General features: G+C 33.7%; 48 protein-coding genes and 4 pseudogenes (2 of these 52 running past the window's edge). 35 read left to right on the forward strand and 17 right to left on the reverse strand.

Translation table 11 applies throughout. The annotated features are described in order from the left end of the window. The 4 genes from HGO49_RS06250 to holA all read left to right on the forward strand — a co-directional run. Window positions 1-308: the 3' portion of an Mth938-like domain-containing protein gene (locus tag HGO49_RS06250; RefSeq protein ID WP_017532635.1), read on the forward strand. 40 nt of this gene lie to the left of the window's left edge; 308 of the gene's 348 nt are visible here — the last part of the coding sequence; its start codon lies beyond the left edge, outside the window; it ends in the stop codon at window positions 306-308. After that, on the forward strand, window positions 302-1,111 hold the full coding sequence (locus tag HGO49_RS06255) for a metal ABC transporter permease (RefSeq protein ID WP_017532634.1): 810 nt from the start codon (window positions 302-304) through the stop codon (window positions 1,109-1,111). The genes HGO49_RS06250 and HGO49_RS06255 overlap by 7 nt, the downstream gene beginning before the upstream one ends. 114 nt (window positions 1,112-1,225) lie before the next feature. Beyond that, a complete protein-coding gene (locus HGO49_RS06260; RefSeq protein WP_015588477.1) occupies window positions 1,226-1,408 on the forward strand; it encodes a hypothetical protein in 183 nt (60 codons plus the stop codon). 5 nt (window positions 1,409-1,413) lie between these two features. Beyond that, the gene (gene holA, locus HGO49_RS06265) at window positions 1,414-2,433 is read left to right on the forward strand and encodes a DNA polymerase III subunit delta (protein ID WP_017532633.1); all 1,020 of its coding nucleotides are present in this window, start codon (window positions 1,414-1,416) and stop codon (window positions 2,431-2,433) included. 207 nt (window positions 2,434-2,640) lie between these two features. Here holA and gltX read toward each other — a convergent pair whose 3' ends face one another. Further along, window positions 2,641-3,990, reverse strand: coding sequence for a glutamate--tRNA ligase (gltX, locus tag HGO49_RS06270; protein WP_017532632.1), 1,350 nt, complete (start codon window positions 3,988-3,990; stop codon window positions 2,641-2,643). Window positions 3,991-4,212: 222 nt separating this feature from the next. On the opposite strand from gltX, the gene typA reads away from it, so the two are divergent. From typA to HGO49_RS06285, 3 genes and pseudogenes are all read left to right on the forward strand, one after another. After that, window positions 4,213-6,042, forward strand: coding sequence for a translational GTPase TypA (typA, locus tag HGO49_RS06275; RefSeq protein WP_007302691.1), 1,830 nt, complete (start codon window positions 4,213-4,215; stop codon window positions 6,040-6,042). A gap of 335 nt (window positions 6,043-6,377) precedes the next feature. Beyond that, window positions 6,378-7,604: a CCA tRNA nucleotidyltransferase gene (locus HGO49_RS06280; protein WP_017532631.1), complete on the forward strand. Its 1,227-nt coding sequence runs from the start codon at window positions 6,378-6,380 to the stop codon at window positions 7,602-7,604. A 33-nt stretch (window positions 7,605-7,637) separates the two neighbouring features. After that, window positions 7,638-8,237: pseudogene (locus HGO49_RS06285) on the forward strand (IS256 family transposase); the annotation flags it as partial. On the opposite strand, the gene HGO49_RS06290 reads toward HGO49_RS06285, so the two are convergent. From HGO49_RS06290 to HGO49_RS06310, 5 genes are all read right to left on the reverse strand, one after another. Continuing rightward, window positions 8,209-10,329: a coiled-coil domain-containing protein gene (locus HGO49_RS06290; protein ID WP_017532629.1), complete on the reverse strand. Its 2,121-nt coding sequence runs from the start codon at window positions 10,327-10,329 to the stop codon at window positions 8,209-8,211. The pseudogene HGO49_RS06285 and the gene HGO49_RS06290 sit on opposite strands and share 29 nt — an antisense overlap. Window positions 10,330-10,430: 101 nt before the next feature. Then, complete coding sequence (locus tag HGO49_RS06295; RefSeq protein ID WP_017532628.1) at window positions 10,431-10,964, reverse strand: HK97 family phage prohead protease; 534 nt, start codon at window positions 10,962-10,964, stop codon at window positions 10,431-10,433. Window positions 10,965-11,162: 198 nt separating this feature from the next. After that, on the reverse strand, window positions 11,163-11,417 hold the full coding sequence (locus HGO49_RS06300; RefSeq protein WP_017532627.1) for a hypothetical protein: 255 nt from the start codon (window positions 11,415-11,417) through the stop codon (window positions 11,163-11,165). Between the two features lie 214 nt (window positions 11,418-11,631). Beyond that, window positions 11,632-12,486 carry a hypothetical protein gene (locus HGO49_RS06305; RefSeq protein WP_017532626.1) on the reverse strand — a complete coding sequence of 285 codons (855 nt, stop codon included), beginning with the start codon at window positions 12,484-12,486 and terminating at the stop codon, window positions 11,632-11,634. A 251-nt stretch (window positions 12,487-12,737) separates the two neighbouring features. Next, the gene (locus HGO49_RS06310; protein ID WP_017532625.1) at window positions 12,738-13,097 is read right to left on the reverse strand and encodes a hypothetical protein; all 360 of its coding nucleotides are present in this window, start codon (window positions 13,095-13,097) and stop codon (window positions 12,738-12,740) included. A gap of 151 nt (window positions 13,098-13,248) precedes the next feature. On the opposite strand from HGO49_RS06310, the gene gap reads away from it, so the two are divergent. The 9 genes and pseudogenes from gap to HGO49_RS06350 all read left to right on the forward strand — a co-directional run bounded on the left by gap (window position 13,249) and on the right by HGO49_RS06350 (window position 21,813). Next, complete coding sequence (gene gap, locus HGO49_RS06315; RefSeq protein WP_017532624.1) at window positions 13,249-14,220, forward strand: type I glyceraldehyde-3-phosphate dehydrogenase; 972 nt, start codon at window positions 13,249-13,251, stop codon at window positions 14,218-14,220. Between the two features lie 3 nt (window positions 14,221-14,223). Continuing rightward, window positions 14,224-14,982 (forward strand): twin-arginine translocase subunit TatC, encoded by a 759-nt coding sequence (tatC, locus tag HGO49_RS06320; protein ID WP_017532623.1) that lies wholly within the window; start codon window positions 14,224-14,226, stop codon window positions 14,980-14,982. Window positions 14,983-15,129: 147 nt separating this feature from the next. Then, the gene (locus tag HGO49_RS06325) at window positions 15,130-16,401 is read left to right on the forward strand and encodes a magnesium transporter (RefSeq protein WP_172758360.1); all 1,272 of its coding nucleotides are present in this window, start codon (window positions 15,130-15,132) and stop codon (window positions 16,399-16,401) included. A 189-nt stretch (window positions 16,402-16,590) separates the two neighbouring features. Beyond that, window positions 16,591-16,743, forward strand: a pseudogene (locus HGO49_RS07555) (IS630-like element ISWpi11 family transposase); the annotation flags it as partial. 80 nt (window positions 16,744-16,823) lie between these two features. Further along, a complete protein-coding gene (locus tag HGO49_RS06330) occupies window positions 16,824-16,970 on the forward strand; it encodes a hypothetical protein (protein ID WP_017532620.1) in 147 nt (48 codons plus the stop codon). Between the two features lie 193 nt (window positions 16,971-17,163). After that, window positions 17,164-18,348 carry a hypothetical protein gene (locus HGO49_RS06335; protein ID WP_017532619.1) on the forward strand — a complete coding sequence of 395 codons (1,185 nt, stop codon included), beginning with the start codon at window positions 17,164-17,166 and terminating at the stop codon, window positions 18,346-18,348. 157 nt (window positions 18,349-18,505) lie between these two features. Next, window positions 18,506-19,105, forward strand: a complete 600-nt coding sequence (locus HGO49_RS06340) for a peroxiredoxin (RefSeq protein ID WP_017532618.1) — start codon at window positions 18,506-18,508, stop codon at window positions 19,103-19,105. After that, on the forward strand, window positions 19,092-20,039 hold the full coding sequence (gene trxB, locus HGO49_RS06345) for a thioredoxin-disulfide reductase (protein ID WP_017532617.1): 948 nt from the start codon (window positions 19,092-19,094) through the stop codon (window positions 20,037-20,039). Before HGO49_RS06340 ends, trxB begins: the two co-directional genes overlap by 14 nt. Window positions 20,040-20,130: 91 nt before the next feature. Then, window positions 20,131-21,813, forward strand: coding sequence for an ankyrin repeat domain-containing protein (locus HGO49_RS06350; protein ID WP_017532616.1), 1,683 nt, complete (start codon window positions 20,131-20,133; stop codon window positions 21,811-21,813). Between the two features lie 143 nt (window positions 21,814-21,956). On the opposite strand, the gene ubiB is transcribed toward HGO49_RS06350, so the two are convergent. Next, on the reverse strand, window positions 21,957-23,378 hold the full coding sequence (gene ubiB / locus HGO49_RS06355; RefSeq protein ID WP_012481747.1) for a 2-polyprenylphenol 6-hydroxylase: 1,422 nt from the start codon (window positions 23,376-23,378) through the stop codon (window positions 21,957-21,959). Beyond that, window positions 23,375-24,106 (reverse strand): metal ABC transporter ATP-binding protein, encoded by a 732-nt coding sequence (locus tag HGO49_RS06360; protein WP_017532615.1) that lies wholly within the window; start codon window positions 24,104-24,106, stop codon window positions 23,375-23,377. The genes ubiB and HGO49_RS06360 overlap by 4 nt, the downstream gene beginning before the upstream one ends. Here HGO49_RS06360 and HGO49_RS06365 point away from each other — a divergent pair. Further along, window positions 24,098-24,973, forward strand: coding sequence for a zinc ABC transporter substrate-binding protein (locus HGO49_RS06365; protein ID WP_007302707.1), 876 nt, complete (start codon window positions 24,098-24,100; stop codon window positions 24,971-24,973). The genes HGO49_RS06360 and HGO49_RS06365 overlap by 9 nt on opposite strands. Window positions 24,974-25,419: 446 nt before the next feature. Here the strand turns inward: HGO49_RS06365 and rpmG are convergent, their stop codons facing one another. Continuing rightward, entirely contained in the window at window positions 25,420-25,620 is a 201-nt protein-coding gene (rpmG, locus tag HGO49_RS06370; protein ID WP_017532614.1) for a 50S ribosomal protein L33, read from the reverse strand. Between the two features lie 149 nt (window positions 25,621-25,769). Here rpmG and HGO49_RS06375 point away from each other — a divergent pair, with 149 nt between their 5' ends. The 10 genes from HGO49_RS06375 (at window position 25,770) to HGO49_RS07560 (ending at window position 36,976) form a co-directional block, all read left to right on the forward strand. Beyond that, window positions 25,770-27,518 (forward strand): Rne/Rng family ribonuclease, encoded by a 1,749-nt coding sequence (locus HGO49_RS06375; RefSeq protein ID WP_017532613.1) that lies wholly within the window; start codon window positions 25,770-25,772, stop codon window positions 27,516-27,518. 73 nt (window positions 27,519-27,591) lie between these two features. Then, entirely contained in the window at window positions 27,592-29,505 is a 1,914-nt protein-coding gene (gene dnaK, locus HGO49_RS06380; protein WP_017532612.1) for a molecular chaperone DnaK, read from the forward strand. Window positions 29,506-29,575: 70 nt separating this feature from the next. Beyond that, window positions 29,576-29,860, forward strand: coding sequence for a BolA family protein (locus HGO49_RS06385; RefSeq protein ID WP_012481743.1), 285 nt, complete (start codon window positions 29,576-29,578; stop codon window positions 29,858-29,860). A gap of 7 nt (window positions 29,861-29,867) precedes the next feature. Further along, window positions 29,868-31,100 carry a cystathionine beta-lyase gene (gene metC / locus HGO49_RS06390; protein WP_017532611.1) on the forward strand — a complete coding sequence of 411 codons (1,233 nt, stop codon included), beginning with the start codon at window positions 29,868-29,870 and terminating at the stop codon, window positions 31,098-31,100. Beyond that, window positions 31,069-32,631, forward strand: a complete 1,563-nt coding sequence (locus tag HGO49_RS06395) for a Mur ligase family protein (protein ID WP_017532610.1) — start codon at window positions 31,069-31,071, stop codon at window positions 32,629-32,631. The genes metC and HGO49_RS06395 overlap by 32 nt, the downstream gene beginning before the upstream one ends. Before the next feature lie 263 nt (window positions 32,632-32,894). After that, window positions 32,895-33,983: an IS481 family transposase gene (locus HGO49_RS06400; RefSeq protein ID WP_096616077.1), complete on the forward strand. Its 1,089-nt coding sequence runs from the start codon at window positions 32,895-32,897 to the stop codon at window positions 33,981-33,983. 20 nt (window positions 33,984-34,003) lie between these two features. After that, the gene (locus tag HGO49_RS06405; RefSeq protein ID WP_017531817.1) at window positions 34,004-34,288 is read left to right on the forward strand and encodes a hypothetical protein; all 285 of its coding nucleotides are present in this window, start codon (window positions 34,004-34,006) and stop codon (window positions 34,286-34,288) included. A 112-nt stretch (window positions 34,289-34,400) separates the two neighbouring features. Beyond that, window positions 34,401-35,627, forward strand: coding sequence for a tRNA (N(6)-L-threonylcarbamoyladenosine(37)-C(2))-methylthiotransferase MtaB (gene mtaB, locus HGO49_RS06410; RefSeq protein WP_017531818.1), 1,227 nt, complete (start codon window positions 34,401-34,403; stop codon window positions 35,625-35,627). Between the two features lie 59 nt (window positions 35,628-35,686). Next, entirely contained in the window at window positions 35,687-36,622 is a 936-nt protein-coding gene (locus HGO49_RS06415) for a P44/Msp2 family outer membrane protein (protein ID WP_017531819.1), read from the forward strand. A 267-nt stretch (window positions 36,623-36,889) separates the two neighbouring features. Beyond that, window positions 36,890-36,976 carry a transposase family protein gene (locus HGO49_RS07560; RefSeq protein ID WP_409350577.1) on the forward strand — a complete coding sequence of 29 codons (87 nt, stop codon included), beginning with the start codon at window positions 36,890-36,892 and terminating at the stop codon, window positions 36,974-36,976. Window positions 36,977-37,143: 167 nt separating this feature from the next. On the opposite strand, the pseudogene HGO49_RS07405 reads toward HGO49_RS07560, so the two are convergent. From HGO49_RS07405 to secA, 4 genes and pseudogenes are all read right to left on the reverse strand, one after another. Further along, a pseudogene (locus tag HGO49_RS07405) lies at window positions 37,144-37,361 on the reverse strand (IS630-like element ISWpi11 family transposase); the annotation flags it as partial. 35 nt (window positions 37,362-37,396) lie between these two features. Then, window positions 37,397-38,485 carry an IS481 family transposase gene (locus HGO49_RS06425; RefSeq protein WP_096616077.1) on the reverse strand — a complete coding sequence of 363 codons (1,089 nt, stop codon included), beginning with the start codon at window positions 38,483-38,485 and terminating at the stop codon, window positions 37,397-37,399. A 73-nt stretch (window positions 38,486-38,558) separates the two neighbouring features. Continuing rightward, a pseudogene (locus tag HGO49_RS06430) lies at window positions 38,559-39,025 on the reverse strand (helix-turn-helix domain-containing protein); the annotation flags it as partial. A 375-nt stretch (window positions 39,026-39,400) separates the two neighbouring features. Further along, window positions 39,401-42,052, reverse strand: a complete 2,652-nt coding sequence (gene secA / locus HGO49_RS06435) for a preprotein translocase subunit SecA (protein WP_026092630.1) — start codon at window positions 42,050-42,052, stop codon at window positions 39,401-39,403. 526 nt (window positions 42,053-42,578) lie between these two features. Between secA and HGO49_RS06440 the strand changes: the two genes are divergently transcribed. The 4 genes from HGO49_RS06440 (at window position 42,579) to HGO49_RS06455 (ending at window position 46,612) form a co-directional block, all read left to right on the forward strand. Further along, window positions 42,579-42,734 carry a hypothetical protein gene (locus HGO49_RS06440; RefSeq protein ID WP_160142697.1) on the forward strand — a complete coding sequence of 52 codons (156 nt, stop codon included), beginning with the start codon at window positions 42,579-42,581 and terminating at the stop codon, window positions 42,732-42,734. 183 nt (window positions 42,735-42,917) lie between these two features. Next, window positions 42,918-43,721, forward strand: a complete 804-nt coding sequence (locus HGO49_RS06445; protein WP_017532037.1) for a hypothetical protein — start codon at window positions 42,918-42,920, stop codon at window positions 43,719-43,721. A gap of 100 nt (window positions 43,722-43,821) precedes the next feature. After that, the gene (locus HGO49_RS06450; protein ID WP_017532038.1) at window positions 43,822-44,982 is read left to right on the forward strand and encodes a porin; all 1,161 of its coding nucleotides are present in this window, start codon (window positions 43,822-43,824) and stop codon (window positions 44,980-44,982) included. 271 nt (window positions 44,983-45,253) lie between these two features. Further along, entirely contained in the window at window positions 45,254-46,612 is a 1,359-nt protein-coding gene (locus HGO49_RS06455; protein ID WP_017532039.1) for a DNA recombination protein RmuC, read from the forward strand. Between the two features lie 32 nt (window positions 46,613-46,644). On the opposite strand, the gene HGO49_RS06460 is transcribed toward HGO49_RS06455, so the two are convergent. Both HGO49_RS06460 and HGO49_RS06465 read right to left on the reverse strand, forming a co-directional pair. Next, window positions 46,645-47,751 (reverse strand): D-alanyl-D-alanine carboxypeptidase family protein, encoded by a 1,107-nt coding sequence (locus HGO49_RS06460; protein WP_017532040.1) that lies wholly within the window; start codon window positions 47,749-47,751, stop codon window positions 46,645-46,647. A 121-nt stretch (window positions 47,752-47,872) separates the two neighbouring features. Further along, window positions 47,873-49,339: an IS4 family transposase gene (locus HGO49_RS06465; protein ID WP_172758531.1), complete on the reverse strand. Its 1,467-nt coding sequence runs from the start codon at window positions 49,337-49,339 to the stop codon at window positions 47,873-47,875. Window positions 49,340-50,019: 680 nt separating this feature from the next. Here HGO49_RS06465 and HGO49_RS06470 point away from each other — a divergent pair. The 3 genes from HGO49_RS06470 to HGO49_RS06480 are packed head-to-tail and all read left to right on the forward strand — an operon-like array spanning window position 50,020 to window position 52,281. After that, window positions 50,020-50,598 carry a JAB domain-containing protein gene (locus HGO49_RS06470; RefSeq protein WP_237398550.1) on the forward strand — a complete coding sequence of 193 codons (579 nt, stop codon included), beginning with the start codon at window positions 50,020-50,022 and terminating at the stop codon, window positions 50,596-50,598. An 11-nt stretch (window positions 50,599-50,609) separates the two neighbouring features. After that, window positions 50,610-52,076 carry an IS4 family transposase gene (locus HGO49_RS06475; RefSeq protein WP_172758531.1) on the forward strand — a complete coding sequence of 489 codons (1,467 nt, stop codon included), beginning with the start codon at window positions 50,610-50,612 and terminating at the stop codon, window positions 52,074-52,076. Further along, a complete protein-coding gene (locus HGO49_RS06480) occupies window positions 52,054-52,281 on the forward strand; it encodes a JAB domain-containing protein (protein WP_017531732.1) in 228 nt (75 codons plus the stop codon). Before HGO49_RS06475 ends, HGO49_RS06480 begins: the two co-directional genes overlap by 23 nt. A gap of 218 nt (window positions 52,282-52,499) precedes the next feature. On the opposite strand, the gene HGO49_RS06485 is transcribed toward HGO49_RS06480, so the two are convergent. Continuing rightward, a complete protein-coding gene (locus HGO49_RS06485) occupies window positions 52,500-53,732 on the reverse strand; it encodes a hypothetical protein (RefSeq protein ID WP_017531731.1) in 1,233 nt (410 codons plus the stop codon). Between the two features lie 161 nt (window positions 53,733-53,893). Here HGO49_RS06485 and HGO49_RS06490 point away from each other — a divergent pair, with 161 nt between their 5' ends. Continuing rightward, window positions 53,894-55,984, forward strand: a complete 2,091-nt coding sequence (locus HGO49_RS06490) for a heme lyase CcmF/NrfE family subunit (RefSeq protein ID WP_026092591.1) — start codon at window positions 53,894-53,896, stop codon at window positions 55,982-55,984. Between the two features lie 34 nt (window positions 55,985-56,018). Here HGO49_RS06490 and HGO49_RS06495 read toward each other — a convergent pair whose 3' ends face one another. Continuing rightward, window positions 56,019-57,671: the 3' portion of an ankyrin repeat domain-containing protein gene (locus HGO49_RS06495; RefSeq protein ID WP_017531729.1), read on the reverse strand. 888 nt of this gene lie beyond the right edge of the window; the window shows 1,653 of its 2,541 coding nt (coding positions 889-2,541); the start codon falls outside the window, past its right edge; its stop codon occupies window positions 56,019-56,021.

The following is a 57,671-nucleotide window of genomic DNA, read 5'->3' on the forward strand; positions in this document are numbered from 1 at the left end:
ACAGGGAAGAAAGATTTTGGGTAAATAATCAAGAATATCATGGCTCAATTATAATTTTTCCTGAAAAGGTGATTAAATTGAAAGAAAGTGATATAAATAACAAGGAGTATTTTAAATCTTTTTTAACAGAGGAAATAGAGATTTTGATAATAGGTACTGGTAAGATACGCGATTGTTCAATGAAATCTTATCTTATGGAGCAAAAGAATTTAAATTTTGAATTTATGACGACGGGTTCTGCATGCAGAACCCATAACGTTTTAATATCTGAAGATAGGTTTGTTGTCAGTTATCTGATAGCATGTTAGAGATATTTACACAGAGTTTTTTTATAAACAGTCTAATTGCGGTAATTATGATTAGCCTAGTAACAGGAGCTCTGGGGTCATTTATGATATGGCAAAGGTTATCGTATTTGGGTGATAGTTTGTCCCATTCTTCATTGCTTGGTATTGCACTTGCTTTAATCTTTAATATCAGCCCATCGGTAAGTATAATGCTCATTGCAATTATGTTTGCTATACTACTTTCTCTTAATTTTAACAAATTATATTCTGCTGATACGATATTGAATATAGTTACCAATGTAGTTTTATCATCGAGTTTAATACTTATGTCTTTTCTTCCATCAGGTAATAATAGTATTATTAGCTCATTGTTTGGCGATATATTAATGATCGACCGAAGTGATATAATATCAATTTTTCTAACCTCCGTAATAGTTACTTTGATATTAATATTTAGATGGCGCTATTGGCTGATGATTTCGATTAATCAAGATTTGGCAACAGTTGAGAAAGTAAATGTTAATTTTGTTAGGCTAGAATTTTTGATTATACTCGCTATCTTTATTGCAATTTCTGCTCAATTAATAGGAATATTACTCATTGCTGCATTTTTGTTAATACCTGCTGCATCAGCAAGACTCATTTCAAAAACTCCAATGCAAATGATTATTGTTGCAACAGTTTTTTCTGTGATTTCTGGAGTATCAGGTTTGATATTATCTGCAAGTTTTGACTTATTAACTGGACCTGCAATTATACTTATCGCAGCTGTGTATTTAATCATTGCTTATTTTATAAGATTGGTGTTAAGTAGATCGACTTAATTTTGGTCTTGGAAGTTCATAATTCATTAACAAATGAGTGTAACTATCTGAGCATAATGTAGTTTTTGCTACGTTGTTTTTATGTGCTAATTGTTAATTTGTGGAGTGAAAGATATGGCCGAAGGATTTTTTTCTAGATATATAGGACAGCCTATAAAAAATTTTTATAATTATGTTACGGGAAAGAAAGAAGTCTCTGATGATATGCAGAATACAGCAAATCAAGAAAGCTCAGAATTGTTGGAAACTGATGTGCAATCAAATGATGTACCACCAAGTAGTGATAATATAATATAGATGGCATGAGAATCACGCCATCTAAAGTTAAAAAATTCCTTGAGAAACCCGATACTTTAAGTGGTGTATTAATTCATGGAAGTGACAATAGTAAGGTCGATATTTTTGTACAGGAAATAATTGCCAACTTGAATGAGTATTCAGTTCAGGTGATGGATTTTGCAATAGTGAATAAATCGCCTGGCTTGTTATTTTCCGAGTTGGCAAACATTTCGATGTTTACTAAGAAAAGGTTAGTTAAGCTGATAAATGTCAGTGGAAGTATATCTAAAGAGTTAAGAAACATATTGGATCATAATATAGGTGATCATTATATAGTAATGATAGCAAATGATCTTCCATATAGTTCTACAACTAAAAGTTATATGGAAAGCTCAAAAATTTTCGGTGTCATTACCTGCTATAAGGACAGCGGTAGTAATCTTTGTGATATTATATCAAGTTACTTGAAACAAAATGATATAGAGTGCACAAGTGAGATAATCTACCACTTGCAGTCTTATTTTAATCATAGCAAACTGCCTATATATTCAGAGCTTGAAAAATTAGTTTTATATCTAGGAAAAAGAAAAGATCTTAAACTTGCTGATATAGATCTATGCTTTTCAACCTCCGGCAATGATTATGTTACACTTGATAATCTGTGCTCTGCAATAGTGAGTAAAGACATGGGACAATTCATCAAAATTTCCGATGTATTGATATTACAAGAGAATTTTTCACCGATAGCATTAATCCGTATTATATCAAATTATTTTCTACGGCTAGAAAGCGTTTTGCTGTTAATACAAAATGGAATGAATGAACAAGCTGCAATTGACCAGCTGAGTCCTCCATTGTTCTTCAAACAATTGCAGAGTTTTAAATCTCATTTGAAAAGTTTGCAACTTTCAGAACTTAAGAAGATCTTAGAAAATTTGATGAGCTTGGAAGTGACTTGTAAAAGAACTGACTTGGACCATAAAATGATCTTTCAGCATGAGATTAACTATTGGTGTTATTCGTTCAGCAGAGTAGTAAAATAAGGTAGACGAGAAAAAACAACTAAATGTTGTCATGAAAGTAGCTGACACTGGGATCCAGAAATATGGGATATGTGTAGAAGTTATTTTAAAATACAACGTTTTGGCAAGATTATGGATTCCAGTGTCAAGCACTGGAATGACAGGAGCAGAAACTGGAATGACAAGAAATCTAATATTTTCACATTTCCTGAACAATTCTTATTGGTGTCATTCAAATACATTCGGTACATTTAAACCTTTTGTATGATTTTCTTCTAACCTTGCAACAATGCTCTCTCTACCGATAAAAATTAATAATTTAGCGAGTTCTGGACCTGTTTCTGTTCCTGTTAAAGCGAGGCGCAACTGCATAAATAGATCTTTTGCCTTTATATCAATTGTCTGTCGAATATTTTTAACCCACTCTGATAATGTGTTTTCATTACAATCACCTTGAGGTAATGTGCTTAGCGCTATTTTTATAAACTCTTTATTAAGAACCACAGGTTCTATACCAAATTTGCATATTTTCCACCATTTGGCCACCTCAGAAAACTTTTCTATATTACTCCTTATAAAATACCAAAACTCTGAGCCAATTTGACTTAAACGATCTTGCACCATTTCAAATGGCATTTGTTGCAGCACTTTGCTATTTAGCTTATACATTTCACTCAAGCTGAATTGTGCAGATGCTGAGCTAAATTTTTTAATATCAAATGAGTTAATTAAAGACTGCATATCAACATGAGCTTCTATCGGATCAGATGTGCCAAGTTTTGCTAAATAGCTAGTTAGCGCCATTGGCTCAATCTCATCTTCTCTTATGGACTTAATATCCAACCCACCTTTCCGTTTCGATATCTTGCTATCATCAAAATGTAGTAGGGGAAGGTGAGCAAATATAGGAATTTTCGCTTTTAATGCTTTAATAATTTGGATCTGAACTGCGGTATTAGTTACATGATCTTCCCCGCGTACAACATGGGTTACATTAAAGTCAACATCATCAACAACAGAAGGTAACATGTATGTATAAATTCCATCTTCTCTTTTTACCACAGGATCGCTAATGTGAATTGTTGCAATATTTATTTCACCTTTAACTTCATCATTCCATTTTACAATTTCGTTTCTATTCAATTTAAATCTGAAATGTGGTTTTCGTCCTTCTTGCTCATAACGAATTTTCTCTTGCTCAGTTAGAAGCAACGCACCTCTATCGTAAACAGGGGGAAGACCTTGTTTTAATTGCAATTTTCGTTTAGTGTCTAATTCTTCTCTTGTTTCATAACATGCATAAATATGACCTTCTTTCATTAACTGTAAGAACACCTCGTTATAGCTCTCAAAACGCTCTGATTGCTTAAAACTTGAATTCCAATTTATGCCAATCCATTTTAGGTCTTCTATGATATTATCTACATATTTGATATCTGAACGCTCAAGATCAGTATCATCAAAACGTAGTAAAAATTTTCCGTTTTGATTACGTGTGTACATCCAACAAATGAGTGCAGTGCGTATGTTTCCTACATGTAGGTAGCCAGTTGGGCTTGGAGCGAATCTTGTTAGCATTTAAATGATTACTTTAGTTTATTTTAATTTTATATAAATGTACTGCTAAAGCAAGATTCTTCTTTGTCTTGGTGTTAGTTGCTACAAAGTACAGCGAACATGAAACCTTTTTGTTAGAGTTCCATGATCTGCCTAAAATACTCTGAAAGCACGGCTTTAGTTATTTACTCTAAATATATTATACGTATACTTGTTATTAAATTAAATTTGAAATGATAAGAAATGAGTGAATTTAAATCAATCCGCAATATTGCAATAATTGCACACGTTGACCACGGAAAAACTACTTTACTTGATAACATGTTAAAACAAAGTGGCACGTTTCGTGAGAATCAAGAAGTTCAAGAACGAGTGATGGATAGTGGTGATCAAGAACGTGAACGTGGGATTACAATACTTGCAAAATGTACGTCAATAATGTGGGGTGATGAGAAAATCAATATCATTGATACACCAGGACATGCGGATTTTGGTGGAGAAGTGGAAAGGGTGCTCTGCATGGCAGATGGTGTATTACTACTGGTTGATGCTGCAGAAGGTCCAATGCCACAAACAAAATTTGTGCTCTCAAAAGCACTAAAGGCAAATTTAAAACCGATTGTGATAATCAATAAGGTTGATCGACCAGACAGCAGAATTGATGAAGTACTAAATGAAATATATGAGTTATTTTTTAACCTTGATGCAACCAACGAGCAACTAGATTTTCCAGTACTCTATGCTTCAGGTAGAAATGGTTGGTGTGCTAAGGAGCTATCTGATGAGAGAAAAGATTTAAGCCCATTATTTTCAACGGTGATAGATTACATAAAACCTTCCGTTTATGATCAAAATGCACCTTTTGCTATGCTAGTTACTTTACTTGAATCTGATAAATTTCTTGGCAGAATATTGACAGGAAAGATTTACCAAGGAATCGCGCAAGTTAACTCAGATCTTAAGGTAATTGATCTTGATGGTCAAGTGGTTGAGCGAGGGAGATTAACTAAGTTACTCTCATTTTCTGGCTTAAAACGCGTTCCAGTAGAGCAAGCTGTAGCTGGTGATATCATTGCCATTGCAGGACTTGAGAAAGCTTCAGTTTCAGACACTATAGCAGCACCAGAAGTTACAACTGCGATCAGCTCAACTCCAGTTGACCCGCCAACAATGGCGATTACTATAAGCGTTAATGACTCACCTTTTGCTGGGCAAGAGGGAACAAAACTTACCTCAACTGTTATAAAAGATCGTTTATATGCAGAAGCAGAAACAAACGTTGCAATTACTGTAACTTTGGCTCCAAGTGGTGAAGCATTTGAAGTAGGTGGACGTGGTGAGTTGCAGCTTGGGGTACTGATTGAAAATATGAGAAGGGAAGGTTTTGAACTTTCAGTTTCACGGCCTCGAGTGCTGTTTAAAGAAGAAGATGGCAAAAAACTTGAACCTATAGAGGAAGTAGTAATTGATGTAGATGATGAGTATAGTGGAATCATCATGGAAAAACTTAGCTTTCGAAAAGGTGAAGTAACTGATATGAGACCTTCTGGTAGTGGCAGAACTAGGTTGACATTTTTAGTGCCATCAAGGGGATTAATTGGCTATCAAGGAGAATTTTTAACTGATTCTCGCGGCACTGGTATAATCAACCGTTTATTTCACAGTTATGCTCCACATAAAGGTTCAATTTCCGGAAGGCGTAATGGGGTTTTAATTTCAACAGACAAAGGCGAAGCAGTAGCGTATGCAATTTTCAATCTGCAAGATAGGGGAATTATGTTTGTTAAGCCACAAGATAAGGTATATTGTGGTATGATTGTCGGTCAGCATAGTCGTGACAATGATTTAGAAATAAATGTACTTAAAGGTAAGCAATTAACAAACGTAAGAGCTTCAGGTAGCGATGAAGCTATAAAGCTTACTCCACCAAAAATAATGACACTGGAGGATATGATAGCATATATAGACGATGATGAATTAGTAGAAGTAACTCCAAAATCTATACGTTTGCGTAAGAAGTTTCTCGATCCAAATGAACGTAAACGTGCAGGAAGGGCGAAGAATAAAGAGTAATCAACGTTCCTGATAAAAAGCTGGATGAGCTACTCGGATAACACCATCATAAAGGGAACTAGTGTCAGTTACTTGAGCAGGTACTGGGATGACAAGAGAAGGCTATTGTCTGTAGAAAGATGTCATTCCAGCGCGTGACGCTGGAATCTAGCTTTTTATAAGAAACGTTGTATTACTTTTATACTTATAAGTTTCTAGGCACTGGATTTGTTGTAGACTTACTCTATCACTTTACCCTCTTATTTTACCACTCTCCTGCCTATATATTTTTATATGAGGATTTTTGCAAAAGTTTCGCATTTTTTGTAACATGATTTTCAGTATGTGTAACCTAAATGCAAATTGATCACGAAACTAGTGTAATTATTGAGGCTATAGAGAAATTTGGTGGTGAGGCAAGGCTTGTTGGTGGATGTGTTAGAGATTCAATTTTACAGCGTGACATTCACGACATCGATCTTGCTACTAATCTGCTGCCTAATCAAGCAGTTAAAGCGTTAAAACTCCGTAATATAAAAACTATTCCAACTGGCTTAAAACATGGAACTATTACTGCGATTTTAAATAAAAGATCCTTTGAGATTACAACGCTAAGGCATGATGTAAAGTGTGACGGTAGACATGCGAAGGTAGAGTTTACTAATGATTGGCAAGCTGATGCTTCAAGGCGCGACTTTACGTTTAATGCTCTTTATGCAGACAAGCATGGCCATATATACGACTACTTTGGTGGCATTCAGGACTTAAAAACACGAAAGTTAAACTTTATAGGTAACGCTGAAGATAGGATTAAGGAAGACTATCTACGTATTTTAAGAGCGTTTCGTTTTCACGCTAAAATATGCATAGGAGATTTAAGTGATGAAATATTGGATGTGTGCAAAAAGCATTCACACATGATTCAAAACCTCTCTGGAGAGAGAATAAGAGAAGAAATATTTAAACTCTTGGAATGCAATGATCCTGCTCCAACACTTAAGAGCATGCAAAAATCTGATGTTTTACAAAAAATTATTCCAAAAGAAGTAAAATGCGAAATTTTATCTTCACCACTTCTTATCAACACTAAACCTCCTACAAAACCCTCAGCGTATGACCATACTCCTTTCCTAGATCCCACAATCGATGCACTAACAAAATTAGCTTTGCTTCTTAGAACTGCTGAAGATAGAGCGAGTCTTGGGGAAGAAGTGAGCAAGTTTTTACGTCTTTCAAATAAGCAAAAGAAAAAAATATTATTTTTATTATCAAACAATATCAAAACAGAGCTTTCAGAAAAAGAGCAAAAGAAATACATATCTTTATTTGGTAAGGAATTATATTGTGACTTAATGAAGATTTGTGGTATTGAGTCTGGAACAAATGTTGATGAGTATATTTCATTTGCTAAGATGTTTAACATTCCAAAATTTCCTTTATCTGGGAATGATTTAATAACTATAGGTCATCAACCAGGAAAAAATTTAGGTAGAAACTTGGAATTGCTACGACAACACTGGGAAGACAGCTCCTACACTTTAACAAAGGAGGAGCTAATACTTTATGCTAAGAGCCTACTCTAGTTATCTAGCTAATCCCTGAATGTTTGATGAAGTAGTGTGGGAGCTAGCTTCTGGTTAGGCGTATTAAATGACTTGAAAGAGAGAGGAATAGAAGACATTTTGATAGCTTGTGTCGATGGCCTAAAAAGCTTTCCTGCAGCTATAAATAGCGTATTTCCTAATGTGGAAGTACAGCTATGTGTAGTGCATCAAATACGGAACTCTCTGAAATACGTATCAAGCAAAGATGTAAAAGTTTTCATGAATGATTTAAAAAAAATATACCGCGCTACAAGTAAAGAAATTGCAGAAAATTATTTGCTTGAGCTGGAGGAAAAATGGGGCGAAAAGTATCCATTAGTTGTAAAATCTTGGCAGAACAATTGGGAAAGTTTATCTGGTTACTTCAAGTATTCAGGTCCTGTTAGAAGGCTAATTTATACCACTAATCTCATCGAGGGGCTACACAGGCAAATTAGGAAATTTACCAAGACCAAAGGCGCATTCACCAGCATAAATGCCTTGTACAAGCTGGTATATTGTGCTATAAGAAAGGTGGAAGAGAAATGGACGATGCCTGTACATGATTGGGCATTATCTATATCTCAACTCGATATTTTTTTCCCTAGTAGATTAAAGATTGAGTTGAATTAAAAATTCGGTTTGACACACTTTTTTGAACATCCTCAGTAGTGTAACTTATGGAAGAATTAGGTGTTAATTCGTATTCTTTTTTAGCTTTATCTGTTAATTGATACTCATTTACTCTTCCTTGAGTCTTATTACACATTCTCTGATCTGGGGATAAAAATTTATCTCTTATACTTGATGCTAGTTGTAACAACTCGATATTACTTGAAAAAAATTCCATTCTACCTTTTATTAACTCCTCCGAAACAATTTCTTGGAGATTGCTATTATCTTTGCTATGAAAGTTGTTCAAGACAGAATCTGTAATTGCATTAGCAGCTTCCTCATCCCAACTTAAATTTTTCATGCATTTTTTAATAGAAAGTAACAGCTTGTCTTTTAACACACCATCACGTAACTCCTTATCTATATTTCCAATATTACAATATTTTTTGACAACTCCTTTAACTTCAGCTTCTATGATCTCACTTGCTAATTTTTTCAAATTATTTTTTAATAATTCAAGTAACTTATTGCTTTCAAATTTACCATCACTTTGATTTGATAGAGATTTTATAGTTTCACCAAGCACGTTATGGCAAAAGTGTTTTCCTTCAAGTTCAGGAAAACCTTTTTTCAACTCTCTATTCTTATGAGATAAAAATTCCTTGAGCTTCTTATTATTGAAAAGATCATAAGAACCATTTGAAAAGCTTGACTTCATAGAATGAAAAAGTGTTTTTTTTGTAGTAGATGCTATACTAATTGCATCTACCTCTTTAGTTTTTTTATCCATATCTTCTAACTTTGTATCAACATTTCTCTTCTCTTTTTTCAATTCCAGTAACTCTTGATTATTTAACTTTAGTTGTTTCTGTAACTGTTCTTGCGCAACTGACAAATTTTCCTTTAAGCTATCTATTTTAACTAACAGACCTCTTTTTTCTTCCTGTAGTTTTGTAATATCAGCTTTCGCTTGATATTCTGCTTGCTTACGTTCCTCTTGTAACTGCTCAATCTGCTTCTCTTTCTTTGCAGAAGTTTGCTTTAAGCTATCATCTATTCCAGCTGATTCCCACTCTTTACCTTTTTCTAATGTCTGTACTTGTTCTTGTAACTTTTTATTCTCTTCTTGTGAAGATTTTAATTTTCCCTCCAAATCGGCCTTTTGTTTTTCTATTTCAGCACTATTTTTTTCTAATATCTGTAATTTTTCTTTCAATTCTTTAACTTCACCTTCTAAGTCTTTTTTGTTTTTTTCAGCAGTATTTAGTTTGCTAATTGAATCTTTTAATTCATCTTTTTCTTTCTCTAATTGTTGTTTAAGATTCTCTACTTCAGCACCTTTTTCCTTAGCTTGTTCTTGTAACTTAGTAACTTCATTTTCTAATTCTTTTTTCTCTTTTTTAGCAGCGCTTAGTTTATTACTTGAATCACTTTTGTTTTGCTCTAATTGTTGTTTAAGATTTTCTACTTCAGTATTTTTTTTCTTAGCTTTTTCTTTCAATTCATTAATTTCACTTTCTAAATCTGTGTTTTGCGCTCTTAGGCTTTCATTATCTTCCTTCACAGTTTCATTTATGTCTTTATTTTTATCAGTAAGTGAAGTAATTAATGTGTCTTGTTCTTTTATTCTTTTATCTTGATTAGATATGGTTCGCTGTTGTGCGTTATTTTCATCGTCCATTTCCTTTTTCTCTTGTTCTAATACTTTATTTAATTCCGTTAAACTGCTTATTTTTCCTTCTTTTTCTTCTTCTAATAATTTTACTTGTTCTTTAAGTTCAGTAATTTCTTTCTCTTTTTTAGTTAATTCCTGATTTAAATTTGACTGATTTTCCTCCTTCTTACTACCTTCTTTCAACTTTTCTTCTAGTCTCTTAATTTCATCCTTCAATTCCTTTTCTCTGTCAGAATTTAAAAGATCATCAGTCTGAACCCCATTATCTGCAATATTGTAATGTAGGATATTCTCTGCCCATTTATTCCATCTCCTTGGCAATATTCGTCCGATTGTTTTTAGATATAGCCAAGCAAGCACAGTGGATAAGCTGTATTTTTTTTCCTTTTGTTTAATACTAGTTTCGTAATTAACCTTATTGTTAGCATTCAGCATAAAATTACCTAATTTTTAAAGTATTGAAGTTATATATATTAATATAATTATTAAATAAATAATAATATAAATGTTAAATTGTGTGAAAATTTTTATAGATTTTAAGTAGAAATACACATGTTCGTAAGCACAGAATTTGCTTTTTCTATTGCTCTTGCTAACATTTCTTGTTCATTGTGCTGATTTTTCACGTTGATTACCTGAGCTGCCAAATTTGCAGGGAAGGTGACCAAACTAACTTCCCATAGCTCCACTTGTTTTAACACTCGAGCTCCGCTTTCATGATCAACATCATACTCTATTGGTATATAGCCAATCGAAAGCCCGTTAATAGTTCCAGTTTTGAGCATTAAATATACTTCCTTTGCTTTTTGTATACCCAAGAGCAAATGTGCAGTTATATATAGGCCAACATCATTTTCGCAAATATCCGTAATATTACCTATAGGTTCACTCGGATTATGCTGCCAAAGAAGTTTTATCTGACTTTTATTTAAGTCGCTCTTAAATGCTCCGGGCAATATCAGATCATTTTGCTTATCAATTATGTTAAAAACGCTCGCATAGCCAGAAAATACTCCGTTTTCTTCTATGCTTTTTATTGACAATGGTGAATAGAGAAATTCCTTATTCATAAGTCCTCCTTGTAAATTATGGTATTGGGATTGCCAGCGCTCTGAGCCAGCTTAAAATGCTGTATAGATTATTTTCCTATATCTCAGGATGAGTATAAGGCATTGCAACATAATTCTATTATATGCAGTACTCTAAAAATGGGAAAGTACTTTTTGAGTTATAAAATTTGTCGTTTTATACACAGAAGGGTAGGGGAGCTACCTCCTTTGCTGCACGTTAGGTTGCTCAACAGCAGCGTTTTCTAGATTTGTAGAAACAGCTTCATTTGTAGGAGTAATTATTTTTCCTAGAAGGAAGCCAAATCCCAAAGAAACAGCGGCTATAAAGCCATTCATTAATGACTCTGTCCATGTTTCTCCCTCATATTCTTGATAGATTTTAGAATATATCATTGTGCCTAAGAATGCTCCAATCATTGATCCAACCAGTTTACTTGTTTCAGCTGCGTCCATCACTACCTCACTATTAAAGCTTAAGTACGAATGATACAGCACTATAATTGTTCAGTCAAGGTAAATACTAGTATATTAAGTAAATATTTAGTACATTAATATAACTACTTAAATTCACAACTAATTGTTTGGGTAAATAAAAAGATTGTGTTTTGTAGGTGATTTGCGTAGCGGGAGGTCAGTTTTACAACACCCGGGGTAACGATAAAGGTAGCTATATGCTCTGTTCTTGGATATTTGGTTGTTCAGTGGCAACACTTTCCAAATTTGTAGAGATGGGAGCAAACGCTCTTCTGATCAAAGCCGTTGACAATGCAGCACCAGCGCAAATTCCAATTGTAGTTGCAGTTTTAGTCATAAGACCAGATCTTAATGACTCTCCAAATTCCATATTTGTTCCAACTATGCTTCTAAATGCTGTTATACCTACGTTTAAAGCTGCAAATAATCCAAGGGCTGATGATGTATTTGCCGTGCTGCATTCTACTATACTTTGCATTATGTGTCTTGGCCTACACTCTGATACTGATTCAATTATTGGTGTCATTATCCCCATTGGTATAACCCACATTGGTACGGACAACAATCCTCCAAGTGTTGCCCTGAATATTGCTGCGCCAGTTTCACCTAAGGGAACTTGTCTATCTAATCTTATAGAATGAGTTATTGAGGTTCCCAGTATGAATGTTGCAAGTGCTGCGCAGTATTGCATAATTCTAAAATTTGCATTTATCCCTTGCTCTATAATCGCCAACATTGCTTCATGAGACGAATGTTGTATTACTTCCGAAGATGTCCCATCTACTTGCTCTAAGTTTTGTAAAGTTTGCCCTCCAATACTTTTGACGGCATCTTCTAAATCTAATAACGATCTGTTATTTAACCTTACGTTATCTTGACTATCACAAGAGATAATGCAGTCTAAAATTGTCATTCTACGATTACTTATTTCTATACAATCATTAATATGATCTTTTAATTCATCAATAATCTTTAATGCTCGATCTTTCATATCTTTTTCCTCTTCTGCACTAGCTGGTGCAAGTATGAGAAAAATTATTCCAAGCAACTCTAGTTGTAATTTTTTAATTGTTCTAAGTTCATAATAATTAACATTAATATATATAATTAAATAATATAGTAATATAATTACTTAATCAAGATGCATATTAATATATTAAGAAATAAGTACTAAAAAATAATATCCTTTCCTTAGTCGTAAAATACAAAAATAGCGGAGCACCCAGTGCCACAACACTGGGTAACGATAAAGAAGGAAGTAGAGAAAGTTATATGTAATAGCTTGAAACTATTACAAGTTTATATGCTCTGTCCTTGAATATTTGTTTGTTCAATAGTAGTACTTTCCAAATTTTGTAAAGATTCAAATTCTTCTTGCATATCTAGTATGTCTTCTATTACTTGCTGATCTTCATCTCTTTCTTCTAATTGAAATGCTGCTGCCTCTTGAGGTGCTTCTAGCAGTTTTTTTAATATTTCTGTGTGCAGTTTCTCTGTTATTGATTTCCACTGTAGCATTACTAGCATTTCATTGTGCAGCACTGACATTTTCTGTAGTGTTTTCACTTTTTCTGACAGTCCTTTATTTTCTTTTTGCAATGCTTCTATTTTTCTTTGCTGATACTGATTATCTGAATTTGTCATTGGTAATCCATGCATAACCTACTCCAAGTTAAAATTTAGATATTATTAATTAAGTGAGACAGTTTCTTTAGTCAATCAATATATTATAACATTAGAGTTAACAACTAAAAGAATAGAATGAAATATCAGGCAATATTTCCTATAATTAAACTTTTAAGATGGAAAAATGACAATTCGTGTAGGAATTAATGGTCTTGGTAGAATAGGCAGAAGTGTATTGCGTGCTATTTTTGAAGTAGAAAACTATAGCGAGCAAATAGAAGTTGTGGCGGTAAATGGGTCGCTCAGTGCTGAGCAGCATGCACATTTGATTAAATATGACTCTGTTCATGGTAAATTCAGTGGTGATATTGATTTTAATGAGTCTGAAAATTGGCTATCTATAAATGGCAAAAGGTTTTCTTTATATAGAGAACGTAGCCCTGAAAATATTCCTTGGAATGTTGATGTAGTACTTGAATGCACTGGTGCATTCAACAAGTGTGCGGAAGCAGCAAAGCATAATGCAGAGAGAGTAATTGTCTCTGCTCCAGTTTCAGATGCTGATGTAACTATAGTTTACGGCGTAAATAATGATATGCTCAAAAAGGAGCATAAAGTGATCTCAGCAGGTTCTTGTACTACAAACTGTCTGGCTCCGATTGTACACATTTTACACTCCAATTTAGGTATAAAAAGCGGTTTTATGACCACTATACATGCCTATACGAATGATCAAAATATTCTTGATGGCAACCATAGAGACTTACGCAGGGCAAGAGCTTGTGGCCTTTCTATGGTGCCAACTACAACCGGAGCGGCAAAAATAATTGGTTCTGTTATTCCTGAGTTAAAGGGTAAGCTAGATGGTACTGCTATTAGAGTTCCGGTTAGCAACGTTTCTATGGTTGATTTTAAATTTTTAGCTGATAAGAGAGCAACAACTAAGGAAATAAACGAAATATTTAAGAATTCAGCAAATCATGTGCTTTCCATATGTAACGAGCCTTTAGTTTCAATAGACTTTGTCCATAACCCTTATAGTGCAATTGTGGATTTAGCTGGTACATATGTCACAGGCGATATCTGTAGAGTTGCAGCGTGGTATGACAATGAATGGGCTTTTTCACTGAGAATGTTAGATATAGCGTTATTGTAAAGTATGAACGAAAACTCACAAAAATATGCTTCATTTTATGAGCACTTTGCGGAACTTAGAAAAAGGGTTATTTTTTGCTTTTTATTTTTTTGTGTTACCTTCGGGTTTTGTTACTACTTTAAAGAAAATATATACCGCTTTTTACTTGCACCTTTAATAGAAGTTACAAAAGATAGCAATGATTTTTCTCTAATCTATACAGACTTAACAGAAGCGTTTTTTGTATATCTCAGGGTTGCAATAATGAGTGCACTGTTGTTTTCTTTTCCTGTGTTTGCATGGCAATTCTACATATTTCTAGCACCTGGCTTATATAAAAGAGAAAGGGCAGTGTTATTGCCGTACTTAATTGCAACACCGGTTTTGTTTATAACAGGAGCTGCTGTAGTTTATTATTACATATTTCCCTTAGCTTGGAAATTTTTTATTGCTTTTGAACATAGCGGTAAATCTTTCGGTATACCAATAGAGTTTATGCCATCAGTCAGTGAATATTTGGACCTTGTTCTTCAATTCATGTTTGCGTTTGGTACTGCATTTCAAATTCCAGTCATACTAACCTTAATGGTGAGAGTAGGGCTAATCACTGCACAAAGCTTGTCAAATAAACGTAGAATTGCAATAGTGGTAATTTTCATTATTGCTGCAATCTTAACTCCACCTGATGTACTAAGCCAAGTAGGGCTTGCAATACCAATGCTGGTATTATATGAGCTGTCTATTCTGATATGTAGATATATTGAGAAGAAAGCAAAGTATTAGTTGTTGAAAAAAAAGATGAATACTCGAGCTTCTCTTCTTTCTTGTTTTAGTGTTTGTAATACTTAGGTATATTGTTAAATTCTTGACTTTATTATTTAAATATATAATAATTAAAGTATATTATGATTTTAAGTAGGAGAATTTTATATGCTAAAATATGAGGAGTTAAATGAAACACAACAAGGATTATATGATAAGTTAAGGGATGAAATAAAAAAAGGAAAAGATGGTAATATTACTCCTATTCTTGAAGAAATTAAAACAGAAGGGGTATTAAAAGAAGTTCTTACTACTGCGAATATAAAGATCGATCTTTCAAATGGTGAAAATCATACTCTAACACCTCTTGCCTATGCTATGGGTTTTAGTAACCAGAAAGTTATTAAAAATATTTTAGATGTAATTAAAGATAAAGCGATATTAGAAGCAGTACTTACTACTGCAAATATAAGTTTGAAGTTCAAAAACGGTGCGGAACATGATATAACACTGCTTGCCCATGCTACAATTCTTTATAATCAGGAAGTTATTAAAAATATTCTAGATGTAGCTGAAAAGAATAATATGTTAGAAAAAGTTTTCGCTAGTATAAAAAAAGATCATCTTAACAAAACCAAGAATATTTTAGAAATACTAAAAAATCAAGAGCAAGATGAAGAGCAAAAAGCTAAAATTGATGGTTGGCTAAAAATACTTGCAAAGAGCATATCTAGTTGTGAAAGTAAAGATGATACTAACAAAATTAAATGGAAAGAGGAAGTTAACGAGATATTCCACAATCAAGAGCAAGAGGATTGGCAAGTAACCCTTAAAAGGATCATGCCTAATCACAAAAATAAAGATATTTATAATGATGTACTTAAGGAAATTTTAGACTCATCATCAAAAGATCCACAGCACATTGCTGATAGGCTAACAGTACTTAAAAAGATCATGTCTGGTTGTGAAAGTCAGAAACAATCTTCAGTAGCTGAAAGCAGCGTACCTCAAACTGAAGGAAATATAACTGATGAAAGTAGTACATCTGAAATAAGTATTATGCCCGATTGTGAAAGTAATGAACAGTCTTCAATGGCTGAAAGCATCGTTCCTAAAACTGAAGGAAATATAACTGATGAAAGTAGTACATCTGAAATAGAGAGTAGTAAACAAAAAGACAAAGTAAAAACTACTAATAAACCAATAATAATTGGCTGTGTTTATGGTGCTATAGCTGCATTGGCAACTGGTGGTGGATGTTTTGCTGCTGGTGTTGCATTACCGATATTGGCTTTAATTGGTATAGCTATAGCTGCTGCTCTAGTAACAGGACTTGTTGCTGGTGGTATTACATATGTAATTTCAAAGCCTAGTGAGAATCTAGATATAGTTAATGTAGGACAAGGAGTTGTTGATACAGGGGTAAATATAACAGAGTAGTTAAGTGAAAGGAAGAAGTCTATTCTTCCTTTTCTCAAAGTTTTTTTTGTTGATCATATATTCACAGAATTAAGTTCGATAGGTTGCTGTATAAAAGATTGGGAAGTAGTTTTGTTAGTATTGAAAATTATAGCTCTTTTCCTAATAGTCGGAACATGATAGAACAGGTAAAGTAGTGAGGAGATGTGAATGCCAGCAGCATATAGTTATGATTTAAGGAAAAAAGCATTGGATGTAGGAGAAAGTAGAGCATTTGTAGCCAAGAGGTTCAAAGTTAACATTCTATGAATGGCAAAAAGGTGCAAGAAAATAGGCGATTTTAAATCAAAATGTAGATCCAATAGAGCGTGATTGATATCTTTCTAGTAATAGTGTAACAGCTTTTATTAAGATATTTTTTTACCATACGACAGCAATAACAAATGAGTTTACTGAAGTTATTACTGAAAGAGTTGTTAGACCAAATATTGCGGAAAATTCTCAAAAAAGCAGGAGTGCGTGAGTTTAAATCACAGCTGCATGAGCATTGTTACTTAATAGCAATCTCCATCAACAAGCTACTTGCATGAAACTGTCATATGATGAAACTAGATTCCACATTCATGCACTTAAATAAGGATGACAGCAGATACTAGAATGACGAAATCGTTATTCTGCTACGCATTATCGCCGTATAACTATAGCTATATATGAACTAAAAAAGTAATATTCACTAGATCTTAATATTTTAGATCTATATTTCAATAAAATATTACAATTAGTATGAATGATCCATTTAAAAGTGAGGATTATAAAAAAAATCTCGATTCTCTGATCAAAGTTATAAAGCTAGGGAATTCAGAGAAACAATATGGTAAAACAGTAACAGATTTATCTCATGCTTTAGAGGGTTTTACAGATAAGGCAGAAGATGTAGCTAAACTTGTTATACGTGATGACTTGAATAATTGTGTAAAGAAGGCAAATAAAAAGCCATTAATTCTTAGGATATTCAATAGAATATTAGGAAGAGATGTTTCGATTAGGAATATAAGTAATTTTATAAAAGATAAATTGCCTCCTTCAACTGCTAGAACAGTAATCGAATATACAGATGTTATTCAAAAAATTTCAGATTTAGAGCGAATAGAAAGAAGTCAAGATAAATATAGGTCATATGGAGTAAATTTAGAAAATAGACAGCAAAAGAAAAATCTCTTATATGAGCGAGAAGATTCAGGTTATGGAGGTTCATTAAACGAAGATCCTGAGTATGAAGAAATATCAAATTATCAAGAGGAAAAGAGCAAATCTTTAACAAAAGATTTGAGTAATCTACAATCAATTAAAGAGGAGCCGATTTATGCAACAATTCCTAAAGAACATATAGAAGCAAAAAGAGAAAATAGGAAGAAACAACAACTTCAATCTCTTGCACCACCAAAACCACCAAGAGTACCACCAGTACCAGAGAAAATGTTTACTATCAATCAAAAAATTAGACAAGAACCGAAAAAAGATAAACCTGCAGTACCACCAAAGCCTAAAGATTTAGACGAAAAAGTAAGCACAGAGCAAAAAATAGTAGTGGAAAAATCAGCTGAGAGTAAACCTACACTACCACTAAAATCTGAAAATCAAGATGGTAAAGAATCAGCAAAAAAAGCTGATGGACCAAAAGTACTAGTAGTTGCTATGAAAAAAGAAGTGACTCGCGAGAGTAGTAAAGTAAAGGCATTAAAAGAAAGATTTGAGCAAAATCAAGTAAAGAACGTGTTGCCTGCTGAAAACAAAACTGCTTCAGTAACACAAACGGATATCAGTGTGAAGAGAAAACAATCTCGTTCATTTCCAGTAGGGAATAAAAAATCTTCGATCAACCATCTTGCCAGCAAAAATTTACCTTCCACGAATGTAAGTGTAAAAGAAATGGTTAAAAAATTTGAAGGAAGAAAAGGTGAAAGATAGTAATATTTGGGTATTTCCCTACTCATGAAAATTAGCTCTTATCATAACATTTTCACAGCCATAAGAGGAAGTTTTTATAAGATTGGGGCTAAAGAAAACTTGCATGTAAATGTATCAAGGTATAAAATTATGAATATTAAGAACGAATAGGTTAGTTATGAATCTTGTAACAAAATCCGCTATCGATTTTACTGCTTCGGCTGTTCTTGCTAGTGGAAAAATAGTTGATGATTTCTGTTTAAGTAAACATATAAAGGATAAGTATGCTGTCCTTTTTTTCTATCCACTTGATTTTACTTTTGTCTGTCCAACTGAGTTGATATCATTTAGCAACAAAATAGAAGATTTTTCAAAACGTGATGTTGAAGTGATAGGAATAAGTATAGATTCAAAATTTTCACACTATAAATGGCGAAACACTCCAGTTAATGATGGTGGTATTGGAGAGGTTAGCTACAATTTAGTGTCTGATATCAAAAAGTCTATATCAAGAGACTATGGGGTCTTATATGACGACTCAATTGCACTAAGAGCAACTTTTGTTATTGATGATAAATTTGTTGTACGTCATCAATCGATAAATGATTTTCCTTTGGGACGTAATGTCGATGAGTTTATTAGAATTATTGATGCAATAAAACATAATGAAGAGCATGGTGAAGTATGTCCAGCAGGGTGGAAAAAAGGTAAGCCAGCAATGCAGGCAAGTGATGAAGGAGTGGCTGATTATCTAAACTCACACAGTGCAGAATTATAAATTGAGTACAAAAGTTCTTATTATTGGATCTGGAGCAGCGGGTTATGCTGCTGCTATATATGCAGCACGTGCAAATTTAGAGCCAATTGTAGTAACAGGAATGCAACCTGGTGGTCAGCTTACAATTACTACGGATGTTGAAAACTATCCAGGTTTTATTTCTATACAAGGTCCAGAACTCATGGAACAAAAGAGGTTGCATGCAGAGAAGGCGGGAGCAAGAATAATAGACGATGAGATAAAAAGTGTAGAACAACTTGAGGATTCTAATGAGTATAGATTTAGATCTTGTGGTAATGCTAGTGACTACTATTCGAATGCAATTATAATCGCAGCTGGTGCGCAAGCGAAGTGGCTTGGCCTGGAGAGTGAAAAGAAATTTCAAGGTTACGGAGTTTCGGCATGCGCAACTTGTGATGGTGCATTTTTTAGAAATAAAGTTGTAGCTGTGGTTGGTGGTGGAAATACTGCTGTTGAAGAAGCAATATTTTTAACTCGATTTGCTAAGGAAGTTATACTGATACACAGGCGTGATAAGTTAAGAGCAGAGAAAGTAATGCAAGACAGGCTCTTTAAAAATGATAAGATAAAGGTAATATGGAATCATACCGTAGAGCAGATTCTTGGAGAAGAAAATCCTAAAAAAGTTACTGGCATTACAATTAAATCGACAGACATCAATAAAACCCAGGAATTGAAAGTAGATGGAGTGTTCATTGCAATTGGGCATGCACCAAATACAGGTATTTTTAAGGGCTTTGTTGAAATGGATCAGCAAGGTTATATAATTACGAAACCTGGAACAACTCTAACCAGTAGGGCAGGGGTGTTTGCCGCTGGCGATGTTCAAGATAAGGTATATCGCCAGGCAGTAGTTGCCGCAGGAACAGGGTGCATGGCTGCACTTGATGCAGAAAAATTTTTGGAATCATAATTAGTTCTAAAATTTTTAACTAAATTACTTGCAATTTTCTTTGTTTTTTTTATAATTATGTTAATAAATTATAGGTTGAGGAGAATTTAGTATGCTTTCGGGAAGTAATGTAGATTTTAGAAGAAGGGTTGTTAGTGATGTAGGATTACGAACTCAAAATCAAACAACTTCAGGACAATCAACAACAAAATTATTTAAAGCTATTGATGATGAAAATCTAGGGGATTTTAAGCGAGCTCTGGCAGAAGGTGCGAATGTTAATGCGTTTGATGAGGGATATACACCATTAATGACTATTATCATGGGTGGTGATGATAGTCCTACAAACTTAAAAATGATGACTTTGCTTTTACAGCACCAGAATTTAAATGTTAATATTCAAGAAGCTAAAGAACTCAATACAGCTCTACATCTAGCTTTTCGTATGGAAAATAGGAGTTTCGTACAGATGTTACTTAGACATCCTGAATTGAATCCAGTCATTAGAAATGATTATGAAGATCGTTATGGGAGAAGAAAAAGTTACACTCCTAAAGAATATATTGAACAAATTGGGAGAGAGCAGGAGAAAGATTTTTCACATCTTACAAAAGAAATACAAAAAGCACAAACAGGAAAACAATTATTGAATGCTCTTTCTCATGGAAATTTCCATGAAGCAAAAAGACTATTAAATGAAGAATTCAACCCTAATTGCTGGAAAAGAAATTTCAATGGAGAAATAGAAACGCTGCTTAGCCTGATTATCAAATCATGTTTACAAGGAATAACACAAGATAACGAGGAAGTATTGACTAAACTTTTAGAACATAAAGACCTAGATTTTAATCAAATAAAACCGATACCAGCTATAGAGCAAAATCCATGGGTGAAGCAAATAATTGAGCAAGTTATGAAGGAGCGATTAACTGATGCTATTAATAGAAAAGATTTGGGTGATGTAAAAGAATTAGTAGAAGATCACTGCTTCATAAATCGTGCAATTGTCAACGCTGTGTTGGGGAATGTTAATAATCCAAGTGAATCTATTAAAAATTATCTCAATGAGAAATTTCCTGCAAGTGCAGAGCAACCTGTAGCAAATACACATAATGTTCAATCAGAAATAAACGATGAGTTTATTGCTCAAGAATTGCAGCGACTTGAAAACCTGGAAGGTGAACTTGAAAGAACAAAGGCTCAACTTGCAGAAAAAGAGCAAGAGTTGAATAGGACCGTAGATGAAAGAACAAGAGACACTGACAAAATTTCACAGTTAGAAAAGGAGTTGAGACAAGTAAGGCAGGGTAATCAGGAAAGAATTCACACTCTCACTGATCAAGTAGCTCGACTTACTAGAGAAAAAAGTCAACTTAAAAACCTTAGAGATGAGCTTGAAAGAACAAAAACTCAACTTAGAAAAAAAGAGCAAGAGTTGGATAGGGTTGTAAGTGAAAGAGACACTAACAAAATTTCACAGTTAAAAAGGGATTTTAGTCAACAGAGATCAGAACTTCAAACTCAAAATCAAGACTTAAATAACAAAAACAGAAAACTTTCAGAAGCAAGCATTTATAATAGAAGGCAAAGTAACTATGCCTCTGCCTCTTTTGTGTTATCTGGAGCGTTTGCTATTGGTGCATGTTTAACAATATCGAATTTAGAAATATGTATTTCACTTGCTGTAGCTGCATTTGTCTTCCTTACAATTGGATGCTACTGTTCATATAAAGCAAGTACAGTACTGAGTGATGTGATAAGCACTGAATTTGGTAATGTTATCAGTTTAAGATAGAGTTAAGGTTTTTACTTCTTGTCTAAACTCTTCTGAAAATTTTTGTACATCCTGAAAATACCTTGATAATTCGAGTGAATGTAAACCTGAGTGGTTTCAAGACTGAAATAGTTGTTGTAAACTTGCTTCTATTATCTTTTAGTTCAAGAAATTAAAAGTTTAACGATGAGAATTATAATTACAGACCAAAGTAAAAAGTAGGCTTTTCCATTTGATTTATTTTTCACCTGTAATTTTTTGTCAGCTATTAGGTTTAATTTTTCTATAAGGCTAAATATTCCCTGAATTGCTTTTATGGGATAAGAGCTTTTAATTTTTTCCCTATACCCTATTTTACTTTCATGTTGATTGTTTATCCATGTTTCAACTACTTTCCACATATTGATTTCTGGATAGACTTTCCTACATGTTCCTTCTAATAAAATCATAGTTTTCTGCAGCAATAACAATTGTGTTTGAACTTTCATATCAAAATCACCAGTTATTTTTAGTAGCTGAGTAAGTAATCGAGCAAATGAAATCTTCTGTATAGGCTGTCCAACAATGGGCTCACCTATTGCTCTGCAAGCTGTAACAAAATTTCTATGCTGTGATGGAACATAACCGGCTCTAAAGTGCATTTTTGCAACGTGATCATAATCCCTATTTAAAAAGCCTTTGAGTATCTCTATAACGTAATAGCATGTCTCACGATCTATTCTACCCATGATTCCACAATCCAGGGCAATAATATTGTTATTACTATCGATCATTAAATTTCCAGGATGCATATCAGCATGAAAAAAACAATCCCTATATACCTGATTACAAAAAGATTCTATAAGATTGATAGCTATTTGCTTTCGGTTATTCAGCTTTTCAACTTCGTATATTGGTATAGCTTCCATCCATTCTAATGTTAAAACCTTTTTTGAAGTTCTACTCCAATCTATTTCAGGTACGTAGAAACCTCTGTCATGTTTAGTATTTTCCTTCAGTTCCGAAGAGTGGGCAGCCTCAAAGCGTAGATCTAACTCTAATCGGCAAATTTCAGCAAAAGTTTTGACTAATTCAACTGGCTTCAGCCTTTTTGATTGTTCACTAAATTTTTCTGCAATTTCTGCAAGCCAAGAAAGCATTTTTATATCCCTTGAGAATGTTTTCTCAATATTTGGCCTCAAAACCTTTACAGCAACTTCCTTACCCTCAATTGTAACTGCTCTATGCACCTGAGAAATTGATGCTGCTGCAATTGGCTTTTCAGAAAAACTTGAAAAAATATCGCTTAATTTACAATTAAACTCACTTTCTATAGTTTTAACTGCTATTTTATACGAAAATGATGGCAATCTATCACATATCAATAGCAAGTTATTTGTTATGTCCTCATTTAAAATATCAGTGCGTGATGAAATGGATTGCCCAAATTTAATGAACACCGGACCTAATCTTTCAAGAGCACGCTTTAGTTTATGACCTTGTATTTTATTTATTGATTTTTTTGATGGTGGAAGTAAATAAGGTAACACATTGTAGCGTGTTAGCACTGTAGTTATTTGCAGAAGACGTAGAATATTTTGAATCATTTCGCTGCGTAACTGCCAAATATTTCATTTATCTCCATAATTTCATCAGGTTTACCTTGATAATAGATAGTATTATTTATGCAAATTATGTAATCTGAGGATGGTAGAGCAGAGTTAAGGTCATGAGAAGTCATGAGAATCGACACTGATCGTTCTTTTGCGATTTTATTTATAATATCATAAAATTTAGATCGTGCGTTAATATCCATTGCACTGACTGGCTCATCTAAAATGATCAAATCAGATTCTGAAATTAAACAGCGTGCAAGCAGCAGTAATTGTGTTTGTCCTGAAGAGATTTCTAATACTTGATTTTTTAGGATGTTACCGATACCAACCAATTCTATTGCTTCTGTAACAATGGGTTGATTTTTCTTCAATTTCTTCGAGGAGCTATTGAAAAGGAAAGACTCAACTGTTATTGGCATCAAATTACCAATACTAAAATTTTGTGGCATATAGCTAATTTTTATATTGTTAGCGAATACAATACTGCCAATAAAACCTTTATTTATACCAGCAACTGCTTTCACTAAAGAGGTTTTACCTCCGCCATTTGGACCAAGTATTGTAACTATATCTCCTCTTTGTACTGATATGTTGATATTATCAAGAACTTTTTTGTTACCGTATGAAAGAGTAAGGTTTTCTATTTTTAGAATGCAGTTATTGACACTACTTAATTTTTTGGCAAAAATTGACTTCTTCTCAACATTTATATGAGACATTTACTGTTTTTTTTTCTATTACTTTCATTTACATTATACTACAATAGTGCCTTTTCATCCAATTTAAAAATTGTAGCTACAATCAAACCTATACACTCACTTGTAGCTTCTGTTACAGATGGAATTTCAAAGCCAGAACTACTAATGTACGAAGTAGTGTCTGAACATAACTACATGCTCAGGCCTTCAGACGCAAGTAAATTAGAATCCAGCAATATTATATTTTATATCGATGATTCTTTGGAAACATTCATTAAAACTTTCGCTAAAGAAAATAAGAAGTTAATACCGCTATCAAGTGCAATCGATCTACTTCCTGCTCGAACACATTCATTTTCTAGTCACATTCAAGATGAAAAAGATTTGCATATTTGGCTGAGTCCTGAAAATGCAAAAAGTATGATACTTTCTATCAGTGCAACATTATCTAATATAGATAAAGAAAATGCCTATCGATACAATACTAACGCAGAGGAGGCTATAAGAAAGATAGACCAAGAAGTAGAAAAAATTACGAAAGAATTGGATGAGTTAAAAAATCAAAAATACATAGTTACTCACGATGCTTATCAATATTTCGAAAAATATTTTGATTTAAGTTACCCAAGCGCCATTCTTTCTATAGAAGAAGATTCTTACATAGGTATGAAGAGTTTAATGAAATTAAAAAAGGTAATGAAAGAGGAAAACGTTAAATGTATTGTTTCTCATTCACGAGAGGATAGCATAAAGCCTAATGTCTTTTCTAGTGACGTAAAAATGGTGATTCTTGATCCTATTGGATCAGATGTAGAGCCTGGAAAGGATGCATATCTAGATATAATCAGCAGCATTGCACAAAATTTCAAGTCTTGTTTCACTGAGTAATGAGTTCTTTTATCTATTCAGATAGCATTGCAAACTTAGTGCTTTCTATTCTAATCACAACTATACCGACATTATCTACCAGAAGTATATCATCCCATTCTGGGATCCAGTTAAGTTGGTAAGCATAAAAATATTATGTTAAAGCACAACGTTCTTGATGAGATTAGGGCAAGCCAATGTCAGCTACTTGAATGACACTAATCCTTGCTCTACTGGATCTATATTTTTTCCTGGATCCCAGTGCCAAGGCACCGGGATGACAACGTCTGCTTGATTTTTTATCTACTAATGTGTGATATTGCAGGTTCCAGAGCGTTTTCTGTGTTTTTTACTTTAGGTTATTGAATATTCAATAACCTTTATTAATTTCAGTTTCTCTTGCCTTAATATTGTTTAGCTCTATCGTTATAGTGTAACTTGGTTATAAATTGTATATAACAATAAACTTACTTTAATTTTTCTTCTTTAAATAATACGTGTCTTCTGACTACTGGATCATACTTCCTAAACTCGAGCTTCTTGGGAAGGCTCTTAGGATTACGTTTTTTTACATAAAAACAGCCTGTTAGTTTCTCTTCTCCAGTTTTTGTTGTTTTAGTTGCAGTGCTAACTAGCTTGACAAGCAAAGAAGCATTTTTTTTCGCCATAGTTGTTAGTGATATAATAAACTCTATGCAAGTTTATTACGCAAAACACTGAAAGTCAACCCAATAATGCAGATCGCAAAATTCTTGACAATCAATAATATATTAAGTAGTATAAGAACATTTCAGAATGAAAAGTAGACGGTAAATAAGTGGCGAATGATGGCAAAAGGTTATTATTGATAGAAAGTACTACCTGTTCTAACGAGGTAAGGGTTGCCCTACTAGTTAATGGTAGGGTTGTAGAGTTTGAACAAGAATTCAAGGAAAAAAGACAATTAAGAGGTAATATATACGTTGCTTATGTAAAGCGTATAGAGCCTGCTTTGCAGGCCGTGTTCATTGAGTATGGAAAAAATAAGCAAGGTTTTTTGTCTTTTTCTGAGATATCTCTAAATTACTTTAATATTCCAGAAAAAGAGAAGGAAATTTTCCCTGATGAAGACTATTCGAGCGGTGTGGACTGTTCAAATGATAATTGCACAGAAGAAGGCCTAGATTCTACAGCTAGTAATGAATCCAGCAGTGGTTTTGTGAGGGGGGTACCTTTACATAGAAAATATAAGTTACAAGATGTGATTTCAGTAAATCAAAAGTTATTAGTTCAATTAACTAAAGAAGAACGAGGAAATAAAGGAGCTTCATTTACAACATACGTAACTTTGGTCGGTAGATACTGTGTTTTCATGCCCAATTCCATAAGTAGGGGTGGAGTATCTCGCAGAATTGAAGATACCAACGTTAGAAAACAGTTAAAGGATATATTAAATTCAATAAATTTACCAAAAGGCTCAGGTTTAATAGTAAGAACTGTTGGTGCAGGAAAAAGTAAGAAAGAAATTGAGCAAGATTACAATAATTTGACCTTATTATGGCAAAATATCCAGCAAAACTTCTCTTCTTTAAATGTTCCATCATTAATTTACAACGAAGCAGATGTAGTTATGAGATCTGTACGTGACTTTTGTAGTAATGATACAGAAATTATAGTATCTGATAGAGAAGTTTGTGAAGCGGTAAGAAAATACACTAAAAATGTGTTACAAGGAAAATTGCGTCCTAGATTATATAGAGGTTCTGTTCCAATCTTTACTTACTATCGAGTCGAAGATCAAATTTCTGAATTATATAGCAATAGAGTAGAATTGCCATCTGGTGGGTCTTTGGTGATAACCTTAACTGAGGCATTTGTTTCAATAGACGTAAATTCAGGGAAAATGACAGGAGAAGATAACATAGAAGAAACAGCTTATAGAACTAATATGGAGGCATTATCTGAAATATCAAGGCAAGCGAATCTCAGGGGCTTATCAGGGTTAATAGTTGTTGATTTTATTGACATGTTGAAACTTGAGTATTGCAAAAATGTTGAATTTGCTATCAAGCAGGCGTTTAAAGATGATAAAGCTAAAGTTCAATTTAGCTTTATCAATGACTTTGGTTTAATGGTCTTTTCAAGACAAAGAATTAAACCAAATGTACAGGAAATTAATACTACAGAGTGCTTACGCTGTAAAGGTATTGGAAGAGTGAAGTCAAACGAAGTGGTTGTTGCATCGATACTAAGGGATTTGCAACATATTGCTAATAAAAATCAAAATAAGTCCTTTGATTTAATAGCACGCAGTGCAGTTATAGCGCACATTTTTAATAATAAGCGTGATATGGTTTCTACAATCGAAAAAGAGTTCAATATTACATTAAATGTTAGTATTGATAATAGTTTAGATGCAGATACATTTATTTTAAAGCAAGGAGACCATATTAATTTTAATGCTTATAAGCCATTGCAGAATTCTGGATGTCAAATTGTGAATAGCAGGGATAAAGAAGCTGGTAAACTACCGGGCAACTTTTGGTTAACTAAATGGCTTTCGCGCCTTTTGGGCTCTAACAACTAAACGGGACTTGTAATTAACGAGTTTTATACTTATATATTTTACATCAGATAATATTTAAAAGGGAGTATTCATTATGGGAAGAGCAATAGGTATAGATCTTGGAACAACAAATTCTTGTGTTGCAATAATGCAAGGCAAGGATGCAAAAGTAATCGAGAATAAAGAAGGAGCAAGAACTACTCCATCTATAGTTGCATTTACTTCATCTGGAGAAAGGTTGATTGGCGCTCCAGCAAAAAGGCAAGCAACTACCAATGCAAATAATACTTTTTTTGCAACTAAGAGATTGATAGGTCGCCAATATAGCGATCCTGAAATGAAGAATCTAGGTGTACCGTATAAGGTATTTGCAGCAAAAAATGGTGATGCATGGGTTAAAACAACTGATGGTAAAGAATACTCTCCTAGTCAAATTGGTGCATTTATACTACAAAACCTGAAAGAAGCAGCTGAGGCTTATCTTGGGGAAGAAGTAAAGGATGCTGTGATAACAGTGCCGGCGTACTTCAATGATTCTCAACGTCAAGCAACAAAAGATGCAGGAAAAATTGCTGGATTAAATGTTCTCAGAATAATTAACGAACCAACTGCTGCAGCACTTGCTTATGGTCTTGATAAAAAGCACGGACACACAATAGTAGTGTATGATCTTGGTGGTGGTACATTTGATGTTTCAGTTCTTGAAATAGGTGACGGAGTTTTTGAAGTAAAGGCTACAAATGGTGATACTCACCTTGGAGGGGAAGACTTCGATAATGCAGTAGTAAATTATTTACTGGGTGAATTCAAGAAAAGTAATGGCATTGATTTGAAAAACGATCCAATGGCTATGCAAAGAATCAAAGAAGCTGCAGAAAAAGCAAAGGTAGAATTGTCAAGTGCAATGGAAACAGAAGTAAATCTACCGTTTGTTACAGCTGATGCAAGTGGCCCAAAACACTTAAATATGAAGCTAACAAGAGCAAAGCTTGAAAGTTTAGTGAATGATTTAATTGAAAGGACTATAATTCCTTGCAAAAAAGCTCTTGAAGATGCTGGTTTGTCTGCTAGTCAAATTGGTGAAGTAGTTCTTGTTGGTGGCATGACTCGTATGCCAAAAGTCATAGAGAAAGTTAAAGAATTCTTTGGCAAAGATCCACACAGAGGGGTTAACCCTGATGAAGTTGTAGCAATTGGAGCTGCAATACAGGCGGGAATCATTCAAGGTGATGTAAGAGATGTATTACTACTTGACGTAACTCCACTTTCTCTTGGTATTGAAACTCTAGGGGGAGTGTTCACTCCACTTATTGAACGTAATACTACTATTCCCACAAAAAAATCTCAGGTGTTTTCAACTGCAGAAGATAACCAAACAGCCGTTACAATTAAGGTACATCAAGGTGAAAGAAAATTGGCGATTGATAATAAACTGCTTGGTCAGTTTAGTTTAGAAGGAATACCACCTGCTCCTCGTGGGGTTCCTCAAATTGAGGTGACATTTGATATAGATGCAAATGGAATAGCGCATGTTTCTGCAAAGGATAAAGCTACTGGAAAAGAGCAAAAAATACGTATTCAGTCTTCAGGTGGTTTATCGGAGGATGAAATAAATCGGATGGTGAGAGAAGCTGAGGAAAAAGCACAAGAAGATGAAAAGCGTAAGAAATTTATTGAAGTGAAGAATCAAGCGGATAGTTTAGTTCATTCTACAGAAAAATCTTTGACAGAATATGGTGATAAAATTTCTCCAGAAGATAAATCTGCTATTGAGAATGCAGTTAATGAATTAAAGGAAGTTAGTAAGTCTGATAATATTGATGATGCTGATTCAATACAACAGAAGGTTACTAATCTTTCTCAACTTTCTATGAAGCTTGGAGAAGCTATGTATAAGGAATCTCAACAACAACAAGGTGGAGAAAGCTCATCCACAACAAATAATGAGGAAGAAAAAGTAGTAGATTCTGATTATCAAGACATAGATAATAAAGAAGAGAATAAGTAATTGCGATTGTCATCCAAGTAGCTGATACTGGGATGACAAGAGGAGCGTATTGTTGCTTAAAGGAACTATTGTGGATATTATTAAGACAATAGAAGAAAAATTACGCGATTCAATAGGTGTAATTGATATTAATATTATCGATGAATCAGCAAAGCATGTAGATCATTATTTTGTTTCTTCTTCGACACTACCTTCACATATCAAATTAGTATTAATATCTAACGACTTTTCTGGAATGAGCTCTTTAAAGAGGCATAAATTGATCTATGAATTATTAAAGAGTGAAATAGAGCGATTACATGCGATTTCTCTTCACTTGTATACGCAAAGCGAATACAATCTAAAAAATAAATAGTAGAAACGTGAGAGAAGAGTCTTTATTAGTTAAAGCAGGAAGAAAATTTAATGATTATAAAGGGTCGATGAACCCACCAGTTTATCATTCTTCTACTATATTATTTCCTACTTACAAGGACTACTTAAATGCAGCAAATGGAGAAAGTATATACGATGTAATCAATGATGGTGTTGCAAGGGATTACAGTTACAGTAATGTTGGTACGCCTACTGTTCATTATTTTTCAAATGCACTGGCTGAAATTGAGGGTAGGGGACAAGCACTCATCTACCCTTCTGGATTATTTGCACTTACTTTTGCTATTTTGACTTTCACTAAAGCAGGTTCACATGTCCTGATACAAGATAATAGTTATTATAGGCTAAAGAGATTTGCCGAAAATGAGCTACCAAAAAGAGGAGTAGAAGTAACTTTTTATAATCCGACACAGGATATAACTGATTTAGTTCAGAGTAATACTTCACTCATCATGATTGAGACTCCTGGTTCTATAACGTTTGAGATTTCAAATATAGAGCATATAGTAAAAGTTGCTAAAGCACGTGGAATCTTAACCGTTTGTGACAATTCATGGGCCACTCCTTTGTTGTTTAAGCCGCTTGATTATGGAATTGATGTTGCACTATACGCGGTGACAAAGTATCTAGCCGGTCACTCAGATTTAGTGATGGGAGCTATGGTTGCTGAAGGTAAAATTTTTAAATTGCTTTATGAGAGCTATAAAAATTATGGAGTCACCATTCAATCGCATGACTGTTACCTTGCACACAGGGGACTTAGAACACTGCAAACACGCATGAGGAAGCATCAAAGTACAGCAATACAAGTAGCAAAGTGGCTGGAAAAACATCCAAAAATCAAAAAAGTCTTATACCCCGCACTTTTTTCCTATTCTCAGCATGATTTATGGAAAAGTTATTTCAAAGGGGCAAGTAGCGTATTTAGTATAGTACTCGATAGAGAATATTCATGTGAGGAACTAAGCTGCATGGTTGATCACATGAAAATTTTTGGCATCGGTGCTTCTTGGGGAGGATGTGACAGTTTGATATTACCAATAGAACATAGATCTATGTCAAGATCTGTAATGAATTCAGATTATGGTGGAAGTTTTGTGCGAATATTTTGCGGACTAGAAGATCCTGAAGATTTGATTTTTGACTTGAATACTGCATTAATAAGACTGCCATGTTCAAGTGTTAAAGATGATTGTGAGACTGAAAGAGCTACTGCATAACATTGTAAATGCTGACTTTGATATTGAAATCAAAGGCGTCACATGTAATCCTAAGAGAGTTAAAGAAGGTTACCTTTTTGTTTGTGTGTCAGAAAGGAGTAAAGAACACGTAACATGTCTTCCTAATGGATGTGTACACAACTGTGTAGACGTTGTAATACAAGGGGCCAAGAAAGATGTCATCCCAGTGCTCAGACACTGGGATCCAGAAAATTTAATTGTAAACAAGCATACTAGACAATTGTATAATGAAAACTGGATTCCAGTGTCCGCTACTCGAATGACAAGTACTCCAAGTTTTGCAGTGCTTTACCACTCGGACCCTCAAGGAATATACAGTGAAATAGTCAGCAGGTTTTATCAATTCAAACAACCTAAATATGTTGCTGCTGTAACTGGTACGAATGGTAAAACTTCAGTGGTGGAATTTTGTCGCCAGATTTGGCAAGATAATGTAGCGTCTATAGGAACACTGGGAACATGTGTCAATAATAATAGAAAAGATAATAGCCTTACAACGCCAAGTGCAGATGATCTTTATTCCACATTGCGTGACATAAATAATAAGAACGTAGAACACTTAGCATTAGAAGCTTCAAGCCATGGAATCGATCAATACAGAATCCATGGACTCAGGCTCAATGCTGCAGCTTTTACTAATTTCTCTCAAGATCATTTGGACTATCACAAAAGTATCGATGAGTATTTTGAGGCCAAGAAAAGGTTGTTTGATGAGGTATTGCCAAAAGAAAAAACAGCGATTTTAAATGCAGATATAGGCGAATATGGAGAGTTGCTCAACATAGCTGAAAAGCGTGGCAACAAAGTTATAACCTATGGAAAAAAAAACTCTGACATTACTTTATTAAAGCAGATACCCACTGCCAATGGTCAATACCTGACAATTCAAATCGGTGATGAAATTTATAACGCATTTTTTCCGATTTTTGGGCAATTTCAAGCATATAATTTGTTGTGTGCAATCGGTATAGTTATTTCATCTGGTATGGACTATCAAAGAATGTGTATAGATAAACTCGCTTCTCCATCTGGAAGAATGGAAAAAGTGAACACTTTTGCATTTGTCGATTACGCTCATACTCCAAGTGCACTCAAACAAGCTCTGTTGTCTTTAAAATGGCACTTCAATAAAAAGATAGTTCTAGTGTTCGGTTGTGGCGGGAATCGTGATCAAACAAAACGTGCAGAGATGGGTAAAATAGCACAAATGCTTGCAGGTAAAGTTATAGTCACAGATGACAATCCGCGTGATGAAGATCCGGGGAAAATTCGTCACGATATTTTGTTACATTGCCCTGATGCACTGGAGATAGGAGATAGAAAAAAAGCTATAGAGAAAGGTATAAATATAGCACATGATGAAAATATGATTCTGCTAGTTGCAGGAAAAGGACATGAAAGATTCCAAATAATAGAAGGCCAAGCCCTTGAATTTAGTGATGTTGAAGTTATTAGAGAGGGCCAAAAATTTGCTACTGCTGTTTTGCTCTCTCCTTCATCCAATGCCTGAATGGCTTTTTTCCTTAAGTCATAACTGTACGCTGCTGGCATTTTTACCTTCTTGTTACACTAAATCACTATCTTATCTTGTTCCTACTATTATGAGAAGAGCTATACAAGGATATGAAAGTGGAGATTGTGGTTACAAGATTAGTGAGAGAATATAGAAAAATTGAGGATGAAATGTTGCGTGATATAGTTGTATTAAACAAGACTTGATCTGACACTTTAAAAAAGTAAGTTATAAAATAATAAAAGAAAGGAGTGTTAGAAATGAGTACGATACAAACAAAAATACTAAAGCCGAAACTAGGATTGCTAGAGCTAGCAAAACAGCTTGGAAATGTGTCTCAAGCATGCAAGGTTATGGGATATTCAAGGGATACATTTTATAGATTCAAAGAACTATATGAAAATGGAGGAGAAGAAGCGCTGCATGAGATAAGCAAGAAAAAACCACTTATGGCAAACAGAGTCTCTGAAGACATGGAAAGAGCTGTAGTTAATATTGCAACAGAATTTCCTGCATATGGACAACAAAGAGCTGCAAATGAACTGAGAAAAAGGGGCATAATAATCTCTGAAGGTGGAGTGAGATCTGTATGGCTGAGAAATGACCTTGAGACCTTCAAAAAAAGACTGAGGGCTCTTGAGGCAAAAGTTATGCAAGATGGAATAATTCTAACAGAGGAGCAACTTGCGGCTTTAGAAAAAGTTAAAGAACAAAGGGAAGCACATGGTGAAATTGAAACAGAGCATCCAGGTTATTTAGGTTCTCAAGATACTTATTATGTAGGCAACATCAAGGGTATAGGAAGAATCTATCAGCAAACTTTTATTGATACTTATTCGAGAGTGGCTTTTGCTAAGCTTTATACAGATAAAACTGCTATTACCGCTGCTGACTTGCTGAATGATAGAGTAATACCATTTTTTGATGTACAAAGCGTGCCATTATTGCGCATTTTGACCGATAGAGGTACAGAATATTGTGGCAAACCAGAGAATCACGCTTATCAGTTATACTTAGGAATCGAAAATATTGATCACTCAAGAACTAAAGCCAATTCTCCGCAAACTAATGGCATATGCGAGAGATTCCATAAGACTATGCAAGATGAGTGTTACAATATTATTTTTCGCAAGAAAATCTACAATTCTTTGGAAGATCTGCAGATAGATGTTGATCATTGGTTGCGTTCTTATAATGAGACAAGGCCTCATTCAGGCAAATATTGCTATGGCAAAACGCCTACTCAGACTTTTCTTAATAGCAAACACATTGCTTTTCAGAAAAATATTAGTAGCATGAAACAAGAGACTGATATTAGTTTTAACTACCTCAATTCTTCTGTCAGTTAATTCATCCCTGTCAGATTAAGTTGTGTCTAGTACAGCTAGGAAAAGAGAGAATTGAAGAGATACTCCAAGCTAAGCCTGAAAAAGATATAATGTGTGCAATACTTTATTCTAAGCCTGAAAAGTCGTATTTTTTTGAGCAAAACATCGTTCAATTTGCTTTTAATCATGAATTAAGAGATATGGCTCAATCATATGATGTTAACTTTATTGAAAATGGTGGTGAGTATCTTGACCAGGGAGAAAAGATCGATAATCAAAAGGTTGGCCACAATGATGTTTCTTGGTGTAAAGATCTTTATATTTAAAAAGAAGAAAGTGAGATTGATGGTATTTTTGCACTAGTTATACATTTATCCACCAAAAAATAGTCATTTTGCTTAGATATTTGATATAATTTAGATCTATTAAAGCAAAAGCATGAATGAAGTAATAACATTTGGTTGTCGTCTAAATTTCTACGAGAGTGAGTTAATCAAAGAAGCATTAAAAAAAGCAAAGAGAGAAAATGTTGTTGTGGTGCATAGCTGTGCAGTGACAAATGAAGCAGAACGTCAAGTAAAGCAAAAAATACGTAAGATCTATAAGAATGACCCAAGTAAAGAAATTATTGTAGTTGGTTGTGCCGTTCAATTAGATCCTAAATCATATAGTGATATTCCTGGTGTAAGTAAAGTGCTAGGTAATCAAGACAAGCTAAGAGCTGAAAATTATCTACTAAATAATGATGAAATCTTAGTCAGCGATAACCAAGTAGAACCTATTCTCATTAATGGATTTGAAGATAAATCAAGGGCATTTATTGAAATTCAAAATGGTTGTAATCATAGCTGCACATTTTGCTCAATTACTGAGGCAAGAGGGAATAATCGATCTGCGCCAGTAAACAATATTATAGAGCAAATTAAGATTTTTATAGAAAATGGGTATCAAGAAGTGGTGTTTACAGGTGTTGATATTACTGATTTTGGTACAGATTTGTTTGGTAAGCAATCACTTGGTTCAATGATTAGAAGAGTTTTAAAGGATATACCACAGTTAAAGAGACTAAGACTTTCCTCTATTGATGTTGCTGAAGTCGATGATGAACTAATGGATTTAATAGCTAATGAGTCAAGACTTATGCCTCACTTACACTTGAGTCTACAGTCTGGTAATAATTTAATACTAAAGAGAATGAAACGTCGTCACAATAGAGAACAAGTGATAGAATTTTATCATAAAATGAAGAGCTTAAGACCTAATATAGCATTTGGCGCTGATATTATTGCTGGATTTCCAACAGAAACTGATGAAATGTTTCAGGATACAGTTGATTTACTGAAAAAAACAAATATAGTTTACCTGCATGCTTTTCCATATTCAGAGCGGAAAAACACACCTGCTGCACGGATGCCACAAATACCAGAGAATGTACGTAAAGAACGAGTAAAGCATCTAAGAGAAATAAATAAAGAAATGATGAGCAATTTTTATCAATCTTTGATCGGCACTAAGCAAAACGTTCTGGTTGAGCAAAATCATGCTGGTAGAGCAGAAAATTTTGCACTAATAAAGCTTGAATCAAGAGCTCAAGCTAAAAGTATTGTGAAAGCTCATGTTACAGGAATAGAAAATAATTGTTTAATTGGAAATATTATTTCTTAATTTTTGTACATTAAAGGAATATATGATATAGTAGTTATACTATAAGTGATAATTCATTTATGATAATTAGAATATCTATTGCTTTATTTTTCATCTTCATTCCGTGTGTCTATTTTTTTATTACTTACATCAGTAACAATACACACATTGAGCAAGTACAACCGTTAAAATTAGAAACAGATAATAATGAAAGTGTAATACGTTCTGAAGAGGTTGCTGAAAGAGAAATACCAATAAAATATCAAGAACTTAAAAGTAGTTCACCTTCTATTTTCCAAGCAGCTGGTCAGAAAAATATGTGGCCAAGTGTTGCAGATCAAGCTGAACCTACAAAGGAAAAATCAAAAAAACTTGATTTCTATGTTAGTGCTAACGGTGGTAAGATATACAATGATAATTCAGAAACATTTGTAAAGGGTATAAAGGAAATAGGAAAAAGGTTTATTAATTTAATCAATGCAGATGATTCTACTTGGCTAACAGATCCGGTGTCAATGCTTGCCAAGATTTTTTTAGTAAGTGAAATTGAGAGTATACAGAAGTTTAAGGGTGAAATTAATTTTCAGTGGCTTGGAAGTGTATCTTTAGGTTACTATGCCGGAGAAAATGGCCGAGTTGATTTTGAAGCCATGTATTCTATAGCCAATATTGAAGATAGTAATGCTCCCCCGTTATTTGATAAATCAGCAATCGTATTTGCGTTTTTATTCAACTTTTTTTATAGCCCCAATATTCAAAATACGCAATTTGCTCCGTACTTTGGACTTGGTATAGGACCAACAGTTTTTAGATTAAAAAAGATTAATGGATCACCAGAAAATTCAATGCCACTGAATGTTCCTTGGTTTGCTTATCAAATAAAGCTTGGTGTTGACTACTCAATAATCCCAGAAGTTAAAACCTTTCTCGGCTATCATTATTTTAGCATTCCGATACCTGTTGCAGACGATATATCCACTCATAATATTGAAGTTGGCTTGATGTTTAATTTTTAGTAATAATATCTGTTCAAGGGCATCTGAAGCAAAAGTGGTCAGTGCTTCTTTTCTTGCCATTAGACTTCTTGGATAACTTAAGAAACACGTAGTAGAAGCAATATTAGGGAAGTTATAAATTTTGAGCAGGTAAGTAAACTTGATGAAGAGAAGCTTCGAAGACTAACAGCAGTAAAAAGAAAAACCTTGGAAAAATAATAGAAATTTTAATAGAGGAAGAGGCCAAGAAAAAGGCAAGAGGAGGAAAACCAAATAAACAATGCATGTTTGTTAATAGCACTAGAATATTTGCGTAAATACCGTACATATTTCCATATAGCGCAAAGCTATGGAATAAGTGAAAGTGATTGCTAACGGCTGGATAGAAGATGCATTGATAAAACATTCAGATTTCAGGAAGATAAAGAGCTATTAAAGTCAAATGTAGAATACGAGATTTTAGTAATAGATGGCCCTATAGAGAGAGCAAAAGAGACTTAGGAAAAAAGCTTGGAATTTCATTCCAGCATATATAGCTCTTCTCATAATAGTGGGAACAAGTGAAGAAAAGCAGAATCGATAGCCTGGCGAAAAGATTTAAAAAGAGGACCGGCCCTATTTTTTGTAGCAAACCAATGATGCTCAATGTTTGTCCAGGCTGTAAAATTGGTGCAAGAAATTGCTCGAACCAGCTATTAAAAACCTCTGTATCACAATAGCCTTTGAAGGTCATGGGTGCAACGATTTTTCCCTTATTTAAATGTACTAGACACAACTTAATCTGACAGGGATGAATTAACTGACAGAAGAATTGAGGTAGTTAAAACTAATATCAGTCTCTTGTTTCATGCTACTAATATTTTTCTGAAAAGCAATGTGTTTGCTATTAAGAAAAGTCTGAGTAGGCGTTTTGCCATAGCAATATTTGCCTGAATGAGGCCTTGTCTCATTATAAGAACGCAACCAATGATCAACATCTATCTGCAGATCTTCCAAAGAATTGTAGATTTTCTTGCGAAAAATAATATTGTAACACTCATCTTGCATAGTCTTATGGAATCTCTCGCATATGCCATTAGTTTGCGGAGAATTGGCTTTAGTTCTTGAGTGATCAATATTTTCGATTCCTAAGTATAACTGATAAGCGTGATTCTCTGGTTTGCCACAATATTCTGTACCTCTATCGGTCAAAATGCGCAATAATGGCACGCTTTGTACATCAAAAAATGGTATTACTCTATCATTCAGCAAGTCAGCAGCGGTAATAGCAGTTTTATCTGTATAAAGCTTAGCAAAAGCCACTCTCGAATAAGTATCAATAAAAGTTTGCTGATAGATTCTTCCTATACCCTTGATGTTGCCTACATAATAAGTATCTTGAGAACCTAAATAACCTGGATGCTCTGTTTCAATTTCACCATGTGCTTCCCTTTGTTCTTTAACTTTTTCTAAAGCCGCAAGTTGCTCCTCTGTTAGAATTATTCCATCTTGCATAACTTTTGCCTCAAGAGCCCTCAGTCTTTTTTTGAAGGTCTCAAGGTCATTTCTCAGCCATACAGATCTCACTCCACCTTCAGAGATTATTATGCCCCTTTTTCTCAGTTCATTTGCAGCTCTTTGTTGTCCATATGCAGGAAATTCTGTTGCAATATTAACTACAGCTCTTTCCATGTCTTCAGAGACTCTGTTTGCCATAAGTGGTTTTTTCTTGCTTATCTCATGCAGCGCTTCTTCTCCTCCATTTTCATATAGTTCTTTGAATCTATAAAATGTATCCCTTGAATATCCCATAACCTTGCATGCTTGAGACACATTTCCAAGCTGTTTTGCTAGCTCTAGCAATCCTAGTTTCGGCTTTAGTATTTTTGTTTGTATCGTACTCATTTCTAACACTCCTTTCTTTTATTATTTTATAACTTACTTTTTTAAAGTGTCAGATCAAGTCTTGTTTAATACAATTTAAAACTGCAATCATGCTAACTCTCTGAGTTTTCTTACCTGATTTCAGTGCATTCTCCCTTTCTGCAATATCCGTATTTCTGTATTGTCTATATCAGATTCATCAATATATACCAAATTTTTAGGGGACTTTGCCGATATGATTTTTAAAAATTCAGCTTGTTTTTCTTCGTTTCTTTCTTTATATCCATAAGTCTTTTTTTGCGTGTAAATCCAATTTTTTTTAAGCTCTATGAATAGTTTGACGACTTATATTGCCACAGCACCTCTGATTGTCTTTTACTACCGTGTTTTTTTATAAATTCTGCAAACGCATTCCGATCGGTGATTTTATGATTATGCCCTCTATTTCCTAGTTTCTTTGATTCCTGTTTCTTTCCGCCTTTTCTCCCATTTGTACAATGTTACTCTACCGATTTTGAACCTCTTTGCTACTGCTGTTTTACTTTCTCCTTCATCCAACACCTAAATGGCTTTTTTCCTTAAGTCATAACTATACGCTGCTGGCATTTTTACCTTCTTGTTACACCTCGTTCCTACCATTATGAGAAGAGCTATAAATATTCAGAAACAGCAAAATTTTTACTAGAATGTAGCACAGATCCATCATTTATTCACATGCCTAAAGCAAAGAAGGCAGGAGTCATTGCAGGTGTTACAGTTGCTATTGGGTTTCTAATAGCACTTGTTTACGCTACCTTTACTTTTAGTAGTGGATATTAGTATAGTATCTGCACTAATTAATCAGTGGAATTTACTATGAGGTTGCGTATAGAGTATCAGAGTGCTCATTGAGTAGCAAGTTAGATGATATTAGCAGCTATAATGTGCTTGCAATAGCTAATTCAATACAGTAACCGCGCCATGGCAGTGTTTGTATTTTTTCCCGGATTTACAAGGGCACTTATCGTTTCTTGAAACTTCTGGAAGTCTGCTATTTTTAGCAGAGCGTGACCTATTGCCTATTTCTTGGTTATCTGCCAACTTAAAGTGCGCTAGGCGGTGAATGGTAAGCTCCCCCCACTTTTCAAGCATCGACTCAAACATTAAGAAAGCTTCGCGTTTAAATTCATTCAGTGGGTCTTTTTGCCCCATAGCACGCAAATTTATGCTTTGTCTTAGGCTCTCTAAGACCGAAAGGTGCTCCCTCCATAAATGATCAAGTGTCATGATCATCACTTGTTTCACTATCGTATTCCACAAATCTGTAGTTTGTTGACTATTGAAATATTTTTCTTTCTCAGTAAAAAATTCTTGTATCTTGTCATTTATATAATCCAAGGCTTCTTGTTTATTCAAAAACTCTGCTAGATTAAGCGTTATCCCGTATCTTATGTGGAATTCTTTTGCAATATTTTCAACATAATCTTCGTAATAACCACTTTGTACTATACCTTCTATTATATCCTCATTTACTTCGCTATATACTTCAACTAAATCATTGATTGCATTGTTTAAAATATGATTTCTCTGCTTAAAAATAACCTTACGTTGATTGTTGATTACATCATCAAACTTTAGCAAAGACTTCCGCACATCATAATTTCTAACTTCAACTTTCTTCTGTGCTTTCTCAAGTGCTTTATTAATCCATGGATGATGAATAGCCTCGTTGTTCTTTAGTCCCACTCTTTGCAAAAAATTCCTCATTCTATCAGAACCAAATATCCTCATTAAATCATCTTCAAGTGATAAAAAGAACTTAGAAAGTCCAGGGTCACCCTGGCGGCCAGAACGTCCACGTAATTGATCATCTATTCTCCTGCTTTCATGCCTTTCGGTTCCAATAACACATAAGCCACCAGCTTTTATAGCAATTTCCTTATCTTTTTTTACTCTTTCGACTATTTCTTGATATTTTTTTTCTCTTTCATCAACATTTTTTATTTTCTCGAGCTCTACCTTTGCAATCATTTCAGCATTTCCACCAAGCTGAATATCAGTTCCACGTCCTGCCATATTAGTTGCTATAGTAATGCTTCCTGGTACTCCAGCTTGAGCTATTATGTATGCCTCTTGTTCATGATAGCGAGCATTCAATACTGAATGCTTAAGAGAATAGCTTTGCAAAAGCGCAGAAAGTTTTTCAGAGTTTTCAATACTTACCGTACCAACAAGGACTGGTTGTAGGCGTTTGTGGCATTCCTCTATGAACTTCAATACAGCACTAAATTTTTCTTTTTCTGTGCCATAAATTTCATCGTCAACATCTATTCTTTTAACAGACACATTAGTTGGAATTTTTACTACATTTAATCTATATATATCACGAAACTCCTCTGCCTCTGTTACTGCTGTTCCTGTCATACCAGAAAGTTTGTTGTACATACGAAAGTAGTTCTGAAATGTGACTGATGCTAAAGTTTGACTTTCATGCTGAATTTCAAGATTCTCCTTTGCCTCCAGTGCCTGGTGAAGACCATCAGAATATCTCCTACCTTCCATCATGCGCCCAGTAAACTCATCAATAATTACCACCTTACCGTTTTTCACTATATAATCTTTATCAGCAGTAAACAGCTTATGTGCACGAAGTGCTTGATCTATATAATGAGTCAGTATAATATTGCTAGTATCATAGAGCGAGAAATTTTCAGGAATGAGTTTATACGATTTTAATAATTCCTCCACTCGTGAAATGCCATTTTCAGTGAGGAACACTGCTCTACTCTTTTCATCGACTTCATAGTCAGAATCAACTAATTTGATTACTATTTTATTGATATGCTTGTATATCTGATTATTTTCCTCAAGTGGGCCAGAAATAATGAGCGGAGTACGTGCTTCATCAATCAGTATGGAGTCTACTTCGTCTACTATTGCATAATTGAAGCCTCTTTGAACCATATCTTCTTGAGAAAATTTCATATTATCTCGTAGATAATCAAAGGCAAGTTCATTATTTGTTGAGTATACGATATCTGCGCTATAAGCCTTTTTTCTCTCGTCGTCTGTCAAATTATTTGTAATAAATGCAACAGAAACTCCAAGAGAATTATATAATTTACTCATCCACTCTGTATCTCGTTTTGCAAGATAGTCGTTAACAGTTACGACGTGCACACCTTTTCCTTCTAAAGAATTTAGATATGCAGCTAAAGTTGCGACGAGTGTCTTTCCTTCTCCTGTTTTCATTTCTGATATCATGCCATTATGGAGAACCATTCCACCAATTAGCTGAACGTCGAAATGCCTCATGTTAAGGAATCTTCGTGATGCTTCTCGTACAACCGCAAATGCAGGTACGAGAAGGTCATTTAGTGTTTTTCCATTTTTCAGTTCTTGTTTTAATTCCTCAGTTTTACTAGCAAGATCCTCATCAGATAAGCTCTGCATTTCTTGCTCTAGCGCATTAATCTGCTGAGCAATTTTTCTGAAGGATTTTATTATCTTCTTGTTCGTTGATCCAAATATCCTTTTTATAAAAAAAAGTGACAACGTAAAGATGAAGAATATAAGAATAGTTGTTAAAACTAACGTAGAGTCTGGCATAAACTTAGGTAAAGTTTTATTTAATATAAGATTATATTACTAAACGTAACCTGCGGCAATTAGATTCAGAAAATCTTTATTTACAAACTAAGGAAAAGATTCTTGCAGATGAAATGTAAAAGAATCTATTTATTTTATTAGATATTATAATTAATAATTAAACTTTCTTGATAAATTATTAAAATAGTGTTAAGCTACATGTATAAAACGGTTAGTGGAATCACAATGTTAAGCAATATTATAAAAGTAAAATTAGAGAAAAATAATTGTCCTTTTGAAGAATTAGAAGAATTTTTTGCTTCATAAAAATTTGGTACAAAAGAGTTTAAAGATTCTTCAATAAAATTAGTTTGCCAAGCATGGGAAGATTTCACCTTAATTCTACCAAGAGAAGCAGTACCTAATTCTTTCGCTTTGAAGCTTTTATCTTTGCTTAGTAAGGGAAATGAGCAGCTTTACCTATTATATTAAATACCTTTCTTGCAGAACTGTATTTAAAGATTTTGGTCAAAAACTACAGGCTAAAATGGATCAAGATATAAAAGAACAAAACGATTCTAAAATTTCTCAGGAGATTGAGTTATGTAAAAAAGACGTTTTAAATCTTCTAAATGGTGGTAAGTCAGTATTAGACGTTCAATTGAAGCAGCGGTATAAAAAATACTATTCGTCAATAGATTAAGTTGTTGTGGTGAAGGTATAAAGAGAACAAGCAAAATTACATTTGTAATTTTGCTTCCTTTATCATCACTTAGAAGTAGCTGATTATGTTATGCTTGCCTATACTTGATTGAGTATATCAATGGGTAAATAAATCTTAATATAACTTTATTATACTGGTAAATCTATTTTATAGAATGAAAGCATGGAAGATTTTATAACGGCAAGAAGGAAAGATGATGCTGTGATATCTGTTTGTCAGGATAATGAGAAAAAAAACGTGTTAATCTTGGGACTCAATCAAGCAGCAAGGAATTTATTAAAATGTGAAGAAGGGAATTTACTTAATAAGCCGCTAATCAATATTTTAAGTGCAAGAGCAGCTGAAGATATGAAAAGCTATTTGGAGTATACTGAAGATGGGCGCGATTTGCCCGATATATTGCCAAAAGTGATAGGCTTTTCTCTAATCGACGCTAAAGGAGAAGATATAAAAACAAAGGTAAAAGTTTTTCGCACAACGCAATTTACTAATAGTAAGATTAATTATGAGCTATTAATACGTGACATTAGCCTGTTTCATAAGCTAGGAATGTTTAGGGATAAATATCTGATAGGTAAAAAATATAAAAACCACAATTTGTTTAACATACCAGACAATGAGTCCACTATTTTTGAGTTATATGTTGTATTAAATTTTGCCTTTGAATATCAAATTAATGCAGTTATAGGAATAATAGGTGTAAACAGCAGTTGTAATAAGGAAAATGATGCACTAAAAATTATCATAGAACATTTTTATAAAAATTGCCGTAGTGATGATTTTTTGGGATTTATTGATGAGAATAAGGTACTTTTTATTTTGATGAACTGTGATGCAAATAACACATCTAAAGTAGTTAAACGTATATATTCTTCCATTAACAAGCAGTTATTAAAGCGAAAACTATCAAGTATATCAATTGCTTATGGAAATATAATTCAAAAACATAGTGTGAAGAATGCTTAAACGCTTTTGTCATTAATTGGTTTGTAGTATCTAAGTTCTACACAATATAAGGATTGTTTTTTATTTCTGGTAAGCTTATATTAAAAATTTAAGCTTACCTATGAGGTTACTAATCACACTATTTTTATCATTACTTGTGGGGGGAAGTGCTAACGCTAGGGTAATTCTGGATAAGGAGATGTTTTATGTAGAACTAGATGGAAAAGTAGATTTAAGATTTGGCTACGCTTTCAATAGAGATTCTTTTAGCTCTACCAAAGACAAGACCTCAAGTTATTCAAACCTGCGCTTGCTTTATTTACAGCAAGTTTATCCAAATACTCAAATGGGTTTTGATGTTAAGGCAGGAGTTTCTGGTATTGCAAACTTAAAGGCACTAGACATAGAAAAGTTAGAAATGGAGAAGTGGTATTTTATCATAAAGAATCAGGAGTTTGGATCATTTGAATATGGTAAAGGAAGTTTAGTTAGTCAGAGTATGTTAATTAACACTTCAAAAATTTATACAGCTGCTGGAGGAGTAAATGGTCATTGGACAAATTACGCAAATTTGCGCGGTGATGAAAAAAAAGATGATGGTTCTGGGTATGATAAAGATAAGGTGTTTTGGGTAAAACCCAATATTTACAGCGACTATAATGGACTAGAGCTGAAGTTAAAACAACCAACGGTAAACTATATTTCTCCTGAAATCTATAACTTTCAACTTGGATTCAGTTATGTTCCAGGAAAAAATAATTTACAATATAATAATCTCATAGCCGCTGGTCTTTCCTATAAAAATGGCTTATCAGATGAAATAAATTTTACTACTGCTTTGACTGGTGAATTTGCAAGGGAAAATTTAACTGATTGCAAAGATGGGACTTTTGAAAATTATAAATGCCGTAATCAATTACTACACTGGAATTTTGGCTTGAAGCTAAAACTTTTTGAACTTGATTGCATTTTTTCGTACGGTAATGGCGGTAAATCTGGTGAGAAGCGTAGTCCTGAAACAAATAATATGTATTATGTAAATGCAGGTGTTGCTTACCATTCTGATTCTCGTAAAGTAAGCTTAACATATTTTAATAGTGTTAGGGATATTATAGGCAAAGGTACAAACGAATTAACATCACAGGCTTTCAGTCTTGAATATCCATTAGCTGTTGGTACTTCATACTACTTAGATATTGTAAAGTTTAGTACTAAAGAACCTAAAATAGAAAATAATAACTCCGGGTATGTGCTTTTGGTTGGACTGAAGCTAAGTTTTTAATGAAATAAACGGTGTATAAGTGTTGTAATGTGGTAAATAATGAGAGTAAAATTGAATTGTTAATATATGTGCTATTTGATATTATAAAAATAACTATTACATAAGATTTTCAATAAAAAGACATTCTGTTACTAATCCAAGTGTAGGAGAAAACGGTTATTAATTAGCAAACCGAACCCTTCAGTAAGCGCATCTCTTCAGGTGCTCTTTTTTCTTTTTTATATATAAAAAAATTAGATAGTATTGTGAGTGCGGTTTTTTCTGTGTTCTGATGCTTTTCAATTCTATAGCTTTTATATTGAATTTCCTTTTTTTACTACTATTTCTCTATATCATTGCAAGAAAGAACAGAAAATTAAGTGAGGAGAAAGTAAAATTAGCAAATCTTGAGAATAATTTATGTAGGGTAGAGCATGATCTTCAAGAGACAAAGCGAACTTTACTGAATAAGGATGAGGAAATAGTTGATTTGAAAGTTAGGAATGCAGAGCTTGAAGTAATTTTGCAAAAAGAACGTGAGGAAAAGAGAAAAGAGATGGATTTACTGACAAAAGCAGAGGAGAGGCTTACAAACACTTTTAAAGCTCTCTCTCTTGATGCTTTGCAGGTAAACAATAATAATTTTCTGAATTTAGCGAAGGAAGTAATCGATAGTAAACTAAAAGAAACAGAAAGTGACTTCAAAAAAAGGCAAGCAACGATCAACGAAGTTGTCACTCCAATAAAAGAAAAATTAGAAAAATTCGACAGCGAAATACGTGAGCTAGAAAAAGAGAGGGTAGGGGCCTATGAGGGTTTAAAAGAGCAAATTGGAGCATTAATGAACCAAACTTCTAGCCTTGCTAACGCCCTGAGGAAGCCTCACATTAGGGGCAAATGGGGTGAAATGCAGCTCAAAAGAGTGGTAGAAATGGCGGGAATGATTGAATATTGCGATTTTTTTACTCAAGCCTCAGTAATTGATAAAAATGAGGACAATTTGTTACGTCCTGATTTAATAGTAAAAATGCCATCAGGAAAGCAAATAATAATAGATGCTAAAGTACCACTTGATTCTTACATGGATGCTATGTCGCAAAATGATTTACAGATACAAAAGGAAAAATTGAAGAATCATTCTCTGGCAATAAAAAAACATATAAATGATCTAGGCAGAAAGGAATATTGGAACCAATTTGAAAATACGCCAGAGCTTGTGGTGCTTTTTTTAACAGGAGAAGGGGTTTTCAGCGCAGCACTAGAATGTGAACCAGCTTTGATAGAAATTGGAATAGAAAAAAAAGTAATTATTGCAACACCAATCACTTTAATCGCGCTACTTAGGGCAGTAGCCTATGGATGGAAGCAAGAGATGATAGCTGAAAATGCAAAGAAAATAAGTGAACTAGGCCATATTTTATATGAGCGAATCTGCACAATGGGCGAAAATTTTGATAATTTACGCAGAAGCTTAAAAAGTGCTGTTGATCATTACAATAAAACTGCTGGTTCGCTTGAGGCAAGAGTGTTTCCTGCTGTCCGAGAATTCAATAAGCTTGGTATACATGCAAAAAATAAAGAACTCACTGCTGCAAAAGAGTTGGAATCTTTACCACGCAGTTTACATGCTGAGGGGTTGAAAGTAGATTAGTATTTCAGGTCTCCTTAACTTACATTTGCTGATTAAAACAACTTTCTAAAAATTTTTTTTATATAGCTCAATTCCTGCACATCATTTGCTGCATAAACAGGTATAGTTTGTTGCTCAGTACCAGGTATTTCTACAAAAATTTTGCCTACTTCTTGACCTTTTTTAATTGGTGCGGTTACCATATCTTTATACTCAATACGCACTTTAATTTTATCATGTAATCTGCGGTTATAAGTTATGGTAACATCGTTTGCAACTGTAACGGGCACTTTTTTATCTTTTCCATAAACAATATTTATTTCTTCAACTACGCTATCCTTAGCAAATATTTTCTTGGTATTAAAATGATTTAAGGAATATTGTATTAGTCTTTTTGCTTCCTCTATTCGCTCTTTCTCGGTGTCCAAACCATTCACAACAGCAAAAATTCTCCTATCGTTCCGTTTTGCAGATGCTATAATGCCATAACCACCAGCACTTGTATGACCTGTCTTTAGACCATCAACTCCAATATCATGGAAAAGTAAAAGATTTTTATTTTTTTGTACAATATCGTTATATGTCAAATATTGTTCAGAGAATAGGTCATAGTATTCAGGAAAATCAGTAAAAATCCTTTTTGCCAGTGTTACCAAGTCTTTTGCGCTCATAAAATGGTTTTCATCTGGCCACCCGCTTGAGTTAACAAAATGACTATCATTAAGATTTAAATCTTGTGCAACTTCATTCATTTCAGCAACAAAATTCTCCTCTGATCCTGCAATACCCTCGGCTAGCGCTATGCATGCATCATTACCTGAGGCAATTGTAATTCCTTCAAGTAGTTCTTTTACCGTAACAAATTGACCTTCTTTCAAAAACATAGAAGAGCCTTTTCTTTCCCACGCTTTTCTGCTCACTCGAAATTTATCTTCCATATTTATTATTCCAGCTTTTAGATAGTCAAAAGCTACATATAAAGTCATTAACTTACTCATTGAAGAAGGAGCCATTTTCTCGCTGGAATTATGGTCAAAAATGAACGAGTCTGAAGCTAAATCTAAGACAATTGCTTGCTTTGCTTTGGTTCTAAACTGATATGAGTATGAGTAAAAAGGAAATATAAAAATTAATAGCAAAGTTACTAATTTGCTTAACATATTTATAATTTTAAATTTATAGTGTACTAATTAATAGTATGATTTTGCACGAGCATTTCAATAGATCTCTCGCATAAAACTTCCTTGACAAACTGCGCCAGCCCCCTTATTATGCTTACTATTACCCACAAGTATAGAATTCATGAGCAAGTCTCCATCCTTCTGCTAAATCAAAGAGACGTTTCCATCCCTTCCACAAGGCTATAGGACCTGGTTCTAAGTCATTTTTGCGAGCTAAAAACCCTCCTAACTTGGCCACCCACCTCACAATTTCTCTTATAGGTGGTGGAGTCTCAGGATAGTTTTTTGTCTTAAGCATTTTGGTATATAAAACCTTCCATTCGTCATCAGTCAGTATGACAGTGCAAGAAAGATTCGGATTTGTTCTAGCTACCAATGTAATAAAAAATATTCTCCATGCAATTATACTCATAATTGTAAGAAAGCGGATCAATCTATCTGCTGTTTGGAGCCTACATTCTTCAACTTTAAGACCGGATTTCAAAATTTTATGAAAAACCTCTATTCTCCATCTTAAGCAATACCATTGTATTTTTTCTACTGCTTCTTCAAAATTATTAATATTTATATTTGTTAACAAAATCCAGTTTATGGGCTCTTCGCCAAATGGGGGATATCTTTCTATAACATAGACAGCATTTAAATTTAAATTAGGAAGTTTTTGGGTTTTACGTCTAGCGTTGTTTTTTGATGCATTCATCACAAAGTTACTAAACTTTACTTCTAAAACTGTTGTTCTTTGAGGTTTTTTATCGCGAGCAGGAATACTCACTTGAATTTCTCCTTGACAAGACATGCGATTCATCAAATCCCACAATCTTTCACCACCTTTTTCAGAATAAGTCGACTTCTTGTTTACTGTTCTGTTTTGATTTCCTCTTACTACAAAAAGAGATTGATTAGTGGAAGCAACTTCAAATAAATCATAAATATCTGCTTCTCTATCACAAACGGTAACTACCTTAACATCCTTTAATCCAGGATGTTTAGTAGAGTCTTTAAGTGATGCTATCCACCGTATGCTTTCTTTCTCTTCTATGGGAAGAGCAGTATTATGGCTTCTTCTTTTCAACTCCTTTAGGTCTTCAGTTAAGGAAGGTCTAGTACTAATTTTTTGATCCAATAATCCTATAGGTAGTCCTTCTGTTGTAACTGCAAACGTTGTATGCATCACTAATCCATGGGTTTTAAAATTAGTTGTTTTAGATGTTAATCTTGCTGCTATAATCCCTAATCCTTCGGTCTTTTTATGATTTTTATATGAAATATAACTCGTATCCTGGATAGCTAAGATAGTTGAGTATTCTTTAGCTCTTTCAACAGTTTTAATTATATGACTGTCTAATATTTTTCTTTCAGAAATGGCATCGTTTTGGAAAAATCTATAAGCTGCTTTACTTTGATGCCAATCTTCACAAGCTTGATTTATTGAACGCTCAGGCGATTCAGCAAAACTATTAACTATTTTTAGAAGCCTTTTACTTAATCTTATATCACCAAAATTAACAATTCCAAATTCACTTTCTGCCCATTCGCCAGTTGAGGTATTTATAGTTCTTTTCATCATATATTCCATTTTTAGACCATAGATCTATTTATAATAGAAAGTTGAATTAGTAAAATAGCAGCTTTTTCTCCATTTTTAGATTTATGGGTAATAGTAAGCTTATTATGATAATAAGAGTATTTATCCTTGTTTTCGATCCGCGCGGGTTCAACAACAAAAATTCAGTAAAAAACTCAGATATTTATTGGCAAATTACATAAAAATTATAGCGGCTGCATGTCTTTTTTATTTTTTCTACATTCAGCCAAAACGCGCTTATTTTAAGCGTTAGCACATTATTACAGCGCCAATTTACATTATTATAGGGTCAAAACTCGTTACACGGGGATTTTTTTGCCTTTTTTTTTCGCTTGGTAAATTTCTTAACATTTACAGCTAAAGCTTCAGGCCAGCACTTGATGCTGGAAATTTTTTGAGCACAAAAGTTATGCTAGGTTTTTGTTGGTAAGAAACCAGTGTCAAGCACTGGGATGACATAGAAGGAGCACTGGGATGATATATAGAAGGGACACTGGGATGAGGCTACTTGAATGACAAGAAGGAGGGAGCAGGGGATGACAAGAGAGGGGCTACTTTCATTTGCTGTCTTCAAAAATTTACAATTATGCTTCATGTGTTTTATTAAATATTTTACTTAAAAATTCAATTTCTTATTATAAGAGATAAGCAATTCATGAATAATGAAAGATTACAAAAAAGGGCATAGAAAGCGCCTAAGAGAGAGAATTATTTCAGATAGCGGACAATCACTACTTGATTATGAGATTTTAGAACATATTTTATACTCAGCATATAGTAGAATTGATGTAAAACCAGTAGCAAAGAGTTTGATAGAAAATTTTGGTAGTTTAAATAAGGTTTTTAATGCCGATTTAGAAGCACTGCAAAATATTGATGGAGTTAGTAATGCAGCCATATCCGCTATCTTTTGTGTAAAACAGGCTTTTGTTCGCTCTGCACGAGAAGAAATAAAGGACCTGCCTATAATCAATAATTGGAAAAAACTCCTTGATTATTTAAAAGTAAGTATAGGAAGCCTCAATAAAGAAAATTTTCGCGTTATCTACATGAATAAAAAATATCGTCTAATAGCGGAAGATCTGCAAAACTTTGGTACAGTAGATCAAACTCCTCTTTATGTTAGAGAGATCATCAAACGTGCACTTTTAATTCTTACTATTACCCATAAATCTAAAAATGGAGAAAAAGCTGCTATTTTACTAATTCAACTTTCTATTATAAATAGATCTATGGTCTAAAAATGGAATATATGATGAAAAGAACTATAAATACCTCAACTGGCGAATGGGCAGAAAGTGAATTTGGAATTGTTAATTTTGGTGATATAAGATTAAGTAAAAGGCTTCTAAAAATAGTTAATAGTTTTGCTGAATCGCCTGAGCGTTCAATAAATCAAGCTTGTGAAGATTGGCATCAAAGTAAAGCAGCTTATAGATTTTTCCAAAACGATGCCATTTCTGAAAGAAAAATATTAGACAGTCATATAATTAAAACTGTTGAAAGAGCTAAAGAATACTCAACTATCTTAGCTATCCAGGATACGAGTTATATTTCATATAAAAATCATAAAAAGACCGAAGGATTAGGGATTATAGCAGCAAGATTAACATCTAAAACAACTAATTTTAAAACCCATGGATTAGTGATGCATACAACGTTTGCAGTTACAACAGAAGGACTACCTATAGGATTATTGGATCAAAAAATTAGTACTAGACCTTCCTTAACTGAAGACCTAAAGGAGTTGAAAAGAAGAAGCCATAATACTGCTCTTCCCATAGAAGAGAAAGAAAGCATACGGTGGATAGCATCACTTAAAGACTCTACTAAACATCCTGGATTAAAGGATGTTAAGGTAGTTACCGTTTGTGATAGAGAAGCAGATATTTATGATTTATTTGAAGTTGCTTCCACTAATCAATCTCTTTTTGTAGTAAGAGGAAATCAAAACAGAACAGTAAACAAGAAGTCGACTTATTCTGAAAAAGGTGGTGAAAGATTGTGGGATTTGATGAATCGCATGTCTTGTCAAGGAGAAATTCAAGTGAGTATTCCTGCTCGCGATAAAAAACCTCAAAGAACAACAGTTTTAGAAGTAAAGTTTAGTAACTTTGTGATGAATGCATCAAAAAACAACGCTAGACGTAAAACCCAAAAACTTCCTAATTTAAATTTAAATGCTGTCTATGTTATAGAAAGATATCCCCCATTTGGCGAAGAGCCCATAAACTGGATTTTGTTAACAAATATAAATATTAATAATTTTGAAGAAGCAGTAGAAAAAATACAATGGTATTGCTTAAGATGGAGAATAGAGGTTTTTCATAAAATTTTGAAATCCGGTCTTAAAGTTGAAGAATGTAGGCTCCAAACAGCAGATAGATTGATCCGCTTTCTTACAATTATGAGTATAATTGCATGGAGAATATTTTTTATTACATTGGTAGCTAGAACAAATCCGAATCTTTCTTGCACTGTCATACTGACTGATGACGAATGGAAGGTTTTATATACCAAAATGCTTAAGACAAAAAACTATCCTGAGACTCCACCACCTATAAGAGAAATTGTGAGGTGGGTGGCCAAGTTAGGAGGGTTTTTAGCTCGCAAAAATGACTTAGAACCAGGTCCTATAGCCTTGTGGAAGGGATGGAAACGTCTCTTTGATTTAGCAGAAGGATGGAGACTTGCTCATGAATTCTATACTTGTGGGTAATAGTAAGCTTTTAATTGGCTCAACATCGATTGTAATATCCCACAATCACCCAAGCGGAGATATACAGCCTTCAAGCAGCGATATATCACTCACTAGACAGCTGGCAGAAGCTTGTAAAAGTGTAGGGATAGAATTAATAGATCACATTATTATTACATTCAGTAGCTATTTTAGTTTTAAGGAAAATAGGCTGTTGTTAGAGTAGATCTAAAATTACTTTTGCCATTTTCCTTATTATGGAAGTAAAGCTATACATGAAGTGATTGCCAGTGGAGCAAAATTTTCCTTCATGGAAGACAATGTGTGATTTAGGTAGTGGCAAATTGAAAGAAATACATGATATTTGCCACTATTAGACACATTTTCTCCCGTTTTGATAAGACTTGTGAGGTTTTTATTGGTTTTTGAATTTTGTTGAAGCACTCACATGCTTACTCTAATATTTTGTTCACAGAGCCTAGTTAGCTCAATTTCAACGTTAATTTGTGCAGCTCTGAGTTCTGTTAGGGGATTTTCTGGTTGAATATCTAGCTTATTCTGTATGTTCGGTAAACAAATTAAAGATGAATCAAAAATTTCATCATACTGCTCTGCTTCATTTACACAATTGATTATTTCCTTCACATCTTGCGGCGTATCTTTTAATATTACGCTTATTTGGTTTAGGTTTTGACGAAATTTTTCCTGATATCCAGAAATTCTCTCTTGATATATATCAATCATTTTTTGACATGCACTGCCTCTAAATGGGTGTTCTGCTTTTTCCTTTATGTAGGAGCTCTGAAAATTTTTGCAACTAAGGACTGCTTCTCTACATTTTTTTATGTCACTAATTATACTGGTTATTGACTTACTTGCTTTCTCCTGCTCTTCTTTTTTGATTATACATTCATTCTTTGTTTGGCTCATTTTATCATACAGATTTCTGCATTCTTTATATGATACCAGCGGTTGTAGTATTCCTTCCTCTACACCTTTATTATAAAAATTCTTCAACTCATCGCTTGATAGTATTCGTATAGCATCTTCCCTTTTACCTTGTGATTTAGGATACTTTTTGTTCAGTGAACTAATATAATTTAATAGGAAACTCTTAGTTAAATCTTCCTTTTTAACTTCTGATAATTTTTCTAGTGTTTCTATATATTTCAAAGTTTCCGCAAAAAGCTGCGCACCAGATGGAGCAAATCCTGGCAGTGGTTTGCTCTGCGCCTTATAAAAATCGGTTTGTAAAAAATCTTCGGCTTGTTTTTTTATTACTGAAAGTTCATTGAAGGCTTTCTCTGGATTGATTTTTTTTAAAATACTAGTAGCTTTTTTAATCGCTCTTTCTCTCTTTTTATTATCTTGTTTTTCGTTTAAGATTAAGCTTTCAGCTTCAGTAAAAGCATTCCCTTGGGCACTTTTGGCAATATTACAAACAACGTTTTTTACAACTTGCTTAGTTGCTACATAATCTATTTCCTTTGTAAAGCAATCAATAAATAGCTGCCAAATTTTTTTGTTAACGGACTTACTTGTCTTATGTTCGAAATCTTCTACATCTTTGAATCCTAAAATAGTATAGAGATTTTTTTCAATTATTGGTTCAGCATGTTGTTTTGCCACTTTACCTTTTATATTGAATAGAAATTCACTAATCTTAGTTGTGCCCATAATATTACCTCACAATATTAATGTTATATAATATAAAGTATAAAAGCTTAATGTTTAATTTTTACTTACTATTAATATAATTGAAGATTAGCTTTGTTCCTATATTAAAACTTTAACTCCTAGTTTGTTATCAGTAATATTTATATAAATAACTATAATTCATGCCTGAGCTTGGAAATATACTACTTTTGGTAGCTTGTTTATTGTCATTAACATACTTATTTTTACCGCTCAATTCTTATCGATTTATCACCAATGCCATATTTTTTTGTGTATCAACATCAATGGCTATTTTGATCTACTGCCACATTACAAATGATTTCTCACTCGAAAACGTATATTACCACTCACATACAACAAAACCTTTGGTCTATAAGATTTGTGGAGTTTGGGGAAATAAAGAAGGATCTATGTTGCTTTGGGCATTAGTGCTTGTCATATATTTATTACTAATGGATATTTATATACCTTCTGTCACCCCAGTTTCCCCCTCTGTCATCCCAGTGCCCAGACACTGGAATTTAATTGCAAATGAGTACATCAAATGGCAGTGTAATAAAAACTGGATTCCAGTGTCAGCTACTTGCATGACACCAGAACGGACTAATGGTAGTAAATTAAAAAAAATATCTCTTATCACTCATGGGCTGATTTGCTTTTGTTTTTTACTGTTCACTTTAATTGAATCCAGCCCCTTCACTAAAATGCCAGGCATTGAAACAGATGGACTGGGTTTTAATCCGATATTGCAGGATATAGGCCTTGCTATTCATCCACCGATATTATATTTGGGGTACCTTGGATTTAGCGTGCCTTTTTCGCTCTCTATAGCTGGATTAATTGCAAATACTGAAGGAAATGTTTGGGCTAAAATTGTCAAGCCTTGGGTACTTATTTCTTGGTCGCTGCTCACTTTGGGCATCAGCTTGGGTAGCTGGTGGGCATATCGTGAACTCGGTTGGGGTGGATTTTGGTTCTGGGATCCAGTGGAAAACGTTTCTTTGATGCCGTGGCTAATTGCAGTGGCGCTGACACATTTGTTGCTTGTTGTACGAAATTTCAATACTTTAAGGAATTTCGCTATTTTACTTACGCTTACAACTTTTATATTGAGTGTAACTGGAACATTTCTAGTCCGCTCAGGAATACTTACCTCAGTGCACACGTTTGCAGATGACCCAAGATATGGACTGTATATATTAGCTCTACTTGGTGTAATTACAGTCAGTAGCTTAGTAATATTTGTAGTGTTTACGAGAAAGAATCACACATCTTTCCAGTATTCGATATTGGAATCTGAAAAGAAATCTGCTACTCAAGTGACAGAAGGTAGAAGATTCTTTTCACGCCTTACGATGATGCTGATGAACAATTTATTATTCATCACTGCCTTTTTCATCGTGTTCGTTGGCACTTTATACCCTACAGTGCTTGAGTATTTAACCGGTGAATTAATTTCAGTTGGAGCACCATATTACAATTCTTTATTTAACTCTATTGCACTAGCTATTCTAGTACTCACCATGATAGGGCAATACTGCAGTTGGCAGGGAAATAGTCTATTGCCAATATTCCGTGAATATAGATTTTCATTTTGTAGTGCTGCATCTATTTTGCCGTTTATCTTTCACATGAAGCTAATGATTGTGCTATCAATTAGCATCTCTATAGCATTATTAGTTTTTGTTTTGGAAGCATATAGCAAAAGAATTTGTTTGTTTAAGGTAGAATTTAGTAAGTCAATTTTACTCGCAAGAAGAGTTTCTAGTTCTTATTATGCAATGATGATCGCTCACGCTGGAGTGGCAATTCTAGTGCTTGGTATATCTTATTCAGTTGGTTGGCAGGAGAAAAAAGAAAACTACTTGGGAATAGGAGACAGCATAACAGTCAATAAATTCAAAGTCACTTTACGAAACATTGAATTTATAAAAGAAAAAAACTTCCATGCAGTAAGAGGTACAATGGATATCAGGAATTTGCTTAATAGTAAGATATTAGGTGAAGTAACTCCTGAATATAGATTTTACCTTGCGGAAGGTCAGAAAAATGTTGAAAGCAGCATTTATCACAGTTTATTTTCTGATATCTATGTTGTTATTGGTGAAATTGACAAGAATAAAAGCAAAATCGCAGCCAAAGTACACTATAAACCAGGAATGTCTATAATTTGGCTTGGATCTTTTCTCATCGCCTTTGGTTCACTACTTGCTGCTTTTTCTTCTAGCAAAAAAGTAGTTCCTTCAGTATGATGAAGTTTGCATTTTTTGGCAATTTAAACTTAAGCTAAGTAACACAACCTCGCGAGCGAATTTTCTCTATGTCCTGTTGTACAACAGGAAATAAAGATATATTTTCTAATGAAGAACTTACATGATATATGGAATCTTTTTCTAAAACTTCCTCAGGCCTTTTAAAATATCCCTGCTCAATAGCATCGTAGACAAAATAACGGCCAATTAAGCAATTCTTACCTAACTCTTCTTTATAATTTTTGAATTTTTCCAATATTTCCTCTTTATTGTTCACTGCTACTATAATTTTGTTTTTATCTTGCACATCATTATACAACCTAACATGTACTTTTCCCAAATCAGTATGAAAAGTCAGTACTATATTACCTATAAGGTCAGTATAATTTCTTACCCCACCTTTCGTTAAAACTTCTATCTCGCTTTCACCGATTGCTATCACGTCTCTTCGAAATTCTGTGCTTTCATCTGTTCCATTTACGATTTTTGCAGCCTCGACTATACTATTCTTTGAGTATTTCAAGTAGAAAGTGAAGTTGTCCATTTTTGCCTCTTTTACCTTACCAGTAGTTGCGTTTTTTGCAGCTTCCAAAAACCTTAGAGAGTAATGTATATAGCTTTTACGTGCTTCTTTAAGATTAGCTTTGTGGTCTTTAAACTTCTCTAGTTTATCAATTACAATTATACTACTTAGAGTTTCAAATACTGCACCTCTTTTTACCAAATTACATACTATGCGACTAGCAACTTCTATGTCCCTTTCACCTTGAAAAATCTTTAATTCACTAATTCTTCTTATTACATAATCTGTAAAATTATACTTACTCTCATAAGTATTTTCATATATATTTCCCTTATAAGTAAAATTGAACCTTACCCTAGATTTTATAGCTTCATTTACAATCTGTTCTAGCTGATCTATATCTTGAGCTTCATTTAATTGATTTAAATATTGCAATGGTTCTTGCTTCTCTAGTGTGAAATCATTCCATAAATTTATATATTTGTCTTCTTTATTAAGGTCAACTTGTGTTTTTTTACAAAAAGTTTCATAAAGAACATCATCAGTTAAAAAGCACTCTTTAATATTAAGGTTGGGATTATTAACTGCAAATTCTATTGGAGTTTTACCTTTTTTATCTTTTATATCAAGATTAGCTCCTTTCCTTAGAAGCAATTTGATAATTGTATCACAATGACCAGAACGAGCAGCATAATGCAAAGGCGTTCTTCCTGTGTCGTCCTTTTCATTAGGATCAGCACCTGAATTCAACAGTAAATCTATGCATTCTTCTGAACTGCTACATTCCATACTTGATAGAATATGCAGTATTGTCAGTTTAGATTCTCCTCGTTTAAGGTTGAGAATGGTTTTTAGATCTTGACTACTTTTATGATCTAGTAAAAATTTTTTAATTTTTTTAATATCATTATTATAATCTTGATAAGTGATATGTGGAAAATCTTTAATAATAGTTAAAAATTTTCTATTCAATTCCTTCTGATTTTCTGTTAAGTTGGACCCATCAGCAAGCCACATCGGTATCAACTTACTAAATGCACTTCTTTCAATATTATCAATTAAAGAACAGTCATGTAGCAATGAGTATTTGATCAATTCATATTCATCATCCTCTTGTTGCTGTGTTTCTTCTGCTTTCTTAGGATGCTTAAAATCATTTTTTAT

This window comes from Wolbachia endosymbiont of Diaphorina citri, from assembly GCF_013096535.2.
Classification (GTDB): domain Bacteria; phylum Pseudomonadota; class Alphaproteobacteria; order Rickettsiales; family Anaplasmataceae; genus Wolbachia.

What these genes read in the sequence shown, in the direction of transcription:
- mtaB (WP_017531818.1), top strand. Translation starts at nt 34,401, where the DNA reads ATGAATGAAGTAATAACATTTGGTTGTCGTCTAAATTTCTACGAGAGT.
- HGO49_RS06465 (WP_172758531.1), bottom strand. Translation starts at nt 49,339, where the DNA reads ATGATGAAAAGAACTATAAATACCTCAACTGGCGAATGGGCAGAAAGT.
- HGO49_RS06395 (WP_017532610.1), top strand. Translation starts at nt 31,069, where the DNA reads ATGATTGTGAGACTGAAAGAGCTACTGCATAACATTGTAAATGCTGAC.
- HGO49_RS06455 (WP_017532039.1), top strand. Translation starts at nt 45,254, where the DNA reads ATGCTTTTCAATTCTATAGCTTTTATATTGAATTTCCTTTTTTTACTA.
- dnaK (WP_017532612.1), top strand. Translation starts at nt 27,592, where the DNA reads ATGGGAAGAGCAATAGGTATAGATCTTGGAACAACAAATTCTTGTGTT.
- HGO49_RS06360 (WP_017532615.1), bottom strand. Translation starts at nt 24,106, where the DNA reads ATGTCTCATATAAATGTTGAGAAGAAGTCAATTTTTGCCAAAAAATTA.
- rpmG (WP_017532614.1), bottom strand. Translation starts at nt 25,620, where the DNA reads ATGGCGAAAAAAAATGCTTCTTTGCTTGTCAAGCTAGTTAGCACTGCA.
- gltX (WP_017532632.1), bottom strand. Translation starts at nt 3,990, where the DNA reads ATGCTAACAAGATTCGCTCCAAGCCCAACTGGCTACCTACATGTAGGA.
- HGO49_RS06470 (WP_237398550.1), top strand. Translation starts at nt 50,020, where the DNA reads ATGAAAGATTACAAAAAAGGGCATAGAAAGCGCCTAAGAGAGAGAATT.
- HGO49_RS06290 (WP_017532629.1), bottom strand. Translation starts at nt 10,329, where the DNA reads ATGCTGAATGCTAACAATAAGGTTAATTACGAAACTAGTATTAAACAA.
- secA (WP_026092630.1), bottom strand. Translation starts at nt 42,052, where the DNA reads ATGCCAGACTCTACGTTAGTTTTAACAACTATTCTTATATTCTTCATC.
- HGO49_RS06335 (WP_017532619.1), top strand. Translation starts at nt 17,164, where the DNA reads ATGAATGATCCATTTAAAAGTGAGGATTATAAAAAAAATCTCGATTCT.
- HGO49_RS06450 (WP_017532038.1), top strand. Translation starts at nt 43,822, where the DNA reads ATGAGGTTACTAATCACACTATTTTTATCATTACTTGTGGGGGGAAGT.
- HGO49_RS06325 (WP_172758360.1), top strand. Translation starts at nt 15,130, where the DNA reads ATGCTAAAATATGAGGAGTTAAATGAAACACAACAAGGATTATATGAT.
- holA (WP_017532633.1), top strand. Translation starts at nt 1,414, where the DNA reads ATGAGAATCACGCCATCTAAAGTTAAAAAATTCCTTGAGAAACCCGAT.
- HGO49_RS06415 (WP_017531819.1), top strand. Translation starts at nt 35,687, where the DNA reads ATGATAATTAGAATATCTATTGCTTTATTTTTCATCTTCATTCCGTGT.
- HGO49_RS06400 (WP_096616077.1), top strand. Translation starts at nt 32,895, where the DNA reads ATGAGTACGATACAAACAAAAATACTAAAGCCGAAACTAGGATTGCTA.
- HGO49_RS06365 (WP_007302707.1), top strand. Translation starts at nt 24,098, where the DNA reads ATGAGACATTTACTGTTTTTTTTTCTATTACTTTCATTTACATTATAC.
- HGO49_RS06475 (WP_172758531.1), top strand. Translation starts at nt 50,610, where the DNA reads ATGATGAAAAGAACTATAAATACCTCAACTGGCGAATGGGCAGAAAGT.
- gap (WP_017532624.1), top strand. Translation starts at nt 13,249, where the DNA reads ATGACAATTCGTGTAGGAATTAATGGTCTTGGTAGAATAGGCAGAAGT.
- HGO49_RS06485 (WP_017531731.1), bottom strand. Translation starts at nt 53,732, where the DNA reads ATGGGCACAACTAAGATTAGTGAATTTCTATTCAATATAAAAGGTAAA.
- HGO49_RS06490 (WP_026092591.1), top strand. Translation starts at nt 53,894, where the DNA reads ATGCCTGAGCTTGGAAATATACTACTTTTGGTAGCTTGTTTATTGTCA.
- HGO49_RS06280 (WP_017532631.1), top strand. Translation starts at nt 6,378, where the DNA reads ATGCAAATTGATCACGAAACTAGTGTAATTATTGAGGCTATAGAGAAA.
- HGO49_RS06445 (WP_017532037.1), top strand. Translation starts at nt 42,918, where the DNA reads ATGGAAGATTTTATAACGGCAAGAAGGAAAGATGATGCTGTGATATCT.
- HGO49_RS06425 (WP_096616077.1), bottom strand. Translation starts at nt 38,485, where the DNA reads ATGAGTACGATACAAACAAAAATACTAAAGCCGAAACTAGGATTGCTA.
- typA (WP_007302691.1), top strand. Translation starts at nt 4,213, where the DNA reads ATGAGTGAATTTAAATCAATCCGCAATATTGCAATAATTGCACACGTT.
- HGO49_RS06310 (WP_017532625.1), bottom strand. Translation starts at nt 13,097, where the DNA reads ATGCATGGATTACCAATGACAAATTCAGATAATCAGTATCAGCAAAGA.
- HGO49_RS06255 (WP_017532634.1), top strand. Translation starts at nt 302, where the DNA reads ATGTTAGAGATATTTACACAGAGTTTTTTTATAAACAGTCTAATTGCG.
- HGO49_RS06260 (WP_015588477.1), top strand. Translation starts at nt 1,226, where the DNA reads ATGGCCGAAGGATTTTTTTCTAGATATATAGGACAGCCTATAAAAAAT.
- HGO49_RS06460 (WP_017532040.1), bottom strand. Translation starts at nt 47,751, where the DNA reads ATGTTAAGCAAATTAGTAACTTTGCTATTAATTTTTATATTTCCTTTT.
- HGO49_RS06440 (WP_160142697.1), top strand. Translation starts at nt 42,579, where the DNA reads ATGGATCAAGATATAAAAGAACAAAACGATTCTAAAATTTCTCAGGAG.
- HGO49_RS06480 (WP_017531732.1), top strand. Translation starts at nt 52,054, where the DNA reads ATGAATTCTATACTTGTGGGTAATAGTAAGCTTTTAATTGGCTCAACA.
- HGO49_RS06295 (WP_017532628.1), bottom strand. Translation starts at nt 10,964, where the DNA reads ATGAATAAGGAATTTCTCTATTCACCATTGTCAATAAAAAGCATAGAA.
- HGO49_RS06350 (WP_017532616.1), top strand. Translation starts at nt 20,131, where the DNA reads ATGCTTTCGGGAAGTAATGTAGATTTTAGAAGAAGGGTTGTTAGTGAT.
- tatC (WP_017532623.1), top strand. Translation starts at nt 14,224, where the DNA reads ATGAACGAAAACTCACAAAAATATGCTTCATTTTATGAGCACTTTGCG.
- HGO49_RS06300 (WP_017532627.1), bottom strand. Translation starts at nt 11,417, where the DNA reads ATGGACGCAGCTGAAACAAGTAAACTGGTTGGATCAATGATTGGAGCA.
- HGO49_RS06340 (WP_017532618.1), top strand. Translation starts at nt 18,506, where the DNA reads ATGAATCTTGTAACAAAATCCGCTATCGATTTTACTGCTTCGGCTGTT.
- HGO49_RS06330 (WP_017532620.1), top strand. Translation starts at nt 16,824, where the DNA reads ATGAGTTTACTGAAGTTATTACTGAAAGAGTTGTTAGACCAAATATTG.
- ubiB (WP_012481747.1), bottom strand. Translation starts at nt 23,378, where the DNA reads ATGATTCAAAATATTCTACGTCTTCTGCAAATAACTACAGTGCTAACA.